Origin of the sequence: Microbulbifer variabilis, assembly GCF_020524905.1 — a bacterium.
In the GTDB taxonomy this organism is placed as follows: domain Bacteria; phylum Pseudomonadota; class Gammaproteobacteria; order Pseudomonadales; family Cellvibrionaceae; genus Microbulbifer; species Microbulbifer variabilis_A.
This window is the reverse complement of sequence record NZ_JAIVKI010000002.1, coordinates 403,214-460,884: the sequence shown is the minus strand read 5'-3', so window position 1 is coordinate 460,884 and position 57,671 is coordinate 403,214. Positions and strand designations below refer to the sequence as shown.

At 55.2% G+C, this 57,671-nt stretch carries 57 protein-coding genes and 1 pseudogene (2 of these 58 running past the window's edge); 29 read left to right on the top strand and 29 right to left on the bottom strand.

Annotated features, from left to right (window positions below; all coding sequences use genetic code 11):
- The 3 genes in view from ubiB to ubiE are tightly spaced (at most 53 nt apart) and all read right to left on the bottom strand, a layout consistent with a single transcriptional unit that may run on beyond the window.
- A protein-coding gene (ubiB, locus tag LC073_RS05035) for a ubiquinone biosynthesis regulatory protein kinase UbiB (protein ID WP_226644260.1) crosses the window boundary here: on the bottom strand, positions 1-1,478 show its 5' portion. It extends 133 nt beyond the left edge of the window; the window shows 1,478 of its 1,611 coding nt (coding positions 1-1,478); the start codon lies at positions 1,476-1,478; the stop codon falls past the left edge of the window.
- Positions 1,479-1,480: 2 nt separating this feature from the next.
- Positions 1,481-2,110, bottom strand: coding sequence for an SCP2 domain-containing protein (locus tag LC073_RS05030; RefSeq protein ID WP_226644257.1), 630 nt, complete (start codon positions 2,108-2,110; stop codon positions 1,481-1,483).
- 53 nt (positions 2,111-2,163) lie between these two features.
- The gene (gene ubiE / locus LC073_RS05025; protein WP_226644254.1) at positions 2,164-2,913 is read right to left on the bottom strand and encodes a bifunctional demethylmenaquinone methyltransferase/2-methoxy-6-polyprenyl-1,4-benzoquinol methylase UbiE; all 750 of its coding nucleotides are present in this window, start codon (positions 2,911-2,913) and stop codon (positions 2,164-2,166) included.
- A 138-nt stretch (positions 2,914-3,051) separates the two neighbouring features.
- Here ubiE and LC073_RS05020 point away from each other — a divergent pair, with 138 nt between their 5' ends.
- A complete protein-coding gene (locus LC073_RS05020) occupies positions 3,052-3,864 on the top strand; it encodes a CHAD domain-containing protein (protein WP_226644251.1) in 813 nt (270 codons plus the stop codon).
- 107 nt (positions 3,865-3,971) lie between these two features.
- On the opposite strand, the gene LC073_RS05015 is transcribed toward LC073_RS05020, so the two are convergent.
- The 5 genes from LC073_RS05015 to hslV form a co-directional block, all read right to left on the bottom strand.
- The gene (locus LC073_RS05015; protein ID WP_226644249.1) at positions 3,972-5,591 is read right to left on the bottom strand and encodes an alkaline phosphatase; all 1,620 of its coding nucleotides are present in this window, start codon (positions 5,589-5,591) and stop codon (positions 3,972-3,974) included.
- Between the two features lie 15 nt (positions 5,592-5,606).
- Complete coding sequence (locus tag LC073_RS05010; RefSeq protein ID WP_226644248.1) at positions 5,607-7,142, bottom strand: alkaline phosphatase; 1,536 nt, start codon at positions 7,140-7,142, stop codon at positions 5,607-5,609.
- A 243-nt stretch (positions 7,143-7,385) separates the two neighbouring features.
- Positions 7,386-7,760, bottom strand: a complete 375-nt coding sequence (locus LC073_RS05005) for a gamma-butyrobetaine hydroxylase-like domain-containing protein (RefSeq protein WP_226644244.1) — start codon at positions 7,758-7,760, stop codon at positions 7,386-7,388.
- The gene (gene hslU, locus LC073_RS05000; RefSeq protein ID WP_226644242.1) at positions 7,761-9,077 is read right to left on the bottom strand and encodes an ATP-dependent protease ATPase subunit HslU; all 1,317 of its coding nucleotides are present in this window, start codon (positions 9,075-9,077) and stop codon (positions 7,761-7,763) included.
- Between the two features lie 76 nt (positions 9,078-9,153).
- Positions 9,154-9,693 carry an ATP-dependent protease subunit HslV gene (hslV, locus tag LC073_RS04995; protein ID WP_226644239.1) on the bottom strand — a complete coding sequence of 180 codons (540 nt, stop codon included), beginning with the start codon at positions 9,691-9,693 and terminating at the stop codon, positions 9,154-9,156.
- A 166-nt stretch (positions 9,694-9,859) separates the two neighbouring features.
- Between hslV and LC073_RS04990 the strand changes: the two genes are divergently transcribed.
- A complete protein-coding gene (locus LC073_RS04990; RefSeq protein ID WP_226644236.1) occupies positions 9,860-10,108 on the top strand; it encodes a DUF2798 domain-containing protein in 249 nt (82 codons plus the stop codon).
- A gap of 1 nt (position 10,109) precedes the next feature.
- Here the strand turns inward: LC073_RS04990 and LC073_RS04985 are convergent, their stop codons facing one another.
- On the bottom strand, positions 10,110-10,670 hold the full coding sequence (locus LC073_RS04985) for an SPOR domain-containing protein (protein ID WP_226644233.1): 561 nt from the start codon (positions 10,668-10,670) through the stop codon (positions 10,110-10,112).
- 82 nt (positions 10,671-10,752) lie between these two features.
- On the bottom strand, positions 10,753-12,978 hold the full coding sequence (locus LC073_RS04980) for a primosomal protein N' (protein WP_226644230.1): 2,226 nt from the start codon (positions 12,976-12,978) through the stop codon (positions 10,753-10,755).
- Positions 12,979-13,133: 155 nt separating this feature from the next.
- Here LC073_RS04980 and LC073_RS04975 point away from each other — a divergent pair, with 155 nt between their 5' ends.
- The 11 genes from LC073_RS04975 (at position 13,134) to rsd (ending at position 21,112) form a co-directional block, all read left to right on the top strand.
- Entirely contained in the window at positions 13,134-13,700 is a 567-nt protein-coding gene (locus LC073_RS04975) for a hypothetical protein (RefSeq protein WP_226644227.1), read from the top strand.
- Positions 13,697-13,996 (top strand): winged helix-turn-helix domain-containing protein, encoded by a 300-nt coding sequence (locus LC073_RS04970; protein WP_226644225.1) that lies wholly within the window; start codon positions 13,697-13,699, stop codon positions 13,994-13,996. The genes LC073_RS04975 and LC073_RS04970 overlap by 4 nt, the downstream gene beginning before the upstream one ends.
- A gap of 157 nt (positions 13,997-14,153) precedes the next feature.
- Positions 14,154-14,366 (top strand): 50S ribosomal protein L31, encoded by a 213-nt coding sequence (gene rpmE / locus LC073_RS04965; protein ID WP_083922744.1) that lies wholly within the window; start codon positions 14,154-14,156, stop codon positions 14,364-14,366.
- Between the two features lie 353 nt (positions 14,367-14,719).
- Complete coding sequence (locus LC073_RS04960) at positions 14,720-15,973, top strand: malic enzyme-like NAD(P)-binding protein (protein ID WP_226644222.1); 1,254 nt, start codon at positions 14,720-14,722, stop codon at positions 15,971-15,973.
- Positions 15,974-16,114: 141 nt separating this feature from the next.
- A complete protein-coding gene (locus LC073_RS04955) occupies positions 16,115-16,546 on the top strand; it encodes a hypothetical protein (RefSeq protein ID WP_226644219.1) in 432 nt (143 codons plus the stop codon).
- Positions 16,547-16,627: 81 nt separating this feature from the next.
- Positions 16,628-18,211 (top strand): glutamate--cysteine ligase, encoded by a 1,584-nt coding sequence (gene gshA, locus LC073_RS04950; RefSeq protein ID WP_226644216.1) that lies wholly within the window; start codon positions 16,628-16,630, stop codon positions 18,209-18,211.
- A 60-nt stretch (positions 18,212-18,271) separates the two neighbouring features.
- A complete protein-coding gene (locus tag LC073_RS04945; RefSeq protein WP_226644213.1) occupies positions 18,272-18,874 on the top strand; it encodes an ACP phosphodiesterase in 603 nt (200 codons plus the stop codon).
- Entirely contained in the window at positions 18,871-19,362 is a 492-nt protein-coding gene (locus LC073_RS04940; RefSeq protein WP_226644210.1) for a disulfide bond formation protein B, read from the top strand. The genes LC073_RS04945 and LC073_RS04940 overlap by 4 nt, the downstream gene beginning before the upstream one ends.
- 48 nt (positions 19,363-19,410) lie before the next feature.
- Positions 19,411-19,806 carry a CidA/LrgA family protein gene (locus LC073_RS04935; RefSeq protein WP_226644206.1) on the top strand — a complete coding sequence of 132 codons (396 nt, stop codon included), beginning with the start codon at positions 19,411-19,413 and terminating at the stop codon, positions 19,804-19,806.
- Entirely contained in the window at positions 19,796-20,485 is a 690-nt protein-coding gene (locus LC073_RS04930; protein WP_226644199.1) for an LrgB family protein, read from the top strand. Before LC073_RS04935 ends, LC073_RS04930 begins: the two co-directional genes overlap by 11 nt.
- Before the next feature lie 168 nt (positions 20,486-20,653).
- Positions 20,654-21,112 carry a sigma D regulator gene (gene rsd / locus LC073_RS04925; protein WP_226644196.1) on the top strand — a complete coding sequence of 153 codons (459 nt, stop codon included), beginning with the start codon at positions 20,654-20,656 and terminating at the stop codon, positions 21,110-21,112.
- A gap of 240 nt (positions 21,113-21,352) precedes the next feature.
- Here rsd and LC073_RS04920 read toward each other — a convergent pair whose 3' ends face one another.
- Positions 21,353-22,141, bottom strand: coding sequence for an FKBP-type peptidyl-prolyl cis-trans isomerase (locus tag LC073_RS04920; protein ID WP_226644194.1), 789 nt, complete (start codon positions 22,139-22,141; stop codon positions 21,353-21,355).
- A 453-nt stretch (positions 22,142-22,594) separates the two neighbouring features.
- Here LC073_RS04920 and LC073_RS04915 point away from each other — a divergent pair, with 453 nt between their 5' ends.
- Positions 22,595-23,524: a hypothetical protein gene (locus LC073_RS04915; RefSeq protein ID WP_226644191.1), complete on the top strand. Its 930-nt coding sequence runs from the start codon at positions 22,595-22,597 to the stop codon at positions 23,522-23,524.
- A gap of 178 nt (positions 23,525-23,702) precedes the next feature.
- On the opposite strand, the gene LC073_RS04910 is transcribed toward LC073_RS04915, so the two are convergent.
- Complete coding sequence (locus tag LC073_RS04910; RefSeq protein ID WP_226644188.1) at positions 23,703-24,203, bottom strand: TIGR02444 family protein; 501 nt, start codon at positions 24,201-24,203, stop codon at positions 23,703-23,705.
- Positions 24,204-24,311: 108 nt separating this feature from the next.
- Between LC073_RS04910 and LC073_RS04905 the strand changes: the two genes are divergently transcribed.
- Positions 24,312-26,228 (top strand): ABC-F family ATP-binding cassette domain-containing protein, encoded by a 1,917-nt coding sequence (locus LC073_RS04905; protein WP_226644186.1) that lies wholly within the window; start codon positions 24,312-24,314, stop codon positions 26,226-26,228.
- Positions 26,229-26,314: 86 nt separating this feature from the next.
- Here the strand turns inward: LC073_RS04905 and LC073_RS04900 are convergent, their stop codons facing one another.
- The gene (locus LC073_RS04900) at positions 26,315-27,211 is read right to left on the bottom strand and encodes an outer membrane beta-barrel protein (protein WP_226644183.1); all 897 of its coding nucleotides are present in this window, start codon (positions 27,209-27,211) and stop codon (positions 26,315-26,317) included.
- A gap of 202 nt (positions 27,212-27,413) precedes the next feature.
- On the opposite strand from LC073_RS04900, the gene LC073_RS04895 reads away from it, so the two are divergent.
- Entirely contained in the window at positions 27,414-28,418 is a 1,005-nt protein-coding gene (locus LC073_RS04895; RefSeq protein WP_226644180.1) for a hypothetical protein, read from the top strand.
- 85 nt (positions 28,419-28,503) lie between these two features.
- Here the strand turns inward: LC073_RS04895 and trmB are convergent, their stop codons facing one another.
- From trmB to ftsY, 6 genes are all read right to left on the bottom strand, one after another.
- Positions 28,504-29,286, bottom strand: coding sequence for a tRNA (guanosine(46)-N7)-methyltransferase TrmB (trmB, locus tag LC073_RS04890; protein WP_226644177.1), 783 nt, complete (start codon positions 29,284-29,286; stop codon positions 28,504-28,506).
- Positions 29,287-29,349: 63 nt separating this feature from the next.
- Positions 29,350-29,727, bottom strand: a complete 378-nt coding sequence (locus LC073_RS04885; protein ID WP_226644174.1) for a DUF423 domain-containing protein — start codon at positions 29,725-29,727, stop codon at positions 29,350-29,352.
- Between the two features lie 106 nt (positions 29,728-29,833).
- On the bottom strand, positions 29,834-30,688 hold the full coding sequence (rpoH, locus tag LC073_RS04880; RefSeq protein ID WP_226644171.1) for an RNA polymerase sigma factor RpoH: 855 nt from the start codon (positions 30,686-30,688) through the stop codon (positions 29,834-29,836).
- A gap of 238 nt (positions 30,689-30,926) precedes the next feature.
- Positions 30,927-31,943 carry a permease-like cell division protein FtsX gene (gene ftsX, locus LC073_RS04875; protein ID WP_226644168.1) on the bottom strand — a complete coding sequence of 339 codons (1,017 nt, stop codon included), beginning with the start codon at positions 31,941-31,943 and terminating at the stop codon, positions 30,927-30,929.
- Positions 31,924-32,610, bottom strand: coding sequence for a cell division ATP-binding protein FtsE (ftsE, locus tag LC073_RS04870; RefSeq protein WP_152455839.1), 687 nt, complete (start codon positions 32,608-32,610; stop codon positions 31,924-31,926). Before ftsE ends, ftsX begins: the two co-directional genes overlap by 20 nt.
- A 40-nt stretch (positions 32,611-32,650) precedes the next feature.
- On the bottom strand, positions 32,651-33,658 hold the full coding sequence (gene ftsY / locus LC073_RS04865; protein WP_413231432.1) for a signal recognition particle-docking protein FtsY: 1,008 nt from the start codon (positions 33,656-33,658) through the stop codon (positions 32,651-32,653).
- 412 nt (positions 33,659-34,070) lie between these two features.
- On the opposite strand from ftsY, the gene rsmD reads away from it, so the two are divergent.
- The 4 genes and pseudogenes from rsmD (at position 34,071) to LC073_RS04845 (ending at position 38,834) form a co-directional block, all read left to right on the top strand.
- Positions 34,071-34,670, top strand: coding sequence for a 16S rRNA (guanine(966)-N(2))-methyltransferase RsmD (gene rsmD, locus LC073_RS04860; RefSeq protein ID WP_226644165.1), 600 nt, complete (start codon positions 34,071-34,073; stop codon positions 34,668-34,670).
- A 103-nt stretch (positions 34,671-34,773) separates the two neighbouring features.
- Positions 34,774-35,250, top strand: coding sequence for a pantetheine-phosphate adenylyltransferase (gene coaD, locus LC073_RS04855; RefSeq protein WP_152455845.1), 477 nt, complete (start codon positions 34,774-34,776; stop codon positions 35,248-35,250).
- Positions 35,251-35,312: 62 nt separating this feature from the next.
- Positions 35,313-37,031: a gamma-glutamyltransferase gene (ggt, locus tag LC073_RS04850; RefSeq protein ID WP_226644162.1), complete on the top strand. Its 1,719-nt coding sequence runs from the start codon at positions 35,313-35,315 to the stop codon at positions 37,029-37,031.
- Between the two features lie 319 nt (positions 37,032-37,350).
- Positions 37,351-38,834: pseudogene (locus tag LC073_RS04845) on the top strand (NAD-dependent malic enzyme).
- An 18-nt stretch (positions 38,835-38,852) separates the two neighbouring features.
- Here LC073_RS04845 and LC073_RS04840 read toward each other — a convergent pair.
- The 7 genes from LC073_RS04840 to radC all read right to left on the bottom strand — a co-directional run bounded on the left by LC073_RS04840 (position 38,853) and on the right by radC (position 43,634).
- A complete protein-coding gene (locus LC073_RS04840) occupies positions 38,853-40,532 on the bottom strand; it encodes an amidohydrolase (protein WP_226644160.1) in 1,680 nt (559 codons plus the stop codon).
- Positions 40,533-40,617: 85 nt separating this feature from the next.
- Positions 40,618-41,157, bottom strand: coding sequence for a disulfide bond formation protein B (locus LC073_RS04835; RefSeq protein WP_226644156.1), 540 nt, complete (start codon positions 41,155-41,157; stop codon positions 40,618-40,620).
- Between the two features lie 13 nt (positions 41,158-41,170).
- Positions 41,171-41,329 (bottom strand): DUF5993 family protein, encoded by a 159-nt coding sequence (locus tag LC073_RS04830; RefSeq protein ID WP_226644153.1) that lies wholly within the window; start codon positions 41,327-41,329, stop codon positions 41,171-41,173.
- Between the two features lie 73 nt (positions 41,330-41,402).
- A complete protein-coding gene (gene mutM, locus LC073_RS04825; RefSeq protein ID WP_226644150.1) occupies positions 41,403-42,218 on the bottom strand; it encodes a bifunctional DNA-formamidopyrimidine glycosylase/DNA-(apurinic or apyrimidinic site) lyase in 816 nt (271 codons plus the stop codon).
- An 85-nt stretch (positions 42,219-42,303) separates the two neighbouring features.
- On the bottom strand, positions 42,304-42,459 hold the full coding sequence (rpmG, locus tag LC073_RS04820; RefSeq protein WP_020413983.1) for a 50S ribosomal protein L33: 156 nt from the start codon (positions 42,457-42,459) through the stop codon (positions 42,304-42,306).
- Between the two features lie 36 nt (positions 42,460-42,495).
- Positions 42,496-42,732: a 50S ribosomal protein L28 gene (gene rpmB / locus LC073_RS04815; protein ID WP_226644147.1), complete on the bottom strand. Its 237-nt coding sequence runs from the start codon at positions 42,730-42,732 to the stop codon at positions 42,496-42,498.
- 227 nt (positions 42,733-42,959) lie between these two features.
- Positions 42,960-43,634, bottom strand: a complete 675-nt coding sequence (gene radC, locus LC073_RS04810; protein ID WP_226644144.1) for a RadC family protein — start codon at positions 43,632-43,634, stop codon at positions 42,960-42,962.
- Positions 43,635-43,784: 150 nt separating this feature from the next.
- Between radC and coaBC the strand changes: the two genes are divergently transcribed.
- The 4 genes from coaBC (at position 43,785) to slmA (ending at position 49,219) form a co-directional block, all read left to right on the top strand.
- Positions 43,785-44,993, top strand: coding sequence for a bifunctional phosphopantothenoylcysteine decarboxylase/phosphopantothenate--cysteine ligase CoaBC (coaBC, locus tag LC073_RS04805; RefSeq protein ID WP_226644141.1), 1,209 nt, complete (start codon positions 43,785-43,787; stop codon positions 44,991-44,993).
- A gap of 22 nt (positions 44,994-45,015) precedes the next feature.
- Positions 45,016-47,409 carry a phosphomannomutase/phosphoglucomutase gene (locus tag LC073_RS04800; protein ID WP_226644138.1) on the top strand — a complete coding sequence of 798 codons (2,394 nt, stop codon included), beginning with the start codon at positions 45,016-45,018 and terminating at the stop codon, positions 47,407-47,409.
- Between the two features lie 156 nt (positions 47,410-47,565).
- Complete coding sequence (gene argB / locus LC073_RS04795; RefSeq protein WP_226644135.1) at positions 47,566-48,468, top strand: acetylglutamate kinase; 903 nt, start codon at positions 47,566-47,568, stop codon at positions 48,466-48,468.
- 142 nt (positions 48,469-48,610) lie between these two features.
- Positions 48,611-49,219 (top strand): nucleoid occlusion factor SlmA, encoded by a 609-nt coding sequence (slmA, locus tag LC073_RS04790; protein ID WP_152455863.1) that lies wholly within the window; start codon positions 48,611-48,613, stop codon positions 49,217-49,219.
- Between the two features lie 96 nt (positions 49,220-49,315).
- On the opposite strand, the gene LC073_RS04785 is transcribed toward slmA, so the two are convergent.
- Together LC073_RS04785 and pyrE are read right to left on the bottom strand one after the other, a co-directional pair.
- On the bottom strand, positions 49,316-49,915 hold the full coding sequence (locus LC073_RS04785) for a hypothetical protein (RefSeq protein WP_226644132.1): 600 nt from the start codon (positions 49,913-49,915) through the stop codon (positions 49,316-49,318).
- Positions 49,916-49,965: 50 nt separating this feature from the next.
- A complete protein-coding gene (pyrE, locus tag LC073_RS04780) occupies positions 49,966-50,616 on the bottom strand; it encodes an orotate phosphoribosyltransferase (RefSeq protein ID WP_226644129.1) in 651 nt (216 codons plus the stop codon).
- A 114-nt stretch (positions 50,617-50,730) separates the two neighbouring features.
- On the opposite strand from pyrE, the gene LC073_RS04775 reads away from it, so the two are divergent.
- The gene (locus LC073_RS04775; protein WP_226644126.1) at positions 50,731-51,498 is read left to right on the top strand and encodes an exodeoxyribonuclease III; all 768 of its coding nucleotides are present in this window, start codon (positions 50,731-50,733) and stop codon (positions 51,496-51,498) included.
- 78 nt (positions 51,499-51,576) lie between these two features.
- Here LC073_RS04775 and rph read toward each other — a convergent pair whose 3' ends face one another.
- Positions 51,577-52,296: a ribonuclease PH gene (gene rph, locus LC073_RS04770; RefSeq protein ID WP_226644123.1), complete on the bottom strand. Its 720-nt coding sequence runs from the start codon at positions 52,294-52,296 to the stop codon at positions 51,577-51,579.
- A gap of 109 nt (positions 52,297-52,405) precedes the next feature.
- Here rph and LC073_RS04765 point away from each other — a divergent pair, with 109 nt between their 5' ends.
- The 4 genes from LC073_RS04765 to LC073_RS04750 all read left to right on the top strand — a co-directional run.
- Positions 52,406-53,293 carry a YicC/YloC family endoribonuclease gene (locus tag LC073_RS04765; RefSeq protein WP_226644120.1) on the top strand — a complete coding sequence of 296 codons (888 nt, stop codon included), beginning with the start codon at positions 52,406-52,408 and terminating at the stop codon, positions 53,291-53,293.
- A 105-nt stretch (positions 53,294-53,398) separates the two neighbouring features.
- Positions 53,399-53,971 (top strand): rhomboid family intramembrane serine protease, encoded by a 573-nt coding sequence (locus LC073_RS04760; RefSeq protein ID WP_226644118.1) that lies wholly within the window; start codon positions 53,399-53,401, stop codon positions 53,969-53,971.
- 673 nt (positions 53,972-54,644) lie between these two features.
- Positions 54,645-56,399, top strand: a complete 1,755-nt coding sequence (locus LC073_RS04755; protein ID WP_226644115.1) for a S8 family peptidase — start codon at positions 54,645-54,647, stop codon at positions 56,397-56,399.
- 354 nt (positions 56,400-56,753) lie between these two features.
- Positions 56,754-57,671 carry the 5' portion of a S8 family serine peptidase gene (locus tag LC073_RS04750; protein ID WP_226644113.1) on the top strand. It continues 480 nt past the right edge of the window, so the window shows 918 of its 1,398 coding nt (coding positions 1-918); it begins with the start codon at positions 56,754-56,756; its stop codon lies beyond the right edge, outside the window.

Genomic DNA, 57,671 nt, shown 5'->3' with positions numbered 1-57,671 from the left:
TACTGCCAACGCCCACGGCGCTGGCCACTTGCCAGTTTCTCGCCGATGTTTTCCAATTGTGGCGCCAGCTCCCGCGACTGCTCCAGGGCGGAATACACCAGTTGCGGCATCTGCGGAAACTTCTCCAGCCACTCGGGGCCATAGCGCTTGATCTCGCCCACCAGGGTTTTCGGGTGAATGCGTTCGCGCATCCAGCGCTCCAAAAATGGATGGGCAGTCTTCCACAGATCCAATTCTGGATAAAGCTGACGCCCCAGGCCCTCGATATTCAACAGGGTCTTCTGCAGTAACACCAGCTGTGGCTGCACCGCCATGTCGAAGCGACGGGCAGTCTGGAACAGGCTGATCAATACCCGAGCAAAGGAAATCTCCCCCAGCGGCTTCTCAAAGATGGGTTCGCACACGGCGCGAATCGCCGCCTCAAAAGCGTTAACCGGGGTATCCGCTCGAACCCAGCCACTCTGCACGTGTAACTCCGCCACCATACGGTAGTCGCGGCGGAACATGGCGAGCAGGTTACGCGCCAGATAGTATTGATCCTCTCGCGATAAACTGCCGACGATGGCGGTATCAATGGCAATATACTGCGGGCGCTGCGGGTGCTCGCGAGAAACGAAGATATTGCCCGGGTGCATATCCGCGTGGAAAAAGTTGTATTCAAAAACCTGCTTGAAGAAAATTTCCACGCCACGCTCGGCCAACAGCGGCATATTGGTATTCTGATCACGCAACTGCGCCAGATCGGTGACGGGAATGCCGTCGATGCGCTCCAGCACCAGCACGTTTCCCCGGGTGTAATCCCAGTACACTTGGGGGATATACAACAGCGGTGAATTGTTAAAGTTGCGCCGTAACTGGGTACCGTTGGCGGCCTCGCGGGTCAGGTCCAGTTCGCCCTCAATGGTATGGCGATAGTCTTCAACCACTTCCACCGGGCGCAGGCGCCGGCCCTCTGGCACGAAGCGCTCAATCGCTCGGGCAATCACCCTCAGCAGGCGCAAATCTTCCTGAATCACGTCATCGATGCCCGGGCGCAGCACCTTGACCACAACCGACTCGCCGCTCTTGAGCACGGCGGCGTGCACTTGTGCCACCGATGCTGCGGCCAGAGGCTCACGCTCAAAGCTGGCAAAGACTTCATCGACACTCGCGCCGAGGGCCTCTTCGATGAGAGCGCGACACTGATCGCTGGGGAATGGCGGTACCTTGTCCTGCAGGTAATCGAGCTGTTCGACCACATCCGGGGGCAACAAATCTGGGCGGGTAGAGAGCAGCTGACCAAATTTTACGAAGATCGGCCCCAGCTCTTCCAATGCACGGCGCAGTCGCTCGCCGCGTTCCATTTTTGGTTGCGGCAGCAGTTTGAGGGGAGCCAATAATCCGCGCAGCCACAAAGAGCGGCGTTCGGCCGGCAATAATAGATCCAGTCGATAGCGCAGGAATACCCGCGCGATGGTGACACTGCGTGATACTGGCAAGACTACTCGGCCTCCCCGCGGGAAAACTGCTCCTGCAGCAGGCGCACCCGCGCCTCCAGGCGCTCGGTGGCCAGGGACAACTCTGCAAGATCGTCGGCGAAGGCTTCAAATTGCGCCTGCGGTGGCGTCAACTGCCACTCCTCGCTGATCGTTTCCGCCGCTGCAATCGGCGCACGACTAAGGCTGGCGCTCAGCCAGCTGCCGGCACTGCGCAACACATTGCCAATGGAGTGGGCGGGAATATCGCCAATCAGTTGGGCCAGTGGCGCCTCCCAGTCGATATCCAGGTCGCTCATGATCCACTGCAATTCCGCCAGCAGGGCACTGGAGCCGTTGATTGAAACACCCAGTGCCGCAGGCGTGGCATCGGGGTCTTTTAGCAGCCGCACCAGAGAAATAGCCGAACCGCTGATGGAGGTGGTCACCTCCCCCTCCCAGTGCTGGCGCACGCGCACCTGATCGCCCTCGATACATATACAGCATTGCAACTTTGGAGCCGTCAGGTCGAGCGCCATGGTTTTGCCATCCAACTCCTGCAGGCGCGCTCGGGTCGCTGGGTCGTATTGCAGGGCGGCATTAATAGCGGTTTCCAGCGCAGCGTCAAAACCCGCGCGATAAGTAGGATCGCTCATGGTGGTTATTGGCCTCGTGCCATCACTTGGGAGTCACTCACGTTGGGCATCTCTCAGGGCTTAATGCCACGATGCAATGCCACAATGCCACCGGTCATGTTGTGATATTCACAATCGACAAAACCGGCCTCCACCATCATCTGTTTGAGGGTTTCCTGGTCGGGGTGCATACGGATGCTCTCCGCCAGATAACGGTAACTGTCCGCATCGTTAGCCACCAGCTTGCCCATAAATGGCAGCAGGCGGAACGAGTATTGATCGTAGACTTTTTCCAGTAGCTTCGATTCCGGCTTGGAGAACTCCAGTACCAGTAAACGCCCACCGGGTTTCAGTACCCGCAACATGGAGCGCAGCGCCAGGTCTTTGTCGGTGACATTGCGCAGGCCAAAGGCGATGGTGATACAGTCAAAGGTATTGTCTGGGAAGGGCAGGTACTGGGCGTCCGCCTGAACCGGCACCACATTACCGGCGATGCCGCGATCGAGCAGGCGGTCGCGGCCGACCCGCAACATCGATTCATTGATATCCGCCAATACCACCTGGCCACTGGCTCCGACGATACGCGAGAAGCGCGCGGTGAGATCGCCGGTGCCCCCGGCAATATCCAGGATTTTCTGTCCCGGCCGCGCACCGGACAGTTCGATGGTGAAACGCTTCCAGAGGCGGTGGATACCCCCGGACATTAAGTCGTTCATTACGTCGTAACGCGCCGCCACTGAGTGGAACACTTCCGCCACACGACCGGCCTTTTCCTCCACCGGGACCTCTTGGTAGCCGAAGTGGGTGGTCTTGCGATCCTTCATGCTGTGCTGCCTGCTGAGCCAAATTCAGTGCGCCATTGTACATCTACCAAGCCGACGGAACAGCGCCCATGATTCGTCCAGCGGCAACTCACTAAAATTAATTCACACAAGAGTAACAACGGGACCCAGGACTCTTTCATGGAATACCGGCTCTATAGCGACACGCCTGTTGCGGTGAGTCTGCGTCGTGCAGCACACGCAGAAATACACGCTGCCAGCAACAATGCCGAGCTTTTGCCGGAGGAACACGCCGTGCACGAGCTGCGCAAACACTGTAAGAAACTACGCGCACTACTGCGCCTGATTTATCCGAAAAATAATCCACTGTTCCAACGTGAGAATGATCGCTATCGAAAATTGGCGCGGTGCCTGTCACCGGGCCGCGATCTGGTCTCCATACGTACCGCGCTACTCTCCCTGGCCCCCCCCAACCACTTTGAAAAAATCCATCGGTTACTGCGACAAATACAGCAGTCCCAGCGAAATGAAGAGAGTCTTATTCGGGTCGAAGAACTGCTGGGTAAGGCGCGGGAGAGCATTGACGAATGGCCCCTACAATATATCCGCTGGAGTGATATCGATGCCGGATATTTACGTGGTTACCAGCGCGCGCACAAAGCCTGGCTGGAGGCATGCGAAGGAGACAACGCCCATAAACTCCATCAATTGCGCAAACGAGTGAAAGATCACTGGTACCACAGCCGCCTACTCACAGAGAGGCACCCCCAGTCTGTAGCGCTGCGTTGTGAGCCACTGAAACAACTGGCGCAATTGCTGGGGGATTGGCGCGATTTATACCTGCTCTGTCGTTTTGCCATCTCGGTAGGAGAACCATTGGGAGAAGAATTGATCAAGCTGATGGAAATGAGCGACTGGCACAAGATGCGATTGCGCAGGGAAATAGAAAAAGGCTGCGCTGAGTTCTTCGCCCATAAAACACTTGTGATCTAAGTGGAGAAGGCAGTTAGGAGATTAGAGGATCGAAAATATGTGCCGGAAAAACGAAAAAGACGCGGGAAGACTTCCCGCGCCTGAAGGTCGCCAATTTATTTGGCGCTTTACTCCAGCAGGCCGCCGGCGCGTGCCATCACATGAAACAGGTAGTTCTGCTCATTGGTGCCACTCACCAGGTGTGCACCGGGACCGCGGGCCCAGACACCCACATCCTCACCGCCGTGAGTCTCACCGCCTGCCAAAGGAACCAACACTTCCTGATGGAAGCCGGGAGCAGTGGTATTAATATCGGTAAGATCCTGGCGGCCCTGTACCACTTCACCGTCGTAATGCTCATCAGCATCGGTGTGATCGCCGTAATTGGCAAAACCGCGACCATTGGCATAGCTCAACGTGGTGTAGGGCAAGCCCTCCTTATCCAACTTGGGCGAGTCATTGGCAACACCGGAATTATCATTGGTCACAACTTTGCCCAAAATCGGGTTTCCGCGGGTAGTGCCGCCGGCAATGGTTAACACATGGCTGTGGTCGGCAGTAACTACGATCAAGGTATCTTCGGCACTGGTGTTATCCAGGGCTACCTGCACTGCCTTGGCAAACTCTTCCGCATCGCTGAGGGCATTGTAGGCATTGTTGGCGTGGTGACCGTGGTCGATACGGCCAGATTCCACCATTAGGAAGTAGCCCTTATCATTTTGCTGCAGCATCTTCAGGCCCTTGGCGGTCATCTCGCTCAGAGAGGGCTCGCCGCCAACATCATTACCACGGTCCGCCTCATAACGCATGTGAGATGAGTTAAACAACGCCAGTAGCTTGTCGGTGTTGGCCACATCCAACTGGTTGAAAGCTGCTTTATCTTCCATATAGACGGAGGTGGTAACGCCATCGTTATAGCGCTCCTTCCACTCCTCTACCAGATTGCGTCCATCCGAGCGTTTACCGCCTTTTCCTTCTCCATCGGTGAAGTCCGCTGGCAGGAAGTTGCGGCGGCCACCGCCCATCACTACATCTATGCCGTCGCCGGCTTGCAGTTCAACCAGCTGAGTGGCGATATCGCGACAGCCATCCGGGGCGCTGTATTCCCAATCGCGCTCCGGCACCTTGGCGTAGGTAGCCGCCGGGGTGGCGTGGGTAATGCGTGCGGTGCTGATAATACCGGTGCTCTTGCCCAGTCCCTCAGCCAGTTCCAGGGAGGTAGTCAGCGGGCGCTGTAAGCTGGCGGCGCAATCGCCACGGGCCACATCTTCGGCCACGCTCAAAACACCGGCCTTGGTTTTCACACCGGTCATCAGCGCAGTCATAGTACCGGCGGAATCCGGGGTCTGCTGATTGGTGTTATAGGTTTTTACCAGACCGGCAAAGGGCATTTTTTCAAAGCTCAGCTGGTATTCCTCGCCGTCGAGGCCCAGCTTTTGGCCGGCAAAGATGCGCGCGGCGGTGACAGTGGAGATACCCATGCCATCACCTACAAACAAGATAATGTTTTTCGCAGCTCCCGGCGTATTGTTGATTTTCTCCGCACTCGCCGCAGCTACCGCTTTCTGGCCATCTGCGAACCAGCTGCTTGTGCTCTGGGTTTTGGAGAGTCCCAGGTAATCCTGCTGTTGCGTTTCAGTCGCATCCGGCACTTCGGCAACATTGTCGGAGCTGGATTTGTCGTCGCTACAGGCGCTGGCCAGCACTGCAACGGAAAAGGCCAGCAGGGTCTTTTTAAACTGTTTCATGGTCAATACCCCCAATTATTCTTCTGATAGCGACAGATCGGTCGCGGCAGTCATTATGTGGAAAACCGCGTTCTGTTCCAGGTGTCCTTGTACTTTTTCGGATCCGGCGCCAATCGCGTGCAAGCTGATATCCTCACCACCGTGGCTCTCGCCACCCAGGGCTACCAGGGATTCCTGGTGGTAGCCGGGCGCTTTGGTATCCACATTTGTTAAGTCGTGACGGCCAGCGGCAATGTCCAGATTGTCACGCACATCCGCATCGGTTTCGGTACCCAGGTCCGCAAAACCACGGCCGTTGGTGTAGGTCAGGGTGGTATAGGGCATATTGTCATCAGCCAGAGAAACGGTCTCATTCGCTGCGCCACTACCATCATTGCCAACCACCTTGCCCAGGATTGGGTTGCCTCTGGTTGGGTAACCCGCCATGTTCATTACGTGACTGTGGTCTGCGGTCACCAGAATCAGGGTTTCCTCCAGATTCACTTTTTGCATCGCCGCTTTCACGGCGTCGGACAACTCTATAGCTTCATTCAGCGCGTTGTAAGCATTGCCGGCGTGGTGAGCATGATCGACCCGGCCGGCTTCCACCATCAGGAAGAAGCCATCTTCATCTTTCTTCAGCATGTCGATGGCGGTGGTGGTCATTTCGACGATGCTGGGTTCGTCGCTGTTCTTGGCGATACGGTCCGCTTCGTAGCTCATATGGTCGCCGGTAAAGAGTCCCAGCAGTTTGTCCGTTTTAGCGGTATCCACCGCCGACAGCTCAAAGCCATTTTCCACGTAGGCCGCAGTCTGTTTGCCATCGTAACGCAGCAGCCATTCTCCAGTTAGGTTGCGCTCATCCTCGCGCAGGCCGCCCTCGGCCACCGCAGTGAAATAGTCACGACCGCCGCCGAGCATGACTTCCATACCATCGCCAATATTCATTTCCACCATCTGTGTGGCGATATCGGTACAGCCCTCATCAGCCGAAAACTCCCACTTCCGGCTGGCGCTGTGGGCGTAGGTTGCTGCCGGAGTGGCGTGGGTGAGGCGCGCAGTAGAGACGATACCGGTAGCCTTGCCACGGCTCTCCATCATCTCGAGGAAACTGTTCAAGCCCAGCTCCTTACTCGCAGCACAGTCAGCCATCAGACCCTTGCCATCCACATTAATCATACCGGCGCGGGTTTTCACTCCGGTCATCATCGCGGTCATGGTGCCGGCGGAGTCCGGAGTCTGTTGGTTCGTGTTATAAGTCTTGATCAGGGCGCTGTAAGGAAACTCCTCAAAAGAAAGGCTGTTCTCTTCACCGGTTTTACCACGGCGCTGTCCTTCGAAGATGCGTGCAGCGGTCAGAGTGGAAATGCCCATACCGTCGCCCACAAACAGGATGACGTTTTTTGCCGTTTTGGCTTCACGGGAAAGAGAAGTACGCTCTTCCAGGCGATCGGATGCATCGGTGAACCAGTCGCTATTGGTTTGGTAATCGGGCAGGCTCGCGGCAGAAACTGCAGAAGCGAGGGGTATCAAACAAAAGGCGCTGAGTGCGCGGGCAAGTTTTTTTGCCACGGTGGGCCTCCGGAACTCGTGAATTTGGCGAGCATTAGAGTCCGGAAATATGACAAAAGAATTACGCGCCGATTAACATCTTGTTTTCTTGATCACAAAATTTTGTACGCATGTAGCAACAATAAAAAGCAGCCACATAATTGTTACAGTATCGAGAAAAACAGCGGAAATTTATTGTTTTTTCTCACTTTTTTCATGGTTTTGGGCGGATAGAAAGTGCGTCCTCAATGACGCACTTGGCAGCTAACCGATAAATTTCACCACACTTTCATCGGGGTCGCGCCCTTTACCCGCTGCGCGCAAGCGCTCCAGGTAGGCCTCCCAATTGATGGTGTATTTTTCGGCCAGTTCACGCAGATATTCCCAGGTGTAAATGCCGGTGTCGTGACCGTCATCAAAATCGATTTTCAGACCATAGCGACCCGCGGCTTCGACTCTGTCGATACCCACATTGATTTTTCCGTCCACCAGCAGTGCGGGGCTATTGCCGTGGCCGCGCACCTCGGCGCTGGGGGAGTAGACACGCAGATACTCTGCCGGCAGGCTGAATTCACCATCGGCAAACAGCAACTGCAGGATTTTCTCTGCGCGATTTAATCGTATTTTTTGCGGTTTCATTTACAGGATAAAACGCGAAAGGTCCTCGTTTTGGCTCAGTTCACCCAGGTGAGTGTCCACATAAGCCGCATCGACAGTGAGTGACTTGTCACCGTCGCCAGCATCGAAGGAAACTTCTTCCAGCAGGCGCTCAAGCACCGTGTGCAAACGGCGTGCGCCGATGTTCTCAGTGCGCTCGTTCACCTCGTAAGCCACTTCGGCGATGCGACGGATACCGTCCTCGGTAAATTGCAATTCCAGGCCCTCTGTCGCCAGCAAGGCTTTCTGCTGTTCAGTCAAAGATGCCGAGGGTTCGGTGAGGATACGCTCAAAGTCGGCGGAAGTCAGCGAACTCAGTTCCACGCGGATCGGCATACGCCCCTGCAGCTCTGGAATCAGATCCGAGGGCTTGGACAGGTGAAAGGCACCGGAAGCGATAAACAGAATATGGTCCGTCTTGATCATGCCGTATTTGGTGTTGACGGTGCTGCCCTCGATCAGCGGCAACAGGTCGCGCTGTACCCCTTCGCGGGATACATCGGCACCGCCGCTCTCCTGGCGCTTGGCCACCTTGTCGATCTCGTCGATAAAGACAATGCCATTTTGTTCGGCAGCGCGAATCGCGCGGGTTTTGATATCTTCGTCGTTAACCAGCTTGGCGGCTTCCTCATCGGTAAGCTGTTTCATCGCCTGCTTGACCGGCAGCTTGCGCTTGCGCGTCTTGCCCTGGGACATATTCGAGAACATGCCCTGTAGCTGGTTGGTCATTTCCTCCATACCTGGAGGGGCCATAATCTCTACGCCCATGGGCGCGGCGGCTAGATCGATTTCCACTTCCTTATCGTCCAGATCACCCTCGCGCAGCTTCTTGCGGAACAGCTGTCGGGTGCTGGAATCCTTGTCGTTCGGCTCGGTTGAGCGCGCCGGAGGTAATAGGGCGTCGAGAATGCGTTCCTCGGCCGCATCCATGGCGCGCTGCTGCACACCACCCATGGCCAATTCGCGCTCCTGCTTCACTGCCATCTCGACAAGATCGCGCACGATAGACTCTACATCGCGGCCAACATAGCCCACTTCGGTGAATTTGGTCGCCTCCACCTTGATAAAGGGGGCATTCGCCAGCTTTGCCAGGCGACGCGCAATTTCGGTTTTACCCACACCGGTGGGGCCAATCATCAGGATATTTTTCGGGGTAATTTCGGCGCGAAGATCCTCGCTCACCTGCATACGACGCCAGCGGTTGCGAAGCGCAATCGCTACGGCGCGTTTGGCGTCCTGTTGGCCAACGATGTGGCGATCGAGTTCATGGACGATTTCACGGGGGGTCATCTGGGACATACAAATTCCTGCAAAACGGTTGTGCGGGCCAGGTTGTGGCCCGCCGGACTCAGGCGCTACTTCTGAGAGCACCCGGTCAGTAGGTCAATTCTTCGATGGTGTTGTTGTGGTTGGTGTAGACGCAGATATCGCCGGCAATTTTCAAGCCCTGTTCGACGATGGAGCGCGCGTCCATATCGGTATTGTCGAGCAGCGCCCGCGCTGCAGATTGGGCGAAGGGCCCACCGGAGCCGATAGCAATCAGATCATCCTCCGGCTGAATCACATCGCCATTACCGGTCACAATCAGGCTGGCACTGGCATCCGCCACTGCTAACAGAGCTTCCAGACGGCGCAGGGCACGGTCTGTGCGCCAATCTTTGGCCAGTTCTACCGCGGCGCGGGTCAACTGACCACCATGGGCTTCCAGTTTCGCTTCAAAACGCTCAAACAGAGTGAAGGCGTCGGCGGTGCCACCGGCAAAACCGGCGATAACCTTATCTCTGTACAGACGGCGCACCTTGCGTGCATTGCCTTTCATAATGGTGTTGCCCAGGGACACCTGGCCGTCGCCGCCAATCACAACTTTGCCGTTGCGGCGACAGGATAAAATGGTGGTACCGCGATACTGTTCCAATGGAGACCTCTCGGATTACGCGTGTGCTCTAGCTGCGCGAGACATGTTGCCTTGCGCGCCGGGAAATTTAGTCAGATTAGATAAGTGAGGACGGGACGCGCCGTTTTCAATAAGAGAAGGGCCAATTGCTATAATGAAAACCCGTCATCCATTGCGGATCCGCCTCTTGGCTCTCCTTCCCTCCCGCTACTTCAAACTACTTTTCACTCTCGTTATGACCTGCTTGATGTCTGGGGTGATTTCCGGGGCTATTACCTACTCCCATCAGGGTTTCAGTAGCGGATTTCTGCCAATATGGGGCCGCGCCTGGTTACTGGCCTGGATCATTTCACTGGGATTGCCGCCGCTGATCAGACCAGCAATCAAAAAGCTACTGGGCAAGCTGGCGGCGCCGGACGGGGGATCCGACGTCTGATTTAATTAGCGGGGCGCTTCAATACCAGCGGCATTAAGCGATGCTCTGCCAAGACCTGGCGGGCTTTGGCCATACGCGAGCGGTTGTCGAAGGGGCCGACCAGGACGCGGTGCCAAGTGCCGCGACTATCGCTGGCAGATTCCACTTTGACATCCAGATTGGCCAGGGTGAGCTGGGCGCGCAGACGCTCGGCTTCCGCCGCTTCGCGGAAGGAGGCGGCCTGCAGGATATATACCTGCGCCTTAGCCTTCTCGGCAGTACTCTGTTTACTGGAAGAAGACTCTCCGCGAATGGCCGGCCTGGCCACCTTGGGTGGCGGTACCGAGACTTCGTTTTCCTTGAGCATGGTGTAGAAATCAAAACGCGGTTCGGACGGCGCCTGCGCCACCGGCTTGGCTGATGGAGTCCTGTCGCCAACAGCGCCTTTGCCATTGCCGGCCATACCGAACTGCAGCAGCAAGAACACCGTAAAACCACCCACGGCATTACCCAGTACAAACCACACCCATGCGGGCTTGCCTGAGGAGCTTTTGCTGCGACGTTTGGTGTTGCGACGGCTCATTGCGGAATTCTTCCCTGGATAGTCTGTTCAGCGGGCGAATTGTACTGCCAATTTCCCCGCACGCATTGTTCTCCCGCAAAATTCACGACAATTCCTGCGCATCCATATCCACCGCCCAGCGCAAACGGCGATTCTTATTGCCCTCTGCCCAGGCGCATACCCGGGCCAACAGGGGTTGTAACTGCGCGCGATTTTGCGCGGTCACCTGTACATAAAAACGGTAGCGCCCAGATTTACGCTCCAGCAGTGCCGGTACCGGCCCCAGGTATTGCAATTGAGGCGAAGGTGGCACAAGGGATTGCATAAACAAACGGGCATTGTGCAGAAACTCCTCGGCCCAGGTGGGTTCTTCACACTCGGCTCGCACCAATGCCATGGCATGGGTGGGGGGCAGCTGCGCCACCGCACGATCGCGCAGCAACTGGCGCGCAAAAGTCCCATAGCCTTTTTCCAGCAACATCTGCAGCAGCGGGTGCTCCGGGAAGCGGCTCTGTACCAATACGCGGCCACTCAAACTGCCACGCCCGGCGCGACCAGCCACCTGCTCCAGTAATTGGCCTGTGCGCTCAGGGGCACGAAAATCGGCACTGAACAGACCGCCATCGGCATCCTGGATCACAACCAGGGTCACCCTTGGCAGATGGTGCCCCTTGGCCAGCATCTGGGTGCCCAGCAGCAGGCAGGGCTCGCCATCGCGGGCCGGCGCCAGTAAGCGGTCCAGCGCCTGCTTGCTGGTGGTGGTATCGCGGTCGACGCGGATTACCGGGTAATCGGCAAAGCGCCGCACCAACAGTTCTTCACTCCGCTCCGTGCCGCCTCCCAAGGCGGAGATGGAACGGCTGTGGCACTGCGGGCAACTATCCACCATAGGACGGCGATAGTCGCAATGGTGACAGCGCAATTGGCGTTGGCGCCTATGCATAGTGAGCTTGCTGGAACAGTGCAGACAGTCTGCGATCCAACCGCAATCATCGCAGTTGAGCGCCGGCGCAAACCCACGCCGGTTAATAAACACCAGCACTTGTTCCCCACGGGCCAGGGTCTCGCCGATATGCCGCAGAACCAGTGGCGAAAAGCCTTCTTCTAAGGGCTCGCGCAGGGTCGGCACCACATGGATCTGCGGTGGACGCGCCTCGCCTGCGCGCTGGCGCATACGCAAGTGTTGATAGCGGCCATTAAGGGCGTTGTACAAGGTTTCCAAGGAGGGAGTAGCGGAACCCAGTAACACCGGCACATTGCTGTTGCGCGCCAGTACCACCGCCAGGTCGCGAGCGGAGTAACGCACCCCATCCTGCTGTTTAAACGAAGCGTCGTGCTCTTCATCCACCAACACCACGCCGAGCCTCGGCAGTGGCGTCATAATCGCCGAACGGGTACCTATGACAATATCTGCCTGGCCCCCGGCTGCAGCGAGCCACGACTGGGCGCGCTCGCCCTCGGCCAGTCCCGAGTGCAGGGCGGCGATACTGTGTTCGGGAAAGCGCGCGGCGATGCGTCGCAGAGTCTGCGGAGTAAGACCGATTTCCGGCACCAACAGCAAGGCCTGGCGCCCCTCGGCCAGTACTCGCTCCATTAAACGCAGGTAGACCTCGGTCTTGCCACTGCCTGTAGTGCCTTCCAACAGGGTGGCAGAAAAGCGATTGCAATCCACCGCTTCGAGCACCTGCTGCTGTTCACTGTTTAGCTGCGGTGGCGGAGTGGCCTCCGCTGCCGGCATGGGCGGCGGCACCGTAGGGCCCGAGACCCACTCCACCAGATGGCGCTCCTGCAAAGCGCGAATCACCGCTGGAGTATGGCCTTGGGCTTTCAGATGAGTTCGACTCTGCGGGCCGGCGCGCAGCAACTGTTGCAACAGAGCCTGCTGCTTGGGCGCTCGCGCCAGTGCAGATTCCGGTAACCCCTTGCCCTCGGTAGTCAGTTGCAACCACTGCTCGGCCCAGTGATCGGCGGGCTTGCCCTTGCGCAGTGCGGCGGGTAGGGCGGCTGCGTAAACCTCTCCAACCGGGGCCTGATAATAATCGGCGATCCAGTTGAGGAATTTGCGCGCACCACTATCAAACAAGGCGGCATTATCGAGCAATTCCTGCGCCGGCTTTAGCTGTGCCTGCGGCGACTCCCGCACGATATCCACCAACACGGCTACTAATTTTCGTCCAGCAAAAGGTACCCACAAACGCTGACCGGGTTTCAATTCGGCGGGATCAAAGCCCTCCGGGGGCAGGTAGTCGAAGAGACGCCGCAGTGGCACGGGCACCGCCAACCTTAGGATGATCCCCTGCTGTACTGTCTGTGGTACCGTCTGTTGCACCCCGCCCCCAATGCGCTCTTGAAAAGGCGCTAGTGTACTGGCTGCCACAGTAAGGTACAGAGACAGCAAAATTTACTTGCATACTCTGAAATTCAGAGTACTCTACAAATCAACTCTAACATTTAGAGTGCTCTAATTTAGCAAGGAAGACAGCCATGACCGATGTGGAAAAACTCAAAGACAGCCTGGATTTTGTCAGCGATGCCGTGCGCGGCAACGAAGCCGAGGGCGGTATTCCGTCACTCTATTTCTTGTGGGGGCTTTTGATTTTTATAGGATTTGCCTCGGCGGACCTGGCCCCGCAAATCACCGTGTATTACTTCCTGGTGGCGAGCACCGCCGGTGGCCTGTTCAGTTGGTGGCTGGGTGAGCGCACGGCACGTCGCGAGGGTATTAATAACAGCAGCTTTGGTCGCAAATTTGGCTGGCACTGGCTGGTGACCGGAATAGGCTTCCTGTTGGTTTTGGCCACCATGATCGTCAAGCCCGGAGCTGCAGGCCCGGAGTTATTCCTACTTTTGGGAGGGGTGTCTTATAGCCTCGCCGGCATTCACCTGGTCCGCCCGCTCATCTATAGCGGCATGCTGATGTTGGCCAGTTACTTGCTGATGGTTTTACTGACACCACCCTATGCGTGGGCACTGACTGGCCTGGTGATCGGCTTTGGACTCCTGTGGACCGGCTTGGTACAGCGGGCCAAGCAAACTAGTGGAGCGGCATGATGAAAGCCCTTACGGAGCTGGACCCGGTACTCGAACACCGGGTGCGCCTCGCGATCAGTGTGATGCTGGCAAAGTATGAGGAAATCAGTTTCTCCCGCTTCAAGGAACAGCTGCAGGTGACCGATGGCAACCTCGGCGCCCAGCTGCGTCGTCTGGAAGAGCAGGGCTATATCGCCCTGCGCAAAGACTTTGTAGAGCGCAAACCCATCACCTGGTATCGCCTCACTGCGACCGGGCGAGAGGCACTAAATAAGCACCTGCAAGCCCTGCGGCAGCTCATCGCCCCTGTAGACTAATGCGACCATTGGGGCACGGCATTTGGGCTTGAACCCCGGCGCTAATCTGATAGTATGCGCCGACTTTTTAATCAGCCTGGAACCAATCCGGTTCCTGCTCCAACGACGATGCCGTGCCCGGCAACAGATCGGGTGGCGGTTTCGGAAAGAGGCCATCATGAAAGCAGATATCCATCCTAACTACACCGACATCACTGCCACTTGTTCCTGCGGCAATGTTGTTAAGACCCGCTCCACTCTGGGCAAAGACCTGCAGATCGATGTCTGCTCCCAGTGCCACCCCTTCTACACCGGCAAGCAGAAGCAGGCAACTACCGGTGGACGCGTGGACCGCTTCAAGAAGCGTTTCGGCAGCCGCATCGGCAAGTAATCCGAATAGCGAGGCACTGCGGTGCCTCGGAAGGGGCGCCCTGGAATTTTCCTCGGCGCCTTTTTTGTGCCCGAAACTTGCCTATCTGCACAACTCTGGGGCGCCGGGGAAAAATCGATTTGTATCGCTTAATATATTCGTTATTAGCAGTAAAATTATCCTTAAAAATAGATTCTTGACGGCTGATCATCCTGAAATTGGCCAGTTGTTAAGGGCAAAATAGTAATAAATACCCATTCCATTGCCCCTGCGAGCTTGTGAGCACAAGCGCCCCTCGGTTATTCTCTAAGGCCCGCAGTAACCGGGATGACGCCGCAGGTGTTACCCCCCGTTTTCGAGAGAACAGCCCCCAAATGACGGATTCATTGCGCCAGGCAGCGCTCGATTACCACGCGCTCCCCAGCCCCGGCAAACTTTCAGTCGAGCTGACCACCCCTGCCGAGACCCAGGAAGACCTGTCGCTGGCCTACAGTCCCGGCGTAGCGGAACCGGTGCGCGAAATTGCCAAGGACCCCGAGACCGCTTACCTCTATACCGGCAAGGGCAACCTGGTGGCGGTCATATCCAACGGCAGCGCCATCCTCGGCCTCGGTAACCTGGGCCCGCTGGCCTCTAAGCCGGTGATGGAGGGCAAGTCGCTTCTGTTCAAGCGCTTCGCTGATATCAACTCGGTGGATATCGAGGTGGACGTCAACAGCCCGGAGCAGTTTATTCAGACTGTCGCCGCCATCGCCAATACCTTCGGCGGCATCAATCTCGAAGATATCAAGGCGCCTGAATGCTTTCATATAGAAGAGGCATTGATCGAGCGCTGCCCGGTACCGGTATTCCACGACGACCAGCACGGCACCGCGATTGTGACGGTCGCCGGTATGCTCAATGCCCTGGAGATCCAGGGTAAGAAAATCAGTGACGTGCGCATGGTGTGCCTGGGAGCGGGTGCTGCCGCCACCGCCTGCTGTAAATTACTTCTGGCCGCCGGCGCGCGCAAAGACCAGATCACCATGGTCGACAGCCGCGGGGTAATTCACTCAGGCCGCACCGATATCAATGCTTATAAGGGCGAGTGGGCGCGGGATACCGATATGCGCACCCTCGATGACGCCATCACCGGCGCCGATGTTTTCCTCGGCGTATCCGGCCCAGACCTGCTTTCCGCTGAGCAGCTGCAGCGCATGGCACCAAACCCGGTGGTGTTCGCCTGTTCGAATCCAAACCCGGAGATTAAACCGGAGTTGGCCCACAGTGTGCGCGACGACCTGATCATGGCTACCGGGCGATCGGATTACCCCAACCAGGTCAACAATGTACTGTGCTTCCCCTTTATTTTTCGCGGCGCACTGGATGTGCGGGCGGCGCGCATCAACGAAGAGATGAAACTGGCTGCGATTGAGGCCATCCGCAAGATCGCCCATCTGCCGGTGCCGGACTCGGTGCGCGAGGGCTACGGCGGAGTGGAGCTGAGTTTTGGTCCAAGTTATATCCTGCCCAAACCCATAGACCCGCGCCTGCTGCCGGAAGTCGCCTCGGCAGTGGCACGTGCCGCAGTGGACAGCGGCTGTGCGCGCCTGCCTTACCCCGAAAACTACCCGCTGCAAACACTCTGAGGCCCGTTAACAAGCCCCGAACAGCCCGCCTTATCCCCTCGGGGCGGGCGTTTGCCGCTTTCGCCCCCACAGACTTCTTGAGCCACAAAGCACCCGTCGCTAAACTGCCTTTCTGTCACAGCATCAAAGTTGCCCAACACAATGAGTCACGTGTATGTGCTGACCAACCAGCACCAACAGTTCCTGAGCAAAAGCGGCGAATGGCTCGATGGCCGCGAGCCCAACAAACTGTTTCGCAGCGAACATAAAGATATCGCTATCAACCAGATGTTCGAGGCCAATACGCGTGATGTCAGCCTGCGCATCGAACTGCTGCAGTGTGCGCTGAATATCAAGGCCCAGCCATCGATACCGGAGGAAGCCCTGGGTGAGCAATCCGCGACGCCCGGAGATCCGGAAATCGAACCAGGCGCACCAGAGGAAATGCCGCCTGAAGAGCCCCCAGAACTGGAACCGCAACCACAACCGGAAGTAGCTCCGGAACAGGCACCTGAGGTCGCGCCATCGCAAGCCCCGGATGAAACGCCCGCACAACCCGGCGAGCACAAATCGGAATCGGAGTCTGCCGCCTGAGCGGAGATTCTTTTAGCACCGGCACAAGTTGCCCCAACGGCGACAAGAAGAAAGAGTTCCGGTAGTACCAAGGAGATTCGAGTGCCCATTCCCCACCTGGCCGCCCTGTCCCAGGCCAAACCCGTGCAACTGCTTAAAGGCATACGCCGCGGTATTGAAAAGGAGAGCCTGCGGGTCGCTAACGACGGCACCCTGGCGCAAACACCGCACGCGCAGACACTGGGCTCAGCGCTGACCCACGAGAGTATCACCACCGATTTTTCCGAGGCGCTGCTGGAATTTATTACCCCACCGGTAAACACTCCTGAAGAGGCCCTGCGGATTCTCGACCGCATTCACCGCTTTACCTACAGCCAGATCGGGGACGAACGCCTGTGGGTTAACAGCATGCCCTGTGTTATCGGAGCAGACAGCGATATCCCGGTGGCACGCTATGGAAATTCCCACAGCGGCACCATGAAAACCATTTACCGGTTGGGACTCGGTCTGCGCTACGGCCGCGCCATGCAAACCATTGCCGGTATCCACTACAACTTTTCCCTGCCGGATGAATTCTGGCTGTGGCTGCACGAGTTTGAGGGTAGCAACGAAACTCTGTGCGAATTCAAAACCCGCCGCTACTTCGACTTGATCCGCAATTTCCGCCGCAACTATTGGCTGCTGATCTACCTGTTCGGAGCTGCACCTGCAGTGTGCTCCTCTTTTGTGGAGGGGCGCCAGCATAAGCTTGAAACCTTTAACGGCGACGGCCACACGCTGCACGCTCCCCACGCCACTTCCCTGCGTATGGGCGACCTGGGTTACAACAGCGAAGTGCAAAAGTCCCTGGTGGTTTGCTACAACAACTTGCGCAGCTATCTGTCCACACTCTGCTCCGCTATCAGCCGGCCCTACGGCCCCTATAGCGAACTCGGGGTAAAGGACCGCGATGGGCAATATCAGCAGCTCTCCGCCGGAGTCCTGCAAATCGAAAATGAATTCTATTCGCCGATCCGGCCGAAAAATCCCACCAAGCGCGGCGAGACCGCCCTGGCGGCGCTGAACAACCGCGGGGTTGAATATATCGAGGTGCGCTGCCTCGATCTAAACCCCTTTATGCCGCTGGGCATTGATGCGCAACAGATGCGCTTTATCGACAGTTTCCTGCTGCACTGTCTGCTGACAGAGAGCCCTGAGACCGATGAAGTCGATTACCGCTCAACCCAGGAAAACCAACAGCGCATCGTCTATCGCGGCCACGAACCCAACCTCAAACTGCTCTGTAATGGGAGCGAAAGGGAACTCAGCGAGTGGGCGGTCCAGCTGCTCGGAGAGGTGGACGCCATGGCCGAGCTGCTCGACAGCGCCTGGGGCGGTGATCAGTACCGCGGTGCCGTAGGTGTACAGCGAGCCAAGGTCAAAGGAGAGATCGCGACCCCGGCCCAGCAGATTCTGGCGGAAATGCGGGAGCAAAACCTGAACTTCTATCACTGGGCTATGCAGAAAGCCGAGCAGCACCGCCGCTATTTTCTCGAACGCCCTCTCGACAGTGATTCGGTTCGGGATTTCTCGCGCGAGGCAGAGGAGTCTTTACTCAAACAGAAGCGCGTGGAGGCCGAAGACAAAGGCTCTTTCGAGGAGTTTCTCAGTCACTATTACGCGCAGTATATGTGCTGTCAGGGCTAGACCCAGCAGAATAGACCACCGGTGCAGGGTCCAAATTTCCGACCCACGGGGATTGAGCGCATGAACTATCTGGCCCACCTGCTGCTTTCAGGTCCCGACGCCCGCTGGCGACTGGGTGGGCTTCTCGGCGACTTCGTGAAAGGCCCTTTAAAAGGGGAACGACCCGAGGCCATTGAGGCCGGTATCCGGTTGCACCGGCGCATTGATGCCAGCACCGACACCCATGCAGCCTACCGCGAGGCCCTGGCGCAACTGGACCCCAGCTGGCGCCGCTATGGCGGTATCGCTCTGGATATCTGGTTCGACCACCTGCTGGCCCAGCGCTGGCAGGAGTGGCACCCACAGAGCCTGGAAGATTTCTGCGACCAATGCTGGAGAGACTTTCGCAGCCACAGTCGGTATATTCCGCCGCAAGCGAGGGCATTTATGGCGCGCGCCGAGCAATTTAAGTTACTGCAGAGTTATCGCGAAGAGAGAACTATTGGCCTCACCCTGGAACGGGTTGGCCAGCGCCTGCGCCACCCCGTTGCGCTGCAGGATGTACTGCCCGAGCTCAGTAATGGGCGGGCAAAACTGGAACACAACTTCAATAAACTACTAACCGACTTGAATCTCGAAGCCCAACGGTTTCGGCAGCACTATTCAGGATCCGATAAACCATGACCTTACCCAATCCACGTATTACTTTTCTGCTGGTATTTCTATTTGTCGCCTTTTTACTCGGTTCGGCCTTTTACCTGGAGTATGCGCGAGGTCTGGAACCTTGCAAGCTGTGTATTACCCAGCGGGTAATGCTTCTGGGTATCGGAGTGGTCTCACTGATCGCCTTCCTGCACAACCCGGCAACCATCGGCCGGCGCGTGTATGGGCTATTAGTTTCCATCTGGGCTCTGGGCGGCCTTTATTTTGCCGGGCGTCAGCTGTGGCTGCAGAGCCTGCCAGAGGGCCAGGTGCCTGCCTGTGGTCCCAACGTCAGCTATATGCTGGACGTCTTTCCAATGACCGATGTACTCAAGGCACTACTCACTGGCGACGGCAACTGTGCCGAGGTGCAATGGACCATGATGGGCCTCAGTATCCCAGGCTGGTCCGCCATCGGTTTTGCTGGACTGATCCTGTTCGGCGGCTGGCAGGCATTTCGTAAAGCCTGAATAAAAACCGGAAACCAGGTCGCGGCTCGGTGGAGCCGCCCTTTGCCAATGACACCACCATCCCCTCGCGAGATAGCCCATTGGGTGCTCGGTATTGCGATCTTATTTGGCAGCGAACGGCTCGGCAGCCTGATCGGGACCGCACTCGCCCTGCCGGTACCCGGCGCCGTGGTAGGTATGTTACTGCTATTGATCGGCCTGATGATCTATGGTGGTGTACCCCGCGGGCTGGCAAAGGTCAGCGCACAACTACTCTTTTTGTTGCCACTGCTATTTCTGCCCGCCGCCACCGGGGTCTTTTTCCTGCGCAATCTCACCCTGTCCGATTGGCTGGCCCTGCTCGCCGCAATTCTTTTTGGCACCCTGATCAGCCTCACGCTATGCACTCTGCTGCTGCGCCACCTACTTAAGAAAACCGACACGGCGCACAGCCATGATCAGTGAATTCCTACACAGCCCCTTATTTGCTCTGCCACTCAGCATCTGCGCTTTCTGGCTCGGTGTACTGTTGTATCGGCGCACAGGAACGGTTCTGCTACATCCGATAGTCACCGCAAGCTTGTTAGTATTTGCGACCCTGCATACCCTGGAAATTCCCTACAGCGATTACCAGAGCTCCAGCGGGCTGCTCTACGCCCTACTGGGACCAGCCGTGGTCGCCCTTGCCGTGCCGTTAAAACAAAACCTGACAGTTATCCGCCGCGCCGGCTGGCCCCTGCTGGTGACTATCGCTGTTGGAGCCCTGTTAGCCCCAGCGATTGCTGTAGTGATCGCACTTTTGCTTGGAGCGGGGAAATCTGTATTACTTGCCCTTAGTGGAAAATCCATTACCACGCCCATCGCGCTGGCATTGGCCGAAAAGATACATGCAACCTTGAGCCTAACAGCGGCTATCGTGGTGCTCACCGGGGTAGTCGGGGCCCTGGCAGGGCCACCGCTTGTGCGCTGTTTGGGTATTCGCGACGAGCGTATTCTTGGGGTTGTGCTCGGTATCAATGCCCATGCCGTGGGTACTGCACGCGCACTGGAAATCAGCGCACTTTGTGGCGCTTGCGCCGCCCTTGCCATGGGGCTCTGTGGTGCCTTGAGCGCGCTGGTATTGCCGCTGATTATCGGCACCTGAGCCGCCTGTTGGCGCAGGCTGTGAAATTCACACAGCCATCACAGTATTCTGACGTAGTTTGCGCCTCTCTTCTTGCCGCAGGCGGGGGAATCTCCTATCTTCCTAAGGGCCTTCGAGATCGGCAAAAAGCTGCCACTGCGGCAACAGTAACAAAAGGACATCTTGGCGATGCTGGAAAATTGTAAGTCGGCGCGGGAGCGCTGGGGTGGTGTTAGCGAGATTATTGATCGCTGGCTTCAGTCACGACAAAACCTACTGGTGAGTTTTTATCACCTCTCCGAAAAAAAGGAATTCAGTGAAGACGATCCTGAAACGGAGGACCGGGTACGCCAGCTGTGTCAATTACTGGTGGACTATGTGTCGGCAGGTCACTTCGAAGTCTATGAGCAGCTTATGCGCGAGGGGCAGGCCTTTGAGGATAAGCAGGGGCTGCAAAAAGCTTGTGAACTCTACGATGCTATCGATACAACGACGGATGTCGCCGTCGACTTCAACGATAAATATTTAGAAACAGATGACCTCTCCAGCCTGGCACCAGATCTCTCCCAATTGGGTGAAGCGCTGGAAACCCGTTTTAGCTCCGAAGATAAAATGATCGCCCTGTTACATACAGCACACAAAAGCTGAATCACTTAGCGGGCCCCTCTCCTGTTGCACACAATTTTGATTTTGCTCAGGAGCTTTTTTTACTTCAAATCTTTGCAGCAAGTAATCTACCGCCGACTGAAAAACCGGTTTCCGATTAACAAATCTGTATTTGTACCGCACTGCTAATCAAATCCGCATCATCAAGCGCAATTACTTTAAACGTAAAAAGAAAAGGGGCGCCTATAGGCGCCCCTTTTCAGTAAAGTTCGAAAAGTCAGATTATTCAGATTGAGCTTCTTCTTTCTTTTCTTCTTTTTTCTCGGAACCCTCATCACCAGCAACGTTAGCTTTGTGCAGTTCCACTTCAAAAATCAGAGTCGCATTGGGGCCAATTTTGCCACCTGCGCCACCAGGACCATAAGCCAGTTCAGAGGGAATATAGAGTTCCCACTTGGAGCCCTCTTTCATCAACTGCAGAGCTTCTGTCCAGCCCTTGATCACACCGTTCACCGGGAACTGAACCGGCTCACCGCGCGCGTAAGAGCTGTCGAATTCCTCACCGTTAATCAGGGTGCCTTTGTAATCAACTTCAACGGTGCTGGTAGCACTGGGCTTGCTGCCACTACCTTCCTTAATCACCTTGTATTGCAGGCCTGAATCGGTGGTGATCACGCCATCTTTCTTGGCATTCTCTTCGAGGAACGCCTTACCTTCCTGCATATTTTTGTCGGCGCTCTCTTTAAATTCTTTCTCCTGCTGGGCCAGCATCTCCTGCTGTTTCTTCTGCATCTGCTCCTGGAAAGCGGCAATAGTCTGCTGCTTTTCTTCATCGGACAATCGATCCTCGCGGCCGCTGGCAACATCATTCAATGCCATCGCAACCACCTTGGGATCCAGCTGCACATCCTGAGCCTTGAGGCGCTTAGCCATATCTTCGGCAATGATGTAGCTGACCTTCTTCTCCTGAGTGTCCAGGGCAACTTCTTTTTCCTGCTTCTGTCCCTGTTCGTTACAGCCGGTCAGCGCCAGGCCAAGGGCAATTGCTGCAGCCAAAGGGTATTTATTCATGGGTGTTGTCTCTTTGTCCGTATTGCGTTTATAGATTCGCGCTTGACCTTGGTCCAACGCCAACAGCGGTTTTCTAGTAACTCTGTTCCGGCCCTAAGCCACCAGGCGCACAGTTTCCGCCAGTGCGCTCAAGTCTAACCCAAGGCGACTCCCAGTGCATACTGATGACGCGCACACTGTGCAGGACACCACATTCCCCCCACAGGTTCCAGCCACTCCACAAAAAAACTGCAGACAACGCTTTTTTCACAGCACACGGCATACATTTTTTATAAAAACAACGCTATTATCGGCCAGTAACCGGTTATTGTTCTGGACTGTTTGAAGTGCTTTTCAGTTTGGGGCAGTGCGCAGTGCGCATATCTCTTGCTAGAGCGGTATCCATCGTATTAAAGGAAGATGAACGCACTACCCGGAAGTGCCAATCGATAATAAACGTCAGGACATTTACTCATGGCTGCCAAACAAAAAGCTGTCAATTCGGTTGCAGAGCTGGAAGCACAAATTTCCAAACTCTCTACAAAATTGGACAAAGCCCGCGATAAGAAAATCACCGATGCCGGTAAAGCAGTACTCAAGGCCGGAAAAGACCTGACCTCGGCAAAAGACAAGCTGAGTAAGGCAAAAGACAAGCTGAGTGAAGCTCGCGCTAAGGCTAAAACTACCAAAACCACCGCAGCCTTAAAAAGCGTGGAAACCGCCAAAAACAATGTAGAGAAATTCAACGAAGCACTACAGCAAGCTAAACAGGCTGTTGCCGACGCCAAGTATCTGCAAACCATGGCTAAAGCAGAGCTCAAGGCGGCGGAAGCCGTGCGCAAAGTCGCAGTCAAGGTGGAAAAAGAGCTGCTTAAGGCCCAGCCTAAAGCGAGAAAAGCCACTGCCACTAAGAAAACCACTACCGGTAAATCCCTAAAAGCGACTGCGACAAAATCTGCAAGAAAAACTACTACTCCAAAAGCCACCGAAAAGAAGGCCAAAGAGAAAAAGGCCAACCCAGCTAAATCTCCAAAGAAAACAGCAGCCAAGACTGCGAAGAAAATCACTACCAAGCCGGTAAAAGCTGCTACTGACGGCAAGCAAAAAGTAGCAAAGCCCGCCAGCAAGAAGCCTGTTCAAACCAAGCCCGTCAAAGCGGTGAAGGCTTCTGAAACTGCCAAACCTGAACAGGTAAAAGCAAAAGAAGAAAAGCCACAAGAAGACAAGCTCAAACAGGCCGTCCCCAGTGAGGCTGAGGTACAGGAAAAGCCCACAGAGGAAACAAAGAGCCTGGCGCCTGAAGAACACCAAAAATCGCTGGAGCAAACTCCGCAGGCACCCACTATCACACCTTCGACGCCGGCCAACAGCCTGTTCTCCACTGAGGGTCGCCGTGGAGAATAAGGGCTCGCAACATTACCGTTGTTAAGTTGGCGCCCGTCTCGCTTAAGAGCTCTTCAGTTAACGGCGAATGAAGGGCGGCCAACTGAATTGCAGTTGCACTTTGTTGAAACAATAAAAAATGCAGGCGCATAGACTTTATTGCCGGACAAAGTGTTTACTGAAACCTCTCGCGAGAAGCTCAGAGAGTATCCGGGTTTTCCGCCGAAGCCATGAAACTTTCGATCAGGCCTGCCCAGCAGGCCTGATCTTTTTGCAAAAGCCCATATTGCTGACCTGCAAGCTGCAGAGCCGGTCTGTCTCCCGGCCACTCCTCCTGACAGATCTTCCACAGCGCCGCCAACTGCAAGCGCTCCAAATTCAATTCATAACGTTTGCACATTTCATACGCACGCAGTGTATGAGGCCGAAAGCGCCCCAATAAGCGGCGCAGGTGGCGCACGCTGATAATCATGCGTCTACGCGGTGCCAGGCCGCGATCGGCCACTCTCCAGCCCTCCTCGCTCAGCTGATGTCCACACACCGCCGCGTAGCTGGCCCAAAGCAACAGGCATACATCGGCCCCTTTTGTGTCCTGGCAGTCGAGCAGGAAAGCCTCCACCCCTTGATGGCGATAGAAGTCCAGGCTGAATTGCCACAATAGGTTTTCCTGGGAAGAAGATGGAGGTGCGCTATCTGTCACGTTAGAATCCAGACCTTTTGCGATTCCGCGCGCTCAAGCGGCGGCGATCGCGTGCTAATACGTCGAATAGCCTAGCATTCTTCGGCCGGTTCATAAGAGGTTTTCCCAGTGATCAATCTGCAAGGTGTCTCCCTGCATCGGGGCGAGCGCGACCTGTTAAACGGTGCTGACTGCCGTATCTTTCCCGGCCACAAGGTGGGAATCATCGGCGCCAATGGCTGTGGTAAGTCAACACTGTTCAAGCTGTTACTCGGTCAATTGGAAAGCGACGCCGGCCAGGTGGATATCCCCAGTGGCTGGCGGATTGCCCATATGGCTCAGGAGGTGGAAGCCAGCGATCAATCCGCCCTCGACTACGTACTCGACGGCGATAGGGAGTTACGCCACCTACAAGATCAACTGGCAAAGGCGGAGAACAGCGGGGAATCCGATGGCCACAAACTGGCCGAGCTGCACGAGCGCATGGCCAGCATCGACGGCTACAGCGGGCCGGCACGCGCCGCACAGTTACTCGACGGTCTGGGCTTTGCTCACGCAGAACAACAGCGTCCTGTGCGCAGCTTTTCCGGTGGCTGGCGCATTCGCCTCAATCTGGCACGCGCACTAATGTGTCCCGCGGATTTAATGCTGCTGGATGAACCCACCAACCACCTGGACCTCGACGCTACCCTTTGGCTTGAGCAGTGGCTACAGCGTTTTCCCGGCACCCTGCTAATTATTTCCCACGACCGAGATTTCCTCGATGCGGTAGTCGATGGCATTGTTAGTTTCGAACAGCAAAAACTTGTGCTTTATAGCGGCAACTATAGCGCCTTCGAGCGCACGCGTGCCGAGCGCCTGGCCCAGCAACAAATACAATACGAAAAACAGCAAGCCGAACGCGCGCATATGGAAGACTTTGTGCGGCGCTTTCGCGCAAAGGCCAGCAAGGCCAAGCAAGCACAGAGCCGTTTAAAGGCGCTGGACCGCATGGCCCAAATCGCTCCGGCCCATGTGGATTCGCCTTTTCATTTCACCCTGCCATCCGCAGAGAAAACCTCCAATCCACTGATCGATCTGCGCGAAGCCGATATCGGTTATGCCGATAAGGTGGTCGTTAGAAAAGTACAACTGGGTATTCAGCCCGGCCGCCGTATCGGCCTGCTCGGCCCCAATGGCGCAGGTAAATCATCGCTAATAAAAACGCTGGCCGGCGAGCTTGCCCCCAAAAGCGGCGAACGCCAGTGTGGCGAGCATCTGGCCATTGGCTATTTTGCCCAACACCAGTTGGAAGCCCTCGATGGCAAGGCCTCTCCGTTGCTGCACTTGCAACGACTGAGCCCAAAGGCCAGTGAGCAATCCCTGCGAGACTTCCTCGGCGGCTACGGCTTTATCGGGGACCGGGTCTTTGAAACGGTAGCCGGCTTTTCCGGAGGAGAGAAGGCACGCTTAGCGCTGGCCATCCTCGCCTGGCAAAAACCCAACCTGCTACTGCTCGATGAGCCCACCAACCACCTCGATCTGGAAATGCGCCACGCTTTGACAATGGCCCTGGCCGAATTCCCCGGCGCGGTAATTTTGGTATCCCACGACCGCTACCTCCTCGCTAACACCGCCGATGAATTTATTCTTGTCGCCAATGGTCACGCCGAACCCTATAGCGGTGATCTCGATGACTACAAGCAGTGGCTATTGGGGTTTAACCGGGAAAAGCGACGCGAGGAAAAAACTGCAGGCAGCGGCGACAACCAGGAAAAACCTGGCGAAGACAAAAAGGCACAACGTCGCGCCGCTGCAGCCCTGCGTGAGCAGCTTAAGCCGCTGACCAATAAATTAAAAAGTGTCGAACGGCAGATAGCTGCGGCAGAGGAGAAACTCCAAAAGGTTCAAGACAAGTTGGCCGATGAGCAGCTTTACAGCGGAGGCCAGCAGGATGAAATTGCGCGCCTCAATAAAGAGCAGACAGAACATCGTGAAGCTCTCGATCTTCTGGAAATGGAGTGGTTGGAAATTTCCGAGCAACTGGAGCAGTTGCGCGGGGAATAATTCGACACTTTGTCTCTCAAGATCACACCTGGAGGGCGCCTTCATCCGCCCTCCAGGCTACCGCCCGGATGCCTTTAAATAATTACTTACCTGCGGATACAGCCATATTCATCCACGGCGATGCCGATCGGAGTATTCGGGCACTGGTCTATATAAGCGGGCACACCATCAAAATCGATATCCATAGGGCAACCATCGGGTCCTACATCTACACCCACCGGGGTCTGTGGACACTGATCGGTTGCATCGATAATTCCGTCCGCATCTTCGTCGTACCAAAAGTCCGGGTATTCGATCCACTGGTAACCAATCGCGACGCTGGCAAAACCATCCAACCCACCGTGATCTACCCCCTGGAAAAGTCGCACATCCGCACGGGCCTGCCAGCGGGGACCGAGGCTGTATTTTATCCCCAGACCGAGATTGACCATGGTCTGGCGATCATGCCAGTTGCACAGATATTTTCGGTAGGGATGCCAGTCAGGATATTTATAATCGTGTTTATACCGATATTTACAGTCGTAACGCTCTATCCCGTCCTCGTCCGTGTAATATCTCCTGTAACGTTTTTTTGGCGCTTTATCATAATTAATGCGCATCTCGCCAACGCCAAAAGCCACATATGGCTGCCAACAAAAATCGCCGCAAAACTGCCCACCAAATTGGTAGAGGAGGTCCAGGTGATAATTGTAAATTTCAAGTTTTTCAGGAAAATCATCTACTCCAACAACAAAATAATCGACCACTCCCTCCATCGCCCAGTAATTGGTCATATTGAATCCCAGGCCACCTCCACCACCGGTAGTGTCCTGCAGAGTCAATCCGTGAAAAGGCGTTCCGTTTAAGCGATCGCTGTTGAACCAGTATTTTCCGCCGTTGGCATAGAGATTTAGGGTACCGACAAAATCAGCCGACACATTATTCATTAAGAGAAGAAATACAAAACCGCAGAAGGTTGGCAGGGAAGTATGGCGTTTACCCATTACTGACACCGGAATCTTTTTAAAATCATCCCCCTTGGAATTTTTATTAACTTGGTTAACTGCTTAAAACTCAAATTAATTCGATTATATTTGTGTTATTTGTTCTGCATTTTCAATAAAACTGCTATTTAATGCCGCGCCCAATATGAAAATCATAGACGGGAAATAAAAAATATACCTATAAATACCGGAGAGATAACCGATGCTGGCGCCAAACATAGATAACTACGTAAGAAATCTGGTTAGGCCAGAATTGATACAAACCTCCTGCCGCCCACCGAGAACTATTCGGGAATACGCCACCGACTTCCAACAGAATTCTCGCTGCAGCTGGAAATACAGTCGCAATAAAGATGGGCTGACCCGAATCGATCAGTTAGTAACTCAGGCCGCATTGATCCAGACTCTAGATTACACTCGAATCGCCAATACATCCCAAAGTCTGGTCGAGGCAATGTACACATGGCTGACCGGCTTCAACCCCTCCAACCCTGTACAACAGCTCACCCCGGATGGAATACAGCGACGTCAAAACGCCATTACCGCACTGCTGGGCGGCGCCTATTGCTGGTATCGCCAGGCCAGTGAAGCCGCGCTTTCCGAGCCCTTGGCCTTAGGCAATATACAAAACCACAATGACATCCCTTTCAATCTGTATCGCTATCGTTTTAGCCGCTCTGGTTTTAACCTGCATATGACACCGGGGCGCCTGTACCGGGGCGACACTCGGCCGCCGCAGATGCTGTGGCAGTCTGGGGGATTTTTTCCAAAAATGGACAGCAGCAATCGCCACGATCCACACCTCGGGAGCGGCGCCTCCTGCCAGGTAATATCCAGCACCAACGATCCCAATGTGGTTGCACGCTTTGCCTGGCACAATAAAACCTACTGTCCGGTGCGTTACTACTACCTGCACCATACCGACAGGGTGGATAAAGCGATCGCAGGATTTGTCTATGAAATCGACAAGAATGGACATGAATGTGTGGAAGTCGCCAATGTTACTCCCGGTCGCGAAGTGGCGTTCCTGGCAATCCCCAACCGTTATATTCTCCGTTTCCGCATGCGCTACTATGCCGGCAGCCAAAACAATATCGTGCTGTCAGATTGGATGTACTACAACGAAAATTCTGTAAGAAATATCCGCATCACCGCAGACAAGCAGCGCTGGGAATCTTTCAAGCAGAATTGGCAACAATACGTTTAAAAAGAGGGGAGCCCACCACAAAGTGGGACCACGCCGGCCTTTGGCCGGCGGTTTTCATAGCGCAATAAGCATGAGATTACTCTGCCTATGACTCTTGGCTGGAAGGCGTTTCAGACGTTTCTTCACTCGGTTCCAGGGCAACGGCTTCACCCGTAAGACGACGATACACCAGATCCCAAACGCCGTGCCCAAGGCGCTGGCCACGGCGCTCAAACTTGGTTTCCGGGCGCCATTCTGGGCGCTCAACATAGTCATTGCCTGAAGAGGTATTTTCCAGCAGCGGCTCCGCCTGCAGCACTTCCAGCATGTGCTCGGCATAATTCTGCCAATCCGTAGCCATATGCATTACGCCACCAGTTTTCAGCTTGCTGCAAATCAGGCGCACAAACTGCGGCTGCACAATACGGCGCTTATGGTGCTTTTTTTTATGCCAGGGATCCGGGAAATACAATTGGAATCTGTCCAGGATGCCATCCCCAATACAGTCATTCAAAACATCCACCGCATCGGCCATATAAATTTTGAGATTCTCAACCCCAGCCTTTCCGGCGTTGTTAATCAACCTGCCCACACCGGGGGGATGTACTTCAATGCCAATAAAGTTTTTGTCCGGCTCGGCCTGGGCCATGGCAAGCAGGGAATCTCCCATACCAAAACCAATCTCCAACACCAGCGGGGCCTCACGGCCAAAAGCCTCAACTGGGTTCAGGGGACCGTCGAAGAGCGACAGGCCATACTGACCCCAATAGGTATCGAAGGCGCGGCGCTGCCCCTCAGTCATCCGCCCTGCGCGAATCACGTAGCTGCGGATAGATTTTTTTTTGTACTCGGTGCGGTAGGGAAACTCTTCCGCGGATTCGTCTTGCATTGTTCGCGACCTCTTATGCGAAACGGTTTTCTCTTGATCGGATTTGAGTGGGCAGCGGCCCAGCTATTTGGCGGTATTAACGGCGGCGATAAACAGCGCCACCCAACCGGCTATCATCAAGGACCCACCAATCGGTGTAATCGGCCCCAGCCAGCGCGGCCCTCCAAGAGCGAGGGCGTAGAGACTACCGGAAAAAAACACCAATCCAAATACAAAGAAAGCGCCGCTCAGGGTGAGTGACAAGCGATCCCCCCAATTCTGTATCAGCAACGCCACAGCAAATAGCGCCAAAGCATGGATCATCTGGTATTGCACGCCAGTCTTATAGGCCTCCAGCAACGGTTCGGCGACCTTGCCACGCAGGCCGTGTGCACCAAAAGCGCCGAGGGCGACGCCGCTGGCACCGAACAATGCGGCGAGTAAAAGGTAAACTTGGGCCATGGTTTATCTCACTTCAAGTGCCAATGGAACGGGGCTGTTCATTTCATTGCGGAAATAAAAAAACCGCGCTGTTGCGCGGTTTTTTCCGAACTGCCAGAGCGCGCGATCAGGCCTCCATAGCCGCACGCACTTTTTTCATAGCGTTCTTTTCCAGCTGGCGGATCCGCTCGGCGGAGACACCGTATTTATCTGCCAACTCGTGCAAGGTGGACTTTTCATCGCTCAGCCAACGCGCCTGGATAATATCGCGGCTGCGCTCGTCGAGTTGCTCCATGGCACTGGCCAGGCTGTTGAGGCTGGTTTCCTGCCAGTTATCGCGCTCAAGCTGAGCCGCGGGATCGTAACTGCGGTCTTCCAGATAGTGCGCAGGGGCCTGCCAAGCAGTGTCGTCATCGTCATCCACCCCAGCATCGAATGCGGCGTCGTGAGCGGCGAGACGGCCCTCCATCTCATGGACCTGGGCAACATCCACGTTCAAATCTTTTGCCACAGCCTTGGCTTCGTCGTTGCTCAGCCAGGCCAGTTTCTTCTTCTGCCCACGCAAGTTAAAGAACAGCTTGCGCTGTGCCTTGGTGGTAGCGATCTTCACGATGCGCCAGTTGCGCAGGATAAATTCGTGAATTTCCGCTTTGATCCAGTGCACCGCAAAGGAGACCAAACGCACCCCTTTTTCCGGGTTAAAGCGCTTAACTGCCTTCATCAGGCCGACATTACCCTCCTGCACCAGATCAGACTGGTTGAGGCCATAGCCAGAATAAGACTTGGCGATATGCACAACAAAGCGCAGGTGGGACATAACCAATTGGCGGGCCGCGTTGATATCTTCGCGATAATAGAGGTCTTCTGCCAGGCGCTTTTCCTCCTCTGCAGACAGCACATCAAAGCTGCTGACCGTTTGGATGTAAGCTCCCAGGTTGGCGCCCGGAGACAGCGTGTGCACTGGCTGTAGGCTGGTTCCCATTCAGGTTTCTCCTCTCATTATTAGTCGGCCGGTTCCTGCGGCCGCTGTCGTCGGACACTTTATCCGGCGACAGGCTGGACTCAGTGTAGCACTTGCACGAGCGGTTAAGAAAGTCCGCCGCCAACTGCCGTATTCCCTTGTATTGCAGCCGATTAGAGGGCCCCAATACCCCAGAGGTTCCCCACTTTACAACGGCTTTACGTTTCTTGGCTAAACTAGGGCCGCTGACACTAGCCGGTCAGCTAGGCTCAATCTCGCGCAGGTGGCGACTCGTCGCCAACCAGGCTCCCATCAGCCCGAGCAAAGCGGCGCCACCGATAAGGCCGGCAAAGTAGCTGAGGCCAGGCCCCGCCAAGGTATAATTGCTGCCATAGCTGGAGGAGAGACCGGAAATCGGCCCGGACAGTAACAGCACCGCCCCCAACAACAGACACCAGGCTAACAGGCCGCCAAAGGCCCCGTAGCAAAGGCCACTGTAAAGAAAAGGCCTACGCACGAAGGCATTGGTGCCCCCCACAAGCTTCACCACCAGAATTTCTTCCCGGCGGCTCTCGATATGCAGGCGAATCGTGTTGACCACCACCAGGATCACCCCCAGCGCCAGCAGTAGAGCAAGCCCCGCAGAAAGGCGCTGCCCCAATTCCGTCAGCTGGGTGAGACGCTGTACCCAAGCCAGATCCAGCACTACCGAATCACTTAGGGCATGCTCACGCAGGTTTTCCACGATGCGCTGCAACCTGTCGCTGTCCCGCGTATCCTGCGGGCGCAGCAGTAATACCGCCGGCAGAGGATTGGCATCGAGCCCCACCAGTAGGTCACCGAGCCCAGAAGCCTGCTCGAACTCCGCCAACGCGTCTTCCGGGGAGATATAAGTTACCTCCGCGATGGCCGGATCACTGCGCAGCTTGGCAGCAAAGGACTCTATCGCCGCTTTCTGCGCCCCTTTGTTCAGAAACACCGAAATCTGCGGCTGACCATCCCAGCCGGCCACAGCGCGCTGGAAATTTGCCAGCCCGAGCTGCAAAGCAGCAGGCAGGGCCAGGGCGATAGCGATCACCAAGGCCGTCATGGCACTGGCCATGGGCGTGGCAAAAAAGCGCCGCAGGGATTCCCGCGCTACCTGGCGGTGGTGATCGAGCCAGGACTGCCAGCGATCCGCAATACCGGTGCGGGCAGCCACGGCACCACTGCTGCGCGGGCGCTTTTCAGTGGCGCTGCTCGCCGGGCGCTGGGCCCTAGACTGGGTGTGCTTCACGGCTCGGAACTCCGTCGTAGATCAACTGGCCGGCTTGCAGGGTCAAAACCCGCCGGCGCATGCGCGCTATCAATTCCAGGTCGTGGCTGGCCACCAGTACAGTGACACCCACGGCATTAAAATCGGAAAACAATCGCATGATTTCCTGGGACAGCTGCGGGTCCAGGTTACCGGTGGGCTCATCCGCCACCAGGATCGCCGGCTTGTTCACCACCGCACGGGCGATACCCACCCGCTGTTGCTCACCACCGGACAGGGTGATGGGGTTGTGCTTCTCCTTGTCCAGGAGACCCACCTTATCCAGCGCGGCGCGCACCCGGCGGCCGACTTCGCGCTTGCTGCAGCCGGCTACCGCCAGCGGCAGGGCGATATTGTCGAAGACACTGCGATCAAACAGCAGCTGGTGGTTTTGAAAAACGATGCCCAGGTTGCGCCGGTAATAGGGGATCTGGCTATTGCGCAGGCGGTTGAGGTTCTGCCCGGCTACCAGAATCGAGCCTTTGGTGGGGCGTTCGATGGCGGTGAGCAGTCTCAATAGGGTGCTCTTACCCGCACCTGAATGACCGGTGAGAAACACCATATCGCCGCGGGGGACTTCCAAGCTGATACGCACCAGGGCGTCCTGCCCCGATGCATAGCGCTTATTCACATTGTCAAAGGTGATCACGATGTTGTTCTTGTTATTCCCTGAGAGGGTTTAGTAGCGATCAGGCGGTATCGCGACCAAACAGCGCCGAGACAAATTCACGCGCACGGAACGGCTGCAGGTCCTCAGCCTGTTCACCCACACCGATAAAGCGCACGGGAATACCGAAACGCCGTGCCAGAGCGAAAATCACCCCACCCTTGGCGGTGCCGTCGAGCTTGGTGAGCACCAGGCCGGTAACACCGGCCGCCTCGCGAAACTGTGCGGCCTGGTTAATCGCATTCTGACCGGTGCCGGCATCCAATACCAACAGCACCTCGTGGGGGGCGCTGGGGTCCAGCTTGCCCATTACGCGGCGCACCTTGGTCAGTTCTTCCATCAGGTTGGACTTGGTGTGCAAGCGGCCGGCTGTATCGGCAATCACCACATCGATACCTCGAGCCTGGGCCGACTGCACGGCATCGAAAATCACCGAGGCGCTGTCCGCACCGGTATGCTGGGCCACCACCGGCACATTGTGTCGCTGCCCCCAAACCTGTAACTGTTCCACTGCGGCGGCACGGAAAGTATCGCCAGCGGCGAGCATCACCGATTTGCCCTCGCCGAGGAAGCGGTGTGCCAACTTGCCGATAGTGGTGGTCTTGCCGACGCCGTTAACGCCGACCACCAGAATCACATAGGGCTTTTTACTGGCATCCAGCACCAGGGGCGCATCGACACTGTTAAGCAGCTCTGCCAGCTCCTGCTGCAGCGCTTTATAGAGCGCATCGCCATCGGCCAGTTCGCGGCGTGAGACGCGCTCGGTGAGGCGATCGACAATTTCACTGGTGGCCTCGACGCCCACATCCGCCATCAGCAGCTGGGTTTCCAGCTCTTCCAGCAGATCTTCATCGATCTCCTTGGCCCCGAGGAACAGGTTGCCCATCCCCTCGACAAACTGATTGCTGGTGCGACTGAGCCCACGGCGAATACGTGCAAAGAAACCCTCTTTCTTCTTCTCTGCAGGTTTTTCCTGCACAGGAGTGGGCTTGGGCGCGGGCTCCTGTACCTGAGGAGCCGGTTCCAACACCGGTGGTGCCGTGGCGGCGGGCGGTTCAGGTTCAGGCTGAATTTCGGGCTGTGTAGTCGTCACACTGGCAGGCGAAGACTCAGGCACGTCTGCAGGTAACGCCTGCACATCAGCTGTGGTTTCTTCCTTTGTGGGTTCTTCCTTCAGCGGAGCGGGCGCCTCTGCCGGCTCGGCTGGGGACGCCTGCGGTTCTGCGGGCTCGCTATCGGTGACAGACGGCTCCTGCCACTCTTCCGCCGGCGCCTCCTCGGGTGCGGCGACAGCTTCCGCCTGCTCCTTGTGGGGCTCGCTTTGTTCGGGCTTGCGCTTTTTCTTTTTGCGCAGGAAATCAAAGATCATTCGTTTATCCGGGTGTACCGCTTGCAGAAAGACGCTAATCTTAGCATCGCTAAGCCCCCAGTAGAGATTTACCTTGGCCAGAAGTTCATCGCGCAAGCAAAGCCCACAACCCCTTTCCCAGTTGCGTATCATCGGAGGGCAGTGGCGCGGACGGAAATTGCAATTTGCCCCGGTAGAGGGATTGAGACCCACCGGTGATCGCCTGCGTGAAACCCTGTTCAACTGGCTCCAGTTTTATCTACCGAACGCGCAGTGTCTCGACCTCTTCGCCGGCTCCGGCGCACTGGGCTTTGAGGCTTTATCGCGCGGTGCCGCCTCTGTGGATTTCGTCGAGCTGAATCCCCTAGCGGCACGCACCCTGAAACAGCAACTTCAGCTGCTCGAAACGACGGATGGCCAGGTGCATAACTGTCGAGCGGCGGATTTCCTGGGCAGCGGAAACAAGCCCTACGATATTGTCTTTATCGATCCGCCCTTCGCGGACAACCTGTGGCAGGAAAGCCTCGGCGCCCTCATTGGCAGGCTTTCACAAGGCGCTCTAATTTATATCGAGACACCCCGGGACACGGTCCTGTCTACAGCAGCCAATTGGTCATTACTCAAGGAAAAGCGCGCGGGTCAAGTCTGTATGCGCCTCTATCGCAATGACTCCGCCGAGCCTACTGACCGCTGAACACTGACTGGTTAGCAGGTCTGGGTTTCGCATTCGGTTTTGAGCCTTAGCCGTAAATTGTTTACCATTCGCATCCCTTTCAGCCCGCATTAATCCTTGGCGTATGAAAAAAGTTGTCTACCCCGGAACTTTCGACCCCATCACCAATGGTCACCTGGATTTGGTGGAGCGGGCCTGTCGCCTGTTTGACCACGTCATAGTGGCCGTAGCCGCCAGCAATCGGAAGAATCCCCTGTTTACCCTGGATGAGCGGGTGGAGCTCTCCCAGCGCGTACTCGGCCACCTGCCCAATGTGGAAGTGATCGGCTTCGATATCCTGCTGGCTGACCTGGTGCGCCAGGTGGATGCCTATGGCGTTCTGCGCGGCTTGCGCGCCGTGTCCGACTTCGAGTACGAGTTCCAGCTGGCCAATATGAACCGCCAGTTGGCGCCGAATATGGAAAGCCTGTTCCTGACCCCAGCGGAACATTTGTCCTATATTTCCTCGTCCTTGGTCAGGGAGATCGCCTCTCTCGGCGGTGATGTCACCAAGTTTGTTCCAACCGCCGTACAAAAGGCACTGGAAGAGAAATTCCGCTAACTCTGGAATTGGTTATTTCTGATACACTCGAGCGGATTTTTCCACAATCCGCGGAGTGTTTCGTGCGCCACCTTTTCCTCGCCTTCGCCTTTGTTCTGAGTCCGGCCATAGCCGATGAGCCGCAGCCGGAAGTCGATACCGGCCGCAGCGCGATCAAATCTGCCAAGGCCGAATCCTACATGGCGGTTACCGCCAGTCCCCACGCTAGTCGAGCTGCCGAGCAGATCCTCGCCCTGAACGGCAGTGCTGTCGATGCGGCAATCGCCGCACAGATGGTTTTGGGGCTAGTGGAACCTCAATCATCAGGCATTGGCGGCGGCGCTTTTATGCTGAGCTATGACGCTAAGGATAAGCAGCTGCGTTATTACGATGGCCGGGAAACCGCGCCAGCGGGTGTAGATGAAAACTACTTTATGTATGGCGATAAGCCGCGCTCATTTATGCAGGCGGTTATCGGCGGCTACTCAGTGGGAGTACCCGGCGTCATCCGCATGCTGGAAATGGCGCACCAGCGCGATGGCAAACTACCCTGGGAAGTTCTGTTTCAGCCCGCCATCCAGCTTGCCGAAAATGGCTTTGCAGTTTCCCCACGCCTGCACCAGCTGTTGAACAAGCTTCCCGAAGTGGATGCAAGGCCGGCGATCGCCAACTATTTCTTTGACAGCAACGGCAACCCCCTGCCGGTGGGCCATCGGCTGAAGAACCCGGAGTATGCCCGCACACTTCGCATAATTGCCGCCGGTGGTGGGGACGCCTTTTATAAAGGTGAGATCGCCGAGGCAATCGTCAAGGCGGTTCGGGGGGACACAAAAAACCCCGGCCTGCTTAGCCTCGAGGATATGGCCAATTACCAGCCCAAACAGCGCCAGCCGCTTTGTTCCGTATTTCTCGAATACCAAATCTGTGGCGCGGATGCACCCTCATCGGGCGGCACCACTGTGGGCGGGATTCTGGGCATGCTGCAGGAATTTCCCATCGCTGAAATGGAGGCTGGGGACGATCTGCTCACCCATTTGTTTATCGAGGCTTCAGAACTGGCATTTGCCGATCGCAACACCTATTCCGCCGACTCGGATTTTATCAGTGTGCCCAGCAAGGCCCTGGTATCCCCCGCTTACTTGAGCGAACGTGCGACCCTAATTGACCCCGACAGCGCCAGCACGGCCAAACCCGGCAACCCCAATACTGGGGCGACCAAACGCCTTACAGCCCAATCACCGGAGATGCCCAATACCAGCCATCTAGTGATTGTGGATCGCTATGGTAATGGGGTGAGCATGACCAGTAGCATCGAAACGGGTTTTGGCTCCCGCCTGCTAGTAAAGGGTTTCCTGCTGAATAACCAGTTGACCGATTTCTCTTTCACCCCAAAAGCAGCCGATGGGCAGATGGTGGCGAACCGTATTCAAGCCGGCAAGCGACCGCGCTCTTCCATGTCACCGACGGTGGTATTTAACAAAGATGGTAGCTTGCGACTGCTGGTGGGCTCCCCTGGGGGCTCACGTATTATCGACTACACTGCCCGCACCATCCTCTACCACCTGGGACTGAATATGCCTATTGCCGATGCCATCGCCGCCGGCAACATCGGCGCTATCGGGCAGCGTGTCGAGCTTGAACCCGGCTACTTTAATCAGGACACCATCAATAAACTTAAAGGGCGCGGGCATCAGGTCATTGAGCGCGACCTCAATAGCGGCATTCACGCGATCGCAGTAAAAGACAATACACTCTATGGCGGTGCTGACCCCCGCCGGGAGGGCAGCGCCTTAGGGCACTGATTTTCTGGAGGAGGCGTTTTGCACGCCTTCTGGAAGCAGAAACCTTTCAAGAACGTTGCTATCCACAAGCAAGCCTTGTGGATAGCAATACTCCCTCCAGGGAGTGCTCCATACTTCCCTCTAGCTAGCGAGAAGCCACAGCGCAACTGGAGGGCCCCTCTTGGACCACCGCAAAGTGGATGCCACTGGCATCAAACTCCTGCACGACCCCAGCACCAATAAGGGCACCGCTTTTACAGAAGCGGAACGCAGCAAGTTTGGCCTGAACGGCCTGATCCCCGACGCCCTGGAAACCATCGAAACCCAGGTAGAACGGGTGATGATGCAGCTGAGCCACAAACACTCGGATATCGATCGCTTTGTCTACCTGACCGGCCTGCTGGATACCAATGAGACGCTTTTTTACCGGGTGGTAATGTCTGATCCGGTGCGCTTCCTTCCGATCATTTACGACCCCACTATCGGCGAAGCCTGTACCAAGTTCAGCCATATCATGCGCAGGGTCAGGGGCGTCTACCTCTCTATTGCGCAAAAGGGCAGTATCGCCGACTCCCTGTCTCACTGGCCGGACCGGGACATTCGCTTTATTTGTGTCACCAATGGTGGACAAATTCTGGGCTCGGGGATATTGGTGCGAACGGCATGGGCATCCCCATTGGTAAACTGCAGCTATACACCGCCGCGGGCGGCGTGCCGCCAGAACATTTACTGCCTCTCTTTTTAGATGCCGGCACCAATAATGAACAGGTACTCGCAGACCCTCTCTATGTAGGCCTGCGTCGTAAACGGCCTGATACCGAGACGCTATACCGTTTCGTGGATGAGTTTGTGGACACCGTTCAGCAACGCTATCCACACTGCTGTCTGCACTTCGAGGACTGGACCGGCAGTGACGCCGTCCACCTACTACAGAGGTATCGAGACAAGGTCTGCTGCTACAACGACGATATCCAGGGCACTGCGGGCATTGCCCTGGCCGGCATGATTAATGCCTTGAAAATCAAACAGGGCTCGTTGAAGGATGAAAAAATCTTCTTTGCCGGTGCTGGCTCTGCCGGTATCGGGCTTGCAGATTTGTTTGTGAGTGAACTCGTCAATGAAGAGCTGAGTAAGGAAGAGGCCCAGGCCCGTATTATTATGTTCGATGAAAAAGGGCTGCTGGTAAAAAGTCGCAAAGATCTTTTTGACTTCCAGCGCCCCTATGCTCAGGACCAACCTCCAACTTTACAATTATTGGAGGCTATAAAAACCCACAAGCCAACCACTTTGATCGGCGTCAGTACTGTCGGTCAATTATTCACTAGGGAGATAGTGGAAACCATGACCGCGCTCAACCCGCGGCCAATTATCTTTGCACTCTCCAATCCCACCGAGCACGCCGAGTGCAGCGCGGAGCAGGCCTACAGCTGGAGTCAGGGCCGAGCCATCTACGCGGCTGGCGTACAGTTTCCCAAGGTCACGCTGCATGGAAAAACCTACCTGCCTGGCCAAGCCAATAATTTATATATTTTTCCCGCTGTAGCCATGGCAATTTATGCCACGCATGCTAAACGCGTACCAGACTCACTGTTTATTGAGGCTGCCCGTGGGGTTGCCGAGCAGGTTAATCAAGATCTCTTACAGCAGGGCTGCCTGTTCCCCCCACAGTCTCAAATATTAAAAATATCCACTCATACCTCTGCAAAAGTATGCAAGAAAATTTTTGAACTTGGGCTTAGTGAACTCGATCCCCCTAAGGATCTACTGAAATTTATTGAGGAGCTTACCTATAAAGCTGAATACTTGCCTTATTGTTGTATTTAATCTTAATCAACAGATAAATTAGAATGCATCCCTTTGCAAATACCCACTATGCCTGTTTAAGCTCTTACTTTTTACAGAATTTCGGTCAAAGACCAATCTTCCTTTGTAAAAAGTTTTTAGAATCCTGGTTTCATCTATCTGATCTGCCGTACTCTTAAATATATTTCTATCTAAAACAATAAAATCTGCCCACTTACCCTTCTCGATACTACCCGTTTCTTTTTCAAGATTGCCTGCATAGGCAGCATTAATCGTAAAAGCTTCGACCAAATCAAAAATAGGAATATCGTGATTCACTCCCCGATGAATAATCAACAAAGGACTAACCATGCCATTAATTTGGGAGAAGTCAGAAGATAGCAGAGAGACACCCAAGGGAAGATATCTATCGCTTTCTTTAATATGCCTCCTAGTCATCGAATCACCGGGATGTACATTCAAAGCGAAGATAGTTTCCGGCTGCACAAATGCTGCACTATGTACCTTAGAAAGACCTTCCAATGCAGATTCTTTTCCCAAATATGCATTGACGACTGCATTGCGTACTTCAGTTCCAAATCCTGCTCCCTCCAGCTCCTCCAATAGTTCCCATGCCTTAATGGTTCCCTCTTTTCCGGAAACTAATATCTGTAGTGAAAATTGGTAAGAGTGAGCTCTCTGAGCCAGAGCAGCCACTTTTTTTAAAGAGACTGACTCGCCATCAAGCGCCTCCTCAGTAATCCACGTCCTAAAAGTTTTTGGAAGCCATTCGATAAAGCTTATCGAAGACAGATTAAAATCACTGATGGGTATCTGACTGATTTCCTGTTGTAATAGTGAAAAATCTTTTTCGGTAAATGTTGGACGCACCACTATGGAGGCCTGCACACGAATATCCATAGAATCGATATCGGATAGCGTATCGAAGTAACGTCTTCTGGCTTCCTCATCCTTTAAATAAATAGCCGGCTCATACAGAGTTGTCACACCGTTGCTAGCTGCTAGTTCCTGTATACACAACAGATCCCTCCGATAAACTTCTTTGGGATACTCTGGAATCAATTTCTCCATTAGCGCGACAGCACCTGAACCACGCAACCAACCGGTAGCAATACCGTGCTCATTTTTCTCTATAAATCCATCAACAGGATTCTCACTGTCATTATTGATTCCAGCAGCAGCCAGGCCTTCAGAGTTTGTCCAGATACTGCTTCGGTCGGAAGAGAATAAAATAATCGGGATAAGGTCATTGATTTGATCGAGTATCCCTTTATGAGGAGTTTCGGCAGAAAATGCCTGCATACTCCAACCATCACCAACAATTACCTGTTGCTCGGGGTTTTCTCGAATATAACGGGAAACCGCCAAGTGGTAGTCTTCGATGGAGTTTTCGGAAAACAAATTGATTCTTGATGCAGAACCTCGAATTTTTGCCCGTTGAAAAAATCCGGGCAATACCAGCCTGCCGTTCAAATCTGCAATTTTGGTATCAGTTCCAATATAGCTTTCAACATCTGCCTCATTGCCTACAAAGATAATACGTCCATCCCTGATTGCCATCGCTGACGCTATTGAGCGTACTTTATCCGCGGTATAAATAGTAGCGTTGCGGACAATTAGCTGGGCAGGCTGATTTAGGGTGGAGACAGAGCTTGTGCTCTTCTCCATAGAGTCACAGGAAAGGAGTAAAAGAATTGATAACAAACTCAGCCAACGCATATAGCTTTCCAGCGATTTGCCCTAAGCGCGCCCAGTTTTACCTAGTGGGAGCAACATCATTCGGTTAAGCAGTTCATCAATTTCCTCAAGACCAGAGCCAGTGATAACCAAATGAGCCACTTACACAGGGGCCCAGACCACACTCCAGCAGAGTGCTGGCCAGATTTGCCATCGCTATGGTGAGAAACCCAAGCGCAATAAATTTCTCTGGGAAGGTAAATCGACGCGGAGAGAGGTTGCGCCGTAAAAAGCCCAACATCATTGCAATCCCGCAATAAGCGAGTAGCCCCAGGAAAGCCAGGGCCGCCCAGGTATAGAGATGCAGGCCGAGGAAGGGCTCTCCAAATCCGGAATTATTGGGCAGGATATGCAGTAACACCTGGCGCCCAGCAGCGGCCAACCCGGCTATGCACGACAGAATCACAATGCCGTAATGAGCCGGACGCACGCCAAAACGCAGGTTCATCAGCAGGCCCAAGCCTGCCATGGTAAAAGCCACGCGCTGCAACAGGCATAAAGGGCAGGGTAGCTGGTGCTGGTACAGTTCGATAATAAAAGCCATCCAGAGCACCGCAGAAAGACCGAGAAGGGCCAGGGCATCGAGTCTCCGAACCATATACACCATAGCGACGCCCCAACTATAAGGAGAGATCCAATGCAGTGGTCGAGTGATAAATTAGCCAGATGATATAGATCACCATGGTCAGCAGCCACCACACGGTGGCCGTGCGACAACGACCCTTCCAAATATACCAGGCCGAAATCAGAACGGTAAAAAAAGGCAGTACCAATACCACTGGCCATCTCCACAGACAGCAATACTCTGATACTAGTAGTAAATTCCCGCCACCGCCCTACCTGTGGGCAGTCTCAACGCTGGCAGCGAGCGCAAAAGAAGGTACTGCGCTGGCCCAGAACCATATCCCGCACCGGACTCCCACAACTGGGGCAGGGCGCTCCCGCGCGGCCGTAGACATTGAGCTCCTGGGCGAAATAACCAGGCTTGCCATCACCCCCGATAAAGTCCCGCAGGGTGGTGCCACCCTGGGCAATGGCACGATTCAATACCTGCTTGATCGCCTCCACCAGGCGTAAATAGCGAGCTTTGGAGATGGATCCAGCCTCACGGTTCGGGCGGATACCGGCTAGGAATAGGGATTCACTAGCATAAATATTTCCCACCCCCACCACAATGCGCCCATCCATAATGAATGTTTTCACCGACTGTTTGCGCTTGCGGGAAGAGGAGAACAGGTAGTCACCACTAAAGGCTTCCGACAGAGGCTCCGGCCCCAGATGACTGAGCAGATCATGAGCCAATGGGTCTGCCGCAGTCCACAGAAGGGCGCCAAACCGGCGCGGATCCCTGTAGCGAAGAATCAGTCCGCTATCGAGTCGCCAGTCGACATGATCGTGCTTTTCTGGAGGCTCGCCGCTCTCGACCAGGCGCAGGCTACCGGACATCCCCAGATGCCAAATCGCACAACCCCTGTCTGTGTGCACCAACAGGTATTTGGCGCGTCGTTCCAGCTTCAGGACATTGGCATTTTTGATGTGCTTGGCAAAATCCGGGTCCACTGGCCAGCGCAGGCGGGGCTGTCGCACCACAACGGATCGAATCCGCTGCCCTTCCAGATGGGGGGCAAGGCCGCGGCAGGTGGTTTCTACTTCAGGAAGTTCGGGCATCTCTCATCTCACGACGGCTTTAGCCGGGAACCGGACACAAAAAAGCCCGGCGAAAACCGGGCTCTTTTGCGAGTACGCGGGGCAATTATTTGATTTTGCCTTCCTTGTACATAACGTGCTTGCGAACAACGGGATCGTACTTTTTGATCTCCATTTTCTCAGGCATGTTGCGCTTGTTCTTGGTAGTGGTGTAGAAGTGGCCAGTACCAGCGCTGGAATTCAGACGAATCTTCTCACGCATTGCTCAATCTCCAATCAGTTAGCTGGATACAGCTAATTATACTTTTTCGCCGCGGGTGCGCAGCTCAGTCAGGACAGCGTCGATACCTTTCTTATCGATAACGCGCATGCCTTTTGCGGAAACACGCAGTTTCACAAAACGCTTCTCGGACTCAACCCAGAAACGGTGGCTGTGCAGGTTCGGCACGAAGCGACGCTTGGTGCGGTTCTTAGCGTGGGATACATTATTTCCGGTTACCGGACGCTTACCGGTTACCTGACATACCTTGGACATCTGTTGGCCTCTTCAAAACGCTTGTGCCCGCATGGTTCCAATCCTGAAGAGGAAAAGGGTGTGCGGGAACATAAAAATCGGGATTCTAATCCGGTTCCTGGATGGCGGCGGAACCTGTGCAGAATCTGGCCCGGCCGCAAAGAGCGGCGTTTTATACCAAAAGAGCCCGTAGGGAGCAAGTTTTGTACAGTACTTCTGTGTCAATCAAGGCCTCTTTATGGAAGCCCCTACAGCAGCCCCTGCTCAGCAAAGGAGAGAGCCTGGCCCTCGCCCACAATCAGGTGATCCAACACCTTGATATCCACAAGCTCCAGGGCTTGTACCAAGCGCTCGGTAATCCAGATATCCGCCTGGCTGGGCTCACAGATTCCCGAGGGGTGATTGTGCGCCAGAATCACTGCCGCCGCCCCCCGCTGCAAGGCCACCTGTACCACCTCGCGAGGATAGACACTAGCGGCATTCAAAGTCCCCTCGAACAGCTCCTCAAAGCTAATAACGCGGTGCTGAGTATCCAAATAAAGACAGCAAAAGACCTCGCGGCGACGGTGGCGCAACTGCATAGCCAGGTAATCGCGCACCGCAGCCGGGCTGCACAATGCACTACCTTGCTTCATGGTCTCTGCTAGGTGACGTCGCGCCATTTCCAGTGCCGCCTGCAGCTGCACAAACTTGGCGTTCCCCAGCCCGCGTGCGCGACAAAACTGCTCTCTATCGACCTCCAACAGGGCGCGCAAGCTGCCAAACTCGCTCAGCAGGCCCCGCGCCAAATCCACTGCGGAAACGCCTGGTAGCCCTACCCGTAAAAAAATGGCCAGCAGCTCGGCATCCGACAGCGCCGCGGCACCCCGCGCCAACAACTTCTCCCTGGGCCTCTCAGCTACCGGCCAATCCTTGATCTTCATCGTCGTTTCCCCGCCTTCCCTGACAGTCTTTTTCTGTGAATTCTCTCCCCACTCACCACAGGCACAATTTTCGCGTCTATCCTGCGCCTTATAAGTCCAGACGCAGAAATGCTAATCTAACCCGCTCGCACATATTCGGAAACTGTATCTATGTCCTCGCTGGCTGAAAAACGCATACTCTTGGGAATCAGTGGCGGTATTGCCGCCTACAAGAGCGCCGACCTGGTACGCCGCCTGAAAGATCGCGGTGCCCAGGTGAGGGTGGTGATGAGCGCCGGCGCGCGCGAGTTTGTGCAGCCCCTGACCTTCCAGGCCCTATCCGGCAACCCCGTGCACACCGATTTGCTGGACCCGGCGGCTGAGGCTGCCATGGGGCATATCGAGCTGGCCAAGTGGGCCGATCTGATCCTGATTGCCCCCGCCAGTGCCCAAGTGATGGCAAAGCTGGCCTGCGGCATGGCCGACGACCTACTCACTACCCTATGCCTCGCCAGCGAGGCGCCCGTGGCTCTTGCTCCCGCCATGAATCAGGCCATGTGGCGCCACTCAGCCACTGCTGCCAATGCCAAAACCCTGCTTGAGCGCGGGGTACAGCTGTGGGGACCGGCGGCTGGCAGCCAGGCCTGTGGTGACGTGGGGCCCGGCCGCATGCTGGAGCCCGCCGATTTGGCCCTGCGGGCCGAGTCCCAGCTCGGCGCCAGCGGCTGCCTGCGCGGCAAGCGCGTGGCGATTACCGCCGGCCCAACCCGCGAGGCCCTGGATCCCGTGCGCTACCTAAGTAACCACAGCTCCGGCAAGATGGGCTTCGCCCTGGCCGAAGCCGCCCAGAAAGCCGGCGCCGAGGTAACCCTTATCGCCGGGCCGGTAAATCTGCCCACCCCCGCACAAGTGAAACGCATCGATGTCGTTGATGCGCGGGATATGCGAGATGCCGCCGAGCGCGCGGCAGACCTCTGCGATATTTTTATCAGCGCTGCCGCCGTCGCTGATTTTCGCCCCGCCTCAGTGGCGGAACAGAAAATCAAGAAACACGAAGGCTGCGACGAGAGCGCTATCGCCCTGGTCAAAAACCCGGATATCGTCGCCGGTATCGCCGCACGCAGCGAGCGACGCCCCTTTACTGTGGGCTTTGCCGCAGAGACCCAACAGGTCGAACAGTACGCCCAGAACAAACTACAGCGTAAAAACCTCGATATGATTGTCGCCAATGACGTCAGTGGCAGCGACACCGGCTTCAACAGCGATCGCAATGCCGTCACAGTGATAGATCGCCATGGCAGTACGCAACTGCCCGAGGCTCTGAAGGCCGACCTGGCACGACAATTAATAGAAATCATTGCCGCCAAAGCGCAGCAGTAAAGGTTTACAGGTAGGAAAATCAGTGGTTTCCAACAAGAAGAATCAGGATGAAGCGCTATTACACAAGGGGCTGCTACTACCATCTCTGCTGGCGGCCGTCGCCTGGCTCTGCGGGGCTTATTTAGTCGTCGAACATATAATCAACCCCTACAACCACGCTCAAGTACAGAAAGCAGCCCAAGTACAGGGAGAAGCCTTCACGCAGAGTGTACAGGCACTACTGGAACAGCGCGCCCAGCAGCTACAGGAAATCAAACACAGTGAACAACCCCTTGAGGAGCGGCTGAAAACAACACAACTACCGGAACAGTCGCGTGTACAGGCATTCTCTGAGTCGCAGATCCGCGTTGGCGCGGGCGATAACCCGACTCTGAACTTCGCCCTGGTGGACCTGCTCAAGCGCACTCGACAAGACAGCCGGCAACCCCTGGAAATACTGCGCACCGGTGCCGACAACAGCTTGGAACTTCACAGTGCAATCAGCCTGGCCAAGCAAAAAATCCTGATCAGCCAGCCCTTTGCCGTTCTGCAAGAATCCCTGGAGGCTCTCGATAAAAACCAGGGGCAAATTCAACTGATACAAAAATTCCCCGAATCGGCTGCACAACCCCTCTGGCACGGCGGGCAGGGCAGTGGGTTCAGCCACTCTGTAGCGATTCGGGATAGCTACCTGCAGATGCAATTCAGCCCCTCCAATGCATTCACTCAGCAGCACAGTCTGCCGACACTGTGGATTTATCTCGCCGCTGGCGCGGGCCTACTGCTCACCCTGCTGTTACTGATACGCTTCCTGCCACGGGACAGTCGCGCACCTTGGGAGCGCAGCCAAAAGAGCGGGAAGCGTGAAAGTGAAAATTGCCCAACAGCTGAGTTGCAGCAACATAGCCAGTTGGCGGTAGACCCCATGCCCCAGGGGCTGGCATCGGCGCCCAGTATCCCACCAGAAACTCCACAGGCGGGTACAAACAACTGTTCTGTGGAAAGGTCAGCCGGCACATCAAGCAAGTCATCACGCACAATCAACGGCGAGTTTCCCCCACACGTTTTTCGCGCCTACGATATCCGCGGCATCGCCGGTGAGGAAATCGATGAGCCCTTTGCCTACCAGCTGGGACGGGCGCTCGGAACCCTGGCGCAGCACGCCGGTGAGCAGATTCTGTTGGTGGGCCGCGATGGCCGCAACAGTAGTGCATTGCTCAGCAACTGCCTGATGGAAGGCATCCTCGATAGCGGCTGTAACAGTATCGATTTGGGTTTGATCCCATCGCCCTTGCTTTACTACGCCTGTGCCAAGGGCAAAAACACCAGCAGCGGCGTTATGGTAACCGCGAGCCATAACCCGGCCGAATACAATGGCTTCAAAATCGTACTCAAGGGCCGCCCCCTGTCCGAAGAGAAGCTGCAGGGCCTACACCGACTTATGCAACAGGGCCCTTTTAAAAGTGGGGAAGGCAGCAACCGCGAGCAGGATATTAAAGATAAGTATATCGATGAGATCTTCAACAACGTGGCCCTTGCCGGACAGCCGCACCTGGTGGTAGATGCGGGCAATGGCGCCACTTCCGTTCTGGCGCCACGGCTGTTCGAACAGCTGGGCTGCGCCGTAACCCCGATATTTTGCGAAGTGGACGGGGACTTCCCCAACCATCCCCCCGATCCCTCGCGTCCGGAAAACCTTCAGGCTCTGATTAAAAAGGTAGAGGAGACTGGTGCAGATCTGGGAGTGGCTTTGGATGGCGATGGCGATCGCGTCACCCTGATATCCAGCAGCGGCCGTATCGCCTGGGCCGATCAACTGGTGATGCTGCTAGCTCGGGATATTCTGGCACGCAACCCCGGGGAAACGATCGTCTTCGACGTGAAGAGCAGCCGCACCCTGGCCCAGCTGGTGAGTCAGTATGGCGGCCGCCCGGTTATGTGGAAAACCGGCCACGCGCCGATGAAAAACAAAATGCTCGAAACCAAGGCGGTTCTCGGTGGTGAGTTATCCGGCCATATTTTTATCCGGGATCGCTGGTTTGGTTTCGACGATGGTATTTACGCAGCCGCGCGTCTTCTAGAAATCATGGCCCTGCGCGAGCAGAGCTTAGATGAACTCCTAGACTCCCTGCCGCAAATGGAAAGTACCCCGGAAATATTGCTGCCCGTAGAGGAACAAGAAAAGTTCTCTCTAATTAAGCAGCTGCGCGAGCAAGGCGATTTTGACAATGCCGATATCAATACTATCGATGGTCTGCGCATCGAATTTTCCGATGGCTGGGGATTGGTACGCGCTTCCAACACCACCAGCGCTTTGACACTGCGCTTCGAAGCCGAAAATAAAGAAGCCCTGGAACGTATTCGAAAAGTAGTCATGGCACAGATAAAGAAAATTGCTCCCACGGCTGTTGTGCCCAACTGGGAGCTGCTCAAGTAACGCGCCTATTTTTCAGTGCGGCACAGGCTGGTGCCGCAACCAACTCGCGGTTGGTGCTTTAATTCAAAAAATGACTCTCAACCGCGCAGTATCTTCAGCGGCAACTGGATGGCGGGGGAAAACCATCCAATCGCATCCCACCATAAAGGAATGACCATGTCTCTCGATAAGAAGTCCGCCCTGCGCATCGCCCAGGTTTTGAATGAGGCTCTGCCCTATATTCAGCAATTTACTAATAAAACTGTAGTGGTGAAGTTTGGCGGTAACGCCATGGTGGATCACGAACTGCAAAACAGTTTTGCCCGCGACATTATCCTAATGAAGCTGGTAGGTATGAACCCGGTGGTGGTGCACGGTGGCGGCCCGCAAATCGGCCTGCTATTGAGTAAACTCAACATCCAATCCCGCTTTATTGATGGCATGCGTGTAACCGATAGCGAAACCATGGATGTGGTTGAAATGGTACTGGGGGGCACGGTCAACAAGCAAATTGTCAACCTGATCAATCAAAACGGTGGTCGCGCCGTGGGTGTAACAGGTAAGGATGGTTTGTTAATCGAAGCCCGTAAGCTTAGCCGTAAAAACGAGAGTGCCGGCCTGCACGCCTCTGAAATCATTGATATCGGCCAGGTCGGTGAAGTGGAAAAGGTCAATACCGACGTGATCAACATGCTGATCCAAGGTGGCTTTATTCCGGTCATCGCCCCTATCGGGGTCGATAAAGAAGGCATTTCTTACAATATCAATGCCGATCTGGTCGCAGGCAAGATCGCCGAGTGCCTGCAGGCAGAAAAGCTGATGCTGCTCACCAATGTGGCGGGCTTGCAAGATAAACAGGGCGACGTGCTCACCGGCCTGACCACACCCCAAGTGGAGGGACTGATTGAAGACGGGACTATTCACGGAGGCATGCTGCCGAAGATTACCTGTGCGCTCGACGCGGTAAAAGCCGGGGTAACTTCTGCTCATATTATCGACGGACGGGTACCCCACGCGGTGCTGCTGGAAATATTTACCGATACCGGCGTCGGCACGCTGATTACCAATCACACTGATTAACCATAGTGAGACATAAGCCGTCGCGCATTAGCGCTTGGCAATTGAAGACAGACGTACGAATCGGTAGGATTCCGCCGCCGCAATATGAAGGCGACAAGAGCAAAAATCACCGTCCGCTCCCCAAGTGGACTAAAGGCAGTCAATGAGCAGCGAAAAAATCAATCGGCGTCAACAAATTCTGGAAGCCCTGGCACATATGCTGGAAGCCAGTCCCGGCGCACGTATTACAACTGCAGCCCTGGCCAAGGAAGTTGGCTTTTCTGAAGCGGCGCTATACCGCCACTTCCCCAGCAAGTCGAAAATGTTCGAGGGTCTCATCGAGTTTATCGAGGAGACTATTTTCAGTCGTATCGCACTGATCCTCCAGGAGGAGCCCTCTGCCCTGGAGCGATGCCAGAGAATCCTGCACCTTCTCCTGGCATTTTGTGAGCGCAACCCGGGTATCACCCGTTTGCTCACCGGCGATGCATTGACCGGCGAGACCGAACGCCTGCACGGGCGCATACTGCAGTTGTTCGACCGTCTGGAAACCCAAATCCGACAGATTCTGCGTGAAGCGGAACTGCGCGAACACCTGCGGCCAACCCTCCCCCTGGGCGGTGCCGCCAACCTGTTGTTGGCCAGTGCCGAGGGCCGTATAGTGCAATATGTACGCAGCGGCTTTAAACGCAAGCCCACCGAGTATTGGGCCGAACAGTGGCCAGTACTGACCTCCGGATTTTTCCGCGAGACCGTCGCTGCAGCCAGGTAACCGGCTGTGTGTCTGCTGCACCGGCAAAATAAAAATAAGCGGTAAGTGGGCACGCGCCTGTCAGCGCAGGGGAAATGCTTGAATGATCGAATTCGATCAGGATTTGGATGTGATTTCTACGTAGCGTGCCGCGGCTTTGTCGAACTCCTCACCGATAGAGCTGGCCTCCTCATCGCGCCGTTTGAGGCGCTCGCGCAACACCGCTACTTCTTTTTGCAAATCGGCGATACGCTGTAGAAGCTCCGGAGCCACATCGCGGCCGCCGCGCTGAGTGCGCGCTGCCTGCGCTTCCTCCTGGGTAATCTGGCGGATAAGACTGGTGATATTTGAGTGCATTATCGCCATATCCTGTTCGACAATTGCCAGTTTGCGTTTGCGCGCACTCTCAATATCCGCAAGGCTGTTATAACGCTTGAGCAGCTTGCGGTCCGCCTCTTCCTGTGCCTCCTGCCGGCGCTGTGCCTCGAATTCCTCGGGACTCAACTGTGGCGGAACCACTTCTATAACACGGCCGGAGAGGTTGAGAATTTCGTAGCCCTTGCCCACGTATTCCGGCGGTACCATTTCGTTGAGCACCACGATGCCCTGCTCATCGGTATAGCGATAAAGCACCTGTTCATCGCTGGCAGCATTCGCCAGAGCACTAAACAACAAAGTGATTGAGGCCAGTAAACGTACTATGGGGGCGATTCTCAACGCTCTTCTCACTAAATGGGTGCGGCCCGCTACAACGAGCGGGCTTTTAATTAACCCGTTACGCCGTAACGTTGCCGGTAATTCACAATTTTTTGCAGGGTTTCACTGTCTTGCGACTCCTGCTCGAGGAAACTGATTATATTATCCAGCTGTACAATGCTGATTACCGGAATATTAAACTGCTGCTCAACCTGCTGAATAGCGGAGAATTCACAATCCTCGCTGGCTTTTTCCTGACGATTTAAACCGATGACCACGCCGGCCGCTTCGGCACCGTGAGATTCGATGATCTGCATCACTTCACGCACCGCAGTACCGGCCGTAATCACATCATCAATGATCAAAACCTTGCCATTAAGCGGCGCACCCACTAAGGTTCCGCCTTCGCCGTGATCCTTGGCCTCTTTGCGGTTGTAGCAGAAAGGCTTATCGACCCCTTTCTGCGCCAGTGCCACGGCAGTCACCGCACCCAGCGGGATACCCTTGTAAGCCGGTCCGAAAATGACATCAAACTCTACTCCCGAAGCGATAATCGCCTCGGCGTAAGCCTGTCCCAGTGCGGCCAATGCCGCACCGGTGTGGAAGCGACCGGCATTGAAAAAATAGGGACTTTGACGGCCTGATTTCAGAGTGAAGTCACCAAAACACAACACCTGATGATCCAGGGCCAGTTGGATAAAATTGCGCTGATATTGCTGCATGGAAAATTGTTAACTATTGGCTAAGGTGAAGGGAGACCTCCCCGTAGCATTTCCGGGGATAGGCATGCAAATAATGTTTCTAATGATACACAGTCCGCTGGTAAGGGGCTAATAATGCGAATAGTGAGCTTGTCTGTAGACGGCGTTCATCAGGCCGCACAACGCGGTCTCTACGATTGGTTAGCTGAGCAGGATGCAGACATTATCTGCCTACAGGACCTGCGCTCTCTGGAGCCGGAGCTGGACCACCCCATATTCCACCCCGACGGCTATTACAGCTACTTCTTTGATTCGGGAACGCCTCATGAAAACGGCGTGGCCATCTATACGCGCAACCAACCCAAAGCCATTATTTTCGGCATGGGTTTCGCCAACGGTGAGGATATGTACGGGCGCTATTTACAGGCGGATTTTGAACGCCTGAGCGTCGGCTCGCTGTTAGCACCCGTGGCCACCGACGAGACTTCACTGGAAAAGAAAGTCCAGTTTTTCGACGATATGCAAGCGCACCTGCATAAAATCAGCCGCAAGCGCCGCGACTTTATTTTCTGCGGTAATTGGGGCATGGCACATCGCCGCGCCGATGTGCAGAACTGGCAGGACCACCAGGATAGCCCCGGTTTTATGCGTCACGAACAGCGCTGGCTGGACCAACTCTTCAACGAAATTGGCTATGTCGACGCCTTCCGACGCGTAGTCAAAGACACCGATGAATTTACCTGGTGGCCGAGTGGTACCGTGGGCGAGGGCGATGGCTGGCGCACCGATATGCAAATCGTATCGCACGGATTGAAAAACCGTGTCGAATACGGTGCAATTAACAAGAATGTCAATTTCTCCAGCCACCTGCCGCTGATGATGGATTACGACCTGGAAGTGTAAATCGCACAGGACTCGGCTCAAGATGGAGAGAGCCGAGTCCTTTAATGAACCGGCCTCATCTCAGCAAAAAACTAAACCTCACTCATCCAAGGCTTTCTGCTGCAGCTCGATCAATTCATCGATACCCGCCTTGCCTAAACCAAGCATCTGCGCGAACTCTTTCTCGGAAAAAGGCTTACCCTCCGCCGTACCCTGCACTTCGATCATACCGCCGTCTGCCGCCATCACCAGGTTCATATCGGTATCGGCCGCGCTGTCCTCCGGATAGTCCAGATCCAGAACCGGCTCGCCTTCATAAATTCCCACAGAAACCGCCGCTACCAGATTGAGCAACGGGTCCTCCGTGAGGATTTTTTCCCGCTGCATGTGCCGAAGAGCATCCACCAAGGCCACACAGGCGCCGGTAATCGCCGCCGTGCGCGTGCCACCATCGGCCTGGATAACATCGCAGTCCAATGTAATTTGGTTCTCACCGAGTTTTTCCAGGTCCACCGCTGCACGCAGGGAACGGCCGATCAGACGCTGGATTTCCACAGTGCGGCCGCTTTGCTTGCCCTTGGCAGCCTCGCGCGGCATACGCGAACCGGTGGAGCGCGGCAGCATGCCGTATTCCGCAGTAATCCAGCCGCTGCCTTGACCGCGCAGGAAGCGCGGCACTTCACTCGATACTGAGGCGTTACACAGAACTTTTGTGTCGCCAAATTCTACCAACACGGAGCCCTCGGCATGGCGGGTGTAGTTTCGGGTAATTTTTATCGGACGCAATTGCGCCGCCGCGCGGCCACTGGGACGCTGCATAGCTCACCTCAGTCAATGAATGAAAGCCATGCATTATATACCCCCACATGGATATCCGAACGCTGTGCTATGATGCCGGGCCGATAAATACGCCTGCAGGGGACGAGCAATGGCCAATAACCGGGAACAGAACAAAGTGCGAAGCATGACAGCCTTCGGCCGCGCCGAAGCCGCTTATGCTACAGGAAACGCCATTTGGGAGCTGCGCTCGGTCAATCATCGCTACTTGGAGCCGCACTTTCGCCTGCCCGAGGTCGCCCGCCCCTTAGAAGCTCAACTACGCGATATTTTGCGGAAAAGTTTATCCCGCGGAAAAGTGGAACTCACGCTTACGGTAAAACCCAACAATGTGGAAACGAGCGGGCTCGAAATTAACCAGCCGCTGGCGCAGGCACTGATTCAGGCTGCCAAACAGGTCACCGGCGGCGAAGAGGCCCAGCCGCTCAATCCCCTGCAAATTCTCCAATGGCCCGGCGTTATCAGTGAACCGGAAGCCGATACCGAACAGCAATCCGCCACTATTTTGCAGGCATTTCGCGAAGCGTTGGAACAACTGCGCGCAAATCGTGAACGCGAAGGTGCAGAGCTGGCCAAATTTATCGAGGCCCGTTTAAAAAGTATTGAAGAGCAGGTCGCCCTGGTGCGCGAGCAACTTCCACAAATTTTAGAGGCACAGCGGGAAAAACTGCGCAGCCGCCTGGAAGAGTTGTCTGTGGAACTGGACAAGGAGCGCCTGGAACAGGAAATTGTACTGCTCGCTCAAAAAGCTGATGTAGACGAAGAGCTGGACCGTCTCAGTGCCCACACCGCAGAAACCCGCAGGGTGCTTGCCGGTGGTGGCGCTATAGGCCGACGTCTGGATTTTCTTATGCAGGAATTTAACCGCGAGGCCAATACTCTGTCTTCCAAGTCCGTGGTTACCGATACCACCCAGGCTGCGGTAGAGTTGAAAGTATTAATCGAACAGATGCGTGAGCAAGTGCAGAATATTGAGTGAAGAAATTGTGGGGTTTTTAACTGCAGCCAAGTTAAAGGCCCCATATTATCGCGGTGCAATAGCCTTTTTCTGCCCTTTCCCACCGCACTTTGAACAGTATTAACTATGCAAAACAATATAAAATGGGTTGGGGCTATATTCTTAGTTTTAACCGCTATTGAAATTATTAATCTATTTACCGGCCGGTCGCTGAACTATTTTGGCCTGATTCCTCGATCCATCAACCATCTCCCTCATATTTTTTCCGCTCCATTGTTACACGGAAGCTTTTGGCACTTCCTGTCAAACATCGTAACCCTCTGTGTTTTCAGTTTTTTGCTATTGCAATATGGAGTGAAAACCTATTTGAAGGTGACATTGACAATAATTGTTACCACCGGACTTGCGGTCTGGCTATTTGCCAGAGGGGGAAATCATCTCGGTGCAAGCTCAGTAATCTATGGTTATTTTGGATTTTTACTGCTGGCCGGGTTTATCAGTAAGCAATTCCTTCGATTAATGATATCGATCTTTGTCGGGTTGGTTTATGGCGGGCTTATTTTTGGAGTGCTGCCACAAGGAAGGTATATTTCCTGGGAGTCGCACCTGTTTGGTTTTCTTTTCGGCTTGATGGCTGCAAAAATGTGGGCACACACACCCAACTATATTACGGCTCGACAGGCAGCTTCTAAAAATTAACGATTTGCCTATGGCATGTTCACAGTCAATGTGCAGGGAGTCGGTTAACTATTCCCAGATTGCACTCAAAAACAAATACCCCTATCACAGCCTGGGTAAAGCATCGATTGATGTTTTGGGCTGAGTAAAGTAGTGCGGTGGTGATCAATAAGAAATTATCACCGCAAGGGTAGGGCAGGGCCATCACTGACGATTCGAACATGCTCTGGAAAAAATCCTGAAGCAACCAAACTTCTCTGCGAACGCCTCTGCAAACACCTCGGAAAAGCATAAGGTGAGTTGCTGTCTTACCGAAAATTTACATTAATTTTTCTAAACGCTATTAGTCATTTCTCATCGACCAGCCCCCGTGAACTACAACACACCCTCACATTGACCAAGTTCTCGTTATCTGACTTTTTTCCAAAAACTTATAAATTTGTCGTCATAAGCCACCTAAATCCCTGCTCCTTCACTGAGGACAATAATTTCAAAATCGTTATATACCTGTATCAAAATGAAACCTTGGTACTATTTTTGGTCTTTTTAACCGCCAAAAGCCTGATAAGGCGGCTATCTGGATCTCTCTGTTGGCGGATTTTTTTCTGTCAGTGAGAGCTCTTTTCAGGAGTGAACGGCACACCAACTGACCTATTGGTGGCCGAGAAACAACAAAATCGAAGAGATAACAATAATGAATTCACCATTAAAAAGCCTTCGGCAGAAGACGGCTCTGGCAAGCGTATTCACACTGCTGTGCACCGCGCCCTTCGCCGCCCTGGCTCAGAGTGCTGACAACACCCCGCTAACGGATCGCATCATCGTTAAATACAAGGAAAGTGCCAAAGTTGGTCGTGCTGCCAGTATGGCCAAGGAAACTGTGGAAAAGGCCTCCCGTCGCGCAGGCCATAAAATGCGTCACCTTCGCCGTATGGCCACAGGCGCTCAGGTAATGCGCCTGGAAGGTCGCAAAAACAGAGCGGAAATGAACGCCATCATCAACCGCCTGAAACAGGACCCGGATGTTGAATACGCCGAACCGGACCTGATGATGCACGCAATGGCCGTGCCCAATGACCCCAGTTACCTCAATCAATGGCACTATTTTGAGTCCACCGGTGGCCTGAATCTGCCAGCAGCCTGGGATGTTACCCAAGGTGAGGGAGCAGTTGTCGCGGTACTCGATACCGGCTACCGGCCGCACCCCGACCTGGTGGACAACATTCTGCCGGGCTACGACATGATTTCCGACACCTTCGTATCTGTGGACGGCGACGGCCGCGATAGCGACGCCACTGATCCGGGCGACTGGTTTGCCGATAAAGCCTGTGGCGATGATCCGAGCATTCCCTCGGAAAGCGATAGCAGCTGGCATGGTACCCATGTAGCCGGCACCATCGCCGGGGTCACCAACAACAATATGGGTATCGCCGGTATCGCCTACAAAGCCAAGATCGTCCCTGTGCGTGTACTCGGCCGCTGCGGTGGCTATACCTCGGATATTGCCGACGGCATCATCTGGGGCGCCGGTGGCTCTGTCAGCGGCTTGCCGACCAACCCCAACCCCGCCCAGGTACTTAATCTAAGCCTCGGTGGTGGCGGCAGCTGTGACACCACCACGCAAGCCGCTATTAACACCGCGCGCGGCCTCGGGGCTACCGTCGTGGTCGCCGCCGGTAATGACTCCAGTAATGCCAGTCAATATTCTCCCGCCAGCTGCGATGGGGTAATTACCATTGCGTCGATCAACCGAGACGGTGGTCGCTCTTACTTTTCCAATTACGGTAGCGTGGTGGATGTTGCGGCACCGGGGGGCGCGCAGAGCTTTGCTAACGACCCCGATGGCATTCTCTCCACTCACAATAGCGGTGCCACCGATCCGGGTAGCGACAGCTACGTTTACATGCAGGGCACCAGTATGGCCGCACCTCATGTTGCCGGCGCTGTCGCGCTGCTCTATTCGGTGAACCCCAACCTGAGCCCGGACGATGTCTTGTCAATCCTTACCAGCACAGCACGCAGCTTCCCGTCCTCATGCAGTGGCTGTGGTGCCGGTATCGTCGATGCGGCAGCAGCAGTTGCTATGGCGAGCGGCGGTAGCGATGGTGACGGTAATGGAGACGGCGGCGACAACGGCAATGACAGTGGCGTCAGCTGGACAGAAACCAACCTATCCGGCAGCTCCGGCAGCTGGAAAGACTTCACTATCGAAGTTGCTGCGGGCACCTCAAGCCTGAATATAGAGATGTCCGGTGGCAATGGTGAAGTCGATCTTTATGTGCGCCACGCCAACTACCCGACTCTGCGCAGGTATGATTGCCGCCCCTACCTGTGGGGTAATGAAGAGACCTGCACCATCAGTAATCCAGATTCCGGTACCTGGTATGTCAGCGTTTATGGTTATGACTCCTACAGTGGCGTTACCCTGAAGGCCGAAACAACCCCTTAAGAGCACCCTCTGGCCGGATCTATAAATTGTCGGCCTTTAAAAGGAGGTATTTTGGTGCAATTTAGCAATAGCAAGCCGAAATACCTCCCTCAAATGGTGCAAGGCAAATAACAAAGGTTAGGAGTTCTCCACCTCTTAGGAAGAGGGCCGCACCTCTGTAACCTTGCACCAATCCCCATCTTTGTCAGCAATATCGACAGAACGCCTTAATGCACTTTTTTCGGGCACATATTTTGCCTGTTAGTTAACGGTGCCTCGCCTTACGCAGCCCAATCAATAGCGGTGCACCGGGATTTATATCCATGTCAGCAAAATACTGACTGGGGCAACAACCATCACGGAGAGATAACAATAATGAAAACACCACTGAAAAACCTACTGCAAAAATCCACACTGGCCAGCCTATTTTCACTGCTTTGCGCGAGCCCTTTCGCCGCCCAAATGGAGGAACCAAGTAGCGCTCAAATCACCGATCGCATTATCGTGAAATACAAGCAGGGGGCCAAAGTAGGGCAGGCTGCCAACCTGAGCCTGGAAACAATGGAAAAGGCCTCCCGTCGTGCCGGCCACAAGATGCGCCACCTGCGCCGCATGGCTACTGGTGCACAGGTGATGCGCCTGGAAGGTCGTAAAAATAAGGCGGAGCTTGAAGCTATCATCAGCCGCCTAAGGCAAGACCCGGATGTTGAATATGTGGAGCCGGATCTGATGATGAAGGCCATGGCCGTACCCAACGATCCCAGCTACTACGACCAGTGGCACTACTTCGAATCCACCGGCGGTCTCAACCTGCCAGCAGCCTGGGACAGCGCCCAGGGTGAGGGTGTGGTGGTCGCGGTTATCGATACCGGTTATCTGCCCCACGCAGATCTGGTCGCAAATATCCTGCCAGGCTACGACATGATTTCCGACACTGACGTCTCTGTCGATGGTGATGGGCGCGATAGCGATGCCACCGATCCCGGTGACTGGTATACCGACACTCACTGCGGCGATCCGAGCTACCCGGAAATGGACAGCAGCTGGCACGGCACCCATGTGGCCGGCACCATAGCGGCGGTCACCAACAACAATATGGGTGTCGCCGGTGTCGCCTACAAAGCAAAAATTGTCCCTGTACGAGTGCTCGGCCGCTGCGGTGGCTACACCTCGGATATCGCCGACGGCATTATCTGGAGCGCCGGTGGTTCCGTCAGCGGCGTGCCGAATAACCAAAATCCAGCGCAAGTTTTGAACCTGAGCCTGGGTGGCAGTGGCCGTTGCGACACCACG

Excerpts from the sequence above, each read along its gene's own strand:
- LC073_RS05030 (WP_226644257.1), bottom strand. The coding sequence starts at position 2,110 with ATGAGCGATCCTACTTATCGCGCGGGTTTTGACGCTGCGCTGGAAACC.
- ubiE (WP_226644254.1), bottom strand. The coding sequence starts at position 2,913 with ATGAAGGATCGCAAGACCACCCACTTCGGCTACCAAGAGGTCCCGGTG.
- LC073_RS05020 (WP_226644251.1), top strand. The coding sequence starts at position 3,052 with ATGGAATACCGGCTCTATAGCGACACGCCTGTTGCGGTGAGTCTGCGT.
- LC073_RS05015 (WP_226644249.1), bottom strand. The coding sequence starts at position 5,591 with ATGAAACAGTTTAAAAAGACCCTGCTGGCCTTTTCCGTTGCAGTGCTG.
- LC073_RS05005 (WP_226644244.1), bottom strand. The coding sequence starts at position 7,760 with ATGAAACCGCAAAAAATACGATTAAATCGCGCAGAGAAAATCCTGCAG.
- hslU (WP_226644242.1), bottom strand. The coding sequence starts at position 9,077 with ATGTCCCAGATGACCCCCCGTGAAATCGTCCATGAACTCGATCGCCAC.
- LC073_RS04985 (WP_226644233.1), bottom strand. The coding sequence starts at position 10,670 with ATGAGCCGTCGCAACACCAAACGTCGCAGCAAAAGCTCCTCAGGCAAG.
- LC073_RS04975 (WP_226644227.1), top strand. The coding sequence starts at position 13,134 with ATGACCGATGTGGAAAAACTCAAAGACAGCCTGGATTTTGTCAGCGAT.
- LC073_RS04970 (WP_226644225.1), top strand. The coding sequence starts at position 13,697 with ATGATGAAAGCCCTTACGGAGCTGGACCCGGTACTCGAACACCGGGTG.
- rpmE (WP_083922744.1), top strand. The coding sequence starts at position 14,154 with ATGAAAGCAGATATCCATCCTAACTACACCGACATCACTGCCACTTGT.
- LC073_RS04960 (WP_226644222.1), top strand. The coding sequence starts at position 14,720 with ATGACGGATTCATTGCGCCAGGCAGCGCTCGATTACCACGCGCTCCCC.
- LC073_RS04955 (WP_226644219.1), top strand. The coding sequence starts at position 16,115 with ATGAGTCACGTGTATGTGCTGACCAACCAGCACCAACAGTTCCTGAGC.
- LC073_RS04945 (WP_226644213.1), top strand. The coding sequence starts at position 18,272 with ATGAACTATCTGGCCCACCTGCTGCTTTCAGGTCCCGACGCCCGCTGG.
- LC073_RS04940 (WP_226644210.1), top strand. The coding sequence starts at position 18,871 with ATGACCTTACCCAATCCACGTATTACTTTTCTGCTGGTATTTCTATTT.
- LC073_RS04935 (WP_226644206.1), top strand. The coding sequence starts at position 19,411 with ATGACACCACCATCCCCTCGCGAGATAGCCCATTGGGTGCTCGGTATT.
- LC073_RS04930 (WP_226644199.1), top strand. The coding sequence starts at position 19,796 with ATGATCAGTGAATTCCTACACAGCCCCTTATTTGCTCTGCCACTCAGC.
- rsd (WP_226644196.1), top strand. The coding sequence starts at position 20,654 with ATGCTGGAAAATTGTAAGTCGGCGCGGGAGCGCTGGGGTGGTGTTAGC.
- LC073_RS04920 (WP_226644194.1), bottom strand. The coding sequence starts at position 22,141 with ATGAATAAATACCCTTTGGCTGCAGCAATTGCCCTTGGCCTGGCGCTG.
- LC073_RS04915 (WP_226644191.1), top strand. The coding sequence starts at position 22,595 with ATGGCTGCCAAACAAAAAGCTGTCAATTCGGTTGCAGAGCTGGAAGCA.
- LC073_RS04900 (WP_226644183.1), bottom strand. The coding sequence starts at position 27,211 with ATGGGTAAACGCCATACTTCCCTGCCAACCTTCTGCGGTTTTGTATTT.
- LC073_RS04895 (WP_226644180.1), top strand. The coding sequence starts at position 27,414 with ATGCTGGCGCCAAACATAGATAACTACGTAAGAAATCTGGTTAGGCCA.
- trmB (WP_226644177.1), bottom strand. The coding sequence starts at position 29,286 with ATGCAAGACGAATCCGCGGAAGAGTTTCCCTACCGCACCGAGTACAAA.
- LC073_RS04885 (WP_226644174.1), bottom strand. The coding sequence starts at position 29,727 with ATGGCCCAAGTTTACCTTTTACTCGCCGCATTGTTCGGTGCCAGCGGC.
- rpoH (WP_226644171.1), bottom strand. The coding sequence starts at position 30,688 with ATGGGAACCAGCCTACAGCCAGTGCACACGCTGTCTCCGGGCGCCAAC.
- coaD (WP_152455845.1), top strand. The coding sequence starts at position 34,774 with ATGAAAAAAGTTGTCTACCCCGGAACTTTCGACCCCATCACCAATGGT.
- LC073_RS04840 (WP_226644160.1), bottom strand. The coding sequence starts at position 40,532 with ATGCGTTGGCTGAGTTTGTTATCAATTCTTTTACTCCTTTCCTGTGAC.
- LC073_RS04835 (WP_226644156.1), bottom strand. The coding sequence starts at position 41,157 with ATGGTGTATATGGTTCGGAGACTCGATGCCCTGGCCCTTCTCGGTCTT.
- mutM (WP_226644150.1), bottom strand. The coding sequence starts at position 42,218 with ATGCCCGAACTTCCTGAAGTAGAAACCACCTGCCGCGGCCTTGCCCCC.
- rpmG (WP_020413983.1), bottom strand. The coding sequence starts at position 42,459 with ATGCGTGAGAAGATTCGTCTGAATTCCAGCGCTGGTACTGGCCACTTC.
- rpmB (WP_226644147.1), bottom strand. The coding sequence starts at position 42,732 with ATGTCCAAGGTATGTCAGGTAACCGGTAAGCGTCCGGTAACCGGAAAT.
- radC (WP_226644144.1), bottom strand. The coding sequence starts at position 43,634 with ATGAAGATCAAGGATTGGCCGGTAGCTGAGAGGCCCAGGGAGAAGTTG.
- coaBC (WP_226644141.1), top strand. The coding sequence starts at position 43,785 with ATGTCCTCGCTGGCTGAAAAACGCATACTCTTGGGAATCAGTGGCGGT.
- argB (WP_226644135.1), top strand. The coding sequence starts at position 47,566 with ATGTCTCTCGATAAGAAGTCCGCCCTGCGCATCGCCCAGGTTTTGAAT.
- slmA (WP_152455863.1), top strand. The coding sequence starts at position 48,611 with ATGAGCAGCGAAAAAATCAATCGGCGTCAACAAATTCTGGAAGCCCTG.
- pyrE (WP_226644129.1), bottom strand. The coding sequence starts at position 50,616 with ATGCAGCAATATCAGCGCAATTTTATCCAACTGGCCCTGGATCATCAG.
- LC073_RS04775 (WP_226644126.1), top strand. The coding sequence starts at position 50,731 with ATGCGAATAGTGAGCTTGTCTGTAGACGGCGTTCATCAGGCCGCACAA.
- rph (WP_226644123.1), bottom strand. The coding sequence starts at position 52,296 with ATGCAGCGTCCCAGTGGCCGCGCGGCGGCGCAATTGCGTCCGATAAAA.
- LC073_RS04765 (WP_226644120.1), top strand. The coding sequence starts at position 52,406 with ATGGCCAATAACCGGGAACAGAACAAAGTGCGAAGCATGACAGCCTTC.
- LC073_RS04760 (WP_226644118.1), top strand. The coding sequence starts at position 53,399 with ATGCAAAACAATATAAAATGGGTTGGGGCTATATTCTTAGTTTTAACC.
- LC073_RS04755 (WP_226644115.1), top strand. The coding sequence starts at position 54,645 with ATGAATTCACCATTAAAAAGCCTTCGGCAGAAGACGGCTCTGGCAAGC.